The organism is Frankia sp. BMG5.23 (genome assembly GCF_000685765.2).
Taxonomy (GTDB): Bacteria; Actinomycetota; Actinomycetes; order Frankiales; family Frankiaceae; genus Frankia; species Frankia casuarinae.
Genome location: NZ_JDWE01000039.1, coordinates 1 through 42,114 on the forward strand (window position 1 = coordinate 1; position 42,114 = coordinate 42,114).

The 42,114-nt window shown below is 69.9% G+C and carries 33 protein-coding genes and 4 pseudogenes; 12 read left to right on the plus strand and 25 right to left on the minus strand.

Annotated elements, in window-relative coordinates:
* A partial coding sequence (locus BMG523DRAFT_RS16020) for an ISAs1 family transposase (RefSeq protein WP_043591484.1) occupies nt 1-845 on the plus strand: 845 nt, incomplete at its 5' end.
* A 15-nt stretch (nt 846-860) separates the two neighbouring features.
* Nucleotides 861-1,132, plus strand: a pseudogene (locus tag BMG523DRAFT_RS26560) (IS66 family transposase); the annotation flags it as partial.
* Between the two features lie 767 nt (nt 1,133-1,899).
* Here the strand turns inward: BMG523DRAFT_RS26560 and BMG523DRAFT_RS16025 are convergent.
* The 3 genes from BMG523DRAFT_RS16025 to BMG523DRAFT_RS16035 are packed head-to-tail and all read right to left on the minus strand — an operon-like array spanning nt 1,900 to nt 4,771.
* A complete protein-coding gene (locus tag BMG523DRAFT_RS16025; protein ID WP_011436879.1) occupies nt 1,900-4,170 on the minus strand; it encodes a carbon starvation CstA family protein in 2,271 nt (756 codons plus the stop codon).
* Entirely contained in the window at nt 4,167-4,514 is a 348-nt protein-coding gene (locus BMG523DRAFT_RS16030) for a hypothetical protein (protein ID WP_011436880.1), read from the minus strand. The genes BMG523DRAFT_RS16025 and BMG523DRAFT_RS16030 overlap by 4 nt, the downstream gene beginning before the upstream one ends.
* Complete coding sequence (locus BMG523DRAFT_RS16035; protein WP_076807387.1) at nt 4,511-4,771, minus strand: DUF3311 domain-containing protein; 261 nt, start codon at nt 4,769-4,771, stop codon at nt 4,511-4,513. Before BMG523DRAFT_RS16035 ends, BMG523DRAFT_RS16030 begins: the two co-directional genes overlap by 4 nt.
* A 365-nt stretch (nt 4,772-5,136) precedes the next feature.
* On the opposite strand from BMG523DRAFT_RS16035, the gene BMG523DRAFT_RS16040 reads away from it, so the two are divergent.
* The 5 genes and pseudogenes from BMG523DRAFT_RS16040 (at nt 5,137) to BMG523DRAFT_RS16060 (ending at nt 10,084) form a co-directional block, all read left to right on the plus strand.
* Complete coding sequence (locus BMG523DRAFT_RS16040; protein ID WP_011436882.1) at nt 5,137-6,684, plus strand: sodium:solute symporter; 1,548 nt, start codon at nt 5,137-5,139, stop codon at nt 6,682-6,684.
* Nucleotides 6,681-7,277: a sigma-70 family RNA polymerase sigma factor gene (locus BMG523DRAFT_RS16045; protein ID WP_043591492.1), complete on the plus strand. Its 597-nt coding sequence runs from the start codon at nt 6,681-6,683 to the stop codon at nt 7,275-7,277. Before BMG523DRAFT_RS16040 ends, BMG523DRAFT_RS16045 begins: the two co-directional genes overlap by 4 nt.
* Nucleotides 7,274-7,489 (plus strand): annotated as a pseudogene (locus BMG523DRAFT_RS16050) (hypothetical protein); the annotation flags it as partial. The gene BMG523DRAFT_RS16045 and the pseudogene BMG523DRAFT_RS16050, both read left to right, overlap by 4 nt.
* A 161-nt stretch (nt 7,490-7,650) precedes the next feature.
* Complete coding sequence (locus tag BMG523DRAFT_RS16055; protein WP_011436885.1) at nt 7,651-8,835, plus strand: lipid-transfer protein; 1,185 nt, start codon at nt 7,651-7,653, stop codon at nt 8,833-8,835.
* A 103-nt stretch (nt 8,836-8,938) separates the two neighbouring features.
* A complete protein-coding gene (locus BMG523DRAFT_RS16060) occupies nt 8,939-10,084 on the plus strand; it encodes a TetR/AcrR family transcriptional regulator (protein ID WP_255353886.1) in 1,146 nt (381 codons plus the stop codon).
* A gap of 54 nt (nt 10,085-10,138) precedes the next feature.
* Here the strand turns inward: BMG523DRAFT_RS16060 and BMG523DRAFT_RS16065 are convergent, their stop codons facing one another.
* The 4 genes from BMG523DRAFT_RS16065 to BMG523DRAFT_RS16080 form a co-directional block, all read right to left on the minus strand.
* A complete protein-coding gene (locus tag BMG523DRAFT_RS16065; protein ID WP_011436887.1) occupies nt 10,139-11,050 on the minus strand; it encodes a metal ABC transporter permease in 912 nt (303 codons plus the stop codon).
* Entirely contained in the window at nt 11,047-11,973 is a 927-nt protein-coding gene (locus BMG523DRAFT_RS16070; RefSeq protein ID WP_011436888.1) for a metal ABC transporter permease, read from the minus strand. The genes BMG523DRAFT_RS16065 and BMG523DRAFT_RS16070 overlap by 4 nt, the downstream gene beginning before the upstream one ends.
* The gene (locus tag BMG523DRAFT_RS16075) at nt 11,970-12,779 is read right to left on the minus strand and encodes an ATP-binding cassette domain-containing protein (protein WP_035734015.1); all 810 of its coding nucleotides are present in this window, start codon (nt 12,777-12,779) and stop codon (nt 11,970-11,972) included. Before BMG523DRAFT_RS16075 ends, BMG523DRAFT_RS16070 begins: the two co-directional genes overlap by 4 nt.
* Before the next feature lie 115 nt (nt 12,780-12,894).
* Nucleotides 12,895-13,869: a metal ABC transporter solute-binding protein, Zn/Mn family gene (locus BMG523DRAFT_RS16080; protein WP_011436890.1), complete on the minus strand. Its 975-nt coding sequence runs from the start codon at nt 13,867-13,869 to the stop codon at nt 12,895-12,897.
* 112 nt (nt 13,870-13,981) lie between these two features.
* Here BMG523DRAFT_RS16080 and BMG523DRAFT_RS27430 point away from each other — a divergent pair.
* Both BMG523DRAFT_RS27430 and BMG523DRAFT_RS16085 read left to right on the plus strand, forming a co-directional pair.
* A pseudogene (locus BMG523DRAFT_RS27430) lies at nt 13,982-14,158 on the plus strand (PT domain-containing protein); the annotation flags it as partial.
* A 250-nt stretch (nt 14,159-14,408) separates the two neighbouring features.
* A complete protein-coding gene (locus BMG523DRAFT_RS16085; RefSeq protein WP_011436891.1) occupies nt 14,409-14,801 on the plus strand; it encodes an SCO5389 family protein in 393 nt (130 codons plus the stop codon).
* A 262-nt stretch (nt 14,802-15,063) separates the two neighbouring features.
* On the opposite strand, the gene BMG523DRAFT_RS16090 is transcribed toward BMG523DRAFT_RS16085, so the two are convergent.
* Complete coding sequence (locus tag BMG523DRAFT_RS16090; protein WP_043591486.1) at nt 15,064-15,570, minus strand: hypothetical protein; 507 nt, start codon at nt 15,568-15,570, stop codon at nt 15,064-15,066.
* 374 nt (nt 15,571-15,944) lie between these two features.
* Between BMG523DRAFT_RS16090 and BMG523DRAFT_RS16095 the strand changes: the two genes are divergently transcribed.
* A complete protein-coding gene (locus tag BMG523DRAFT_RS16095; RefSeq protein WP_011436893.1) occupies nt 15,945-17,069 on the plus strand; it encodes a CapA family protein in 1,125 nt (374 codons plus the stop codon).
* Between the two features lie 77 nt (nt 17,070-17,146).
* Here BMG523DRAFT_RS16095 and BMG523DRAFT_RS16100 read toward each other — a convergent pair whose 3' ends face one another.
* From BMG523DRAFT_RS16100 to BMG523DRAFT_RS16150, 12 genes are all read right to left on the minus strand, one after another.
* On the minus strand, nt 17,147-18,550 hold the full coding sequence (locus BMG523DRAFT_RS16100; protein ID WP_043591495.1) for a WS/DGAT domain-containing protein: 1,404 nt from the start codon (nt 18,548-18,550) through the stop codon (nt 17,147-17,149).
* A 278-nt stretch (nt 18,551-18,828) separates the two neighbouring features.
* The gene (gene pheA, locus BMG523DRAFT_RS16105; protein WP_011436895.1) at nt 18,829-19,878 is read right to left on the minus strand and encodes a prephenate dehydratase; all 1,050 of its coding nucleotides are present in this window, start codon (nt 19,876-19,878) and stop codon (nt 18,829-18,831) included.
* Nucleotides 19,879-19,950: 72 nt separating this feature from the next.
* Nucleotides 19,951-21,243 carry a dihydrolipoamide acetyltransferase family protein gene (locus BMG523DRAFT_RS16110; protein WP_043591488.1) on the minus strand — a complete coding sequence of 431 codons (1,293 nt, stop codon included), beginning with the start codon at nt 21,241-21,243 and terminating at the stop codon, nt 19,951-19,953.
* A gap of 4 nt (nt 21,244-21,247) precedes the next feature.
* The gene (locus BMG523DRAFT_RS16115; RefSeq protein WP_011436897.1) at nt 21,248-22,237 is read right to left on the minus strand and encodes an alpha-ketoacid dehydrogenase subunit beta; all 990 of its coding nucleotides are present in this window, start codon (nt 22,235-22,237) and stop codon (nt 21,248-21,250) included.
* Complete coding sequence (gene pdhA / locus BMG523DRAFT_RS16120; protein WP_035912136.1) at nt 22,234-23,400, minus strand: pyruvate dehydrogenase (acetyl-transferring) E1 component subunit alpha; 1,167 nt, start codon at nt 23,398-23,400, stop codon at nt 22,234-22,236. The genes BMG523DRAFT_RS16115 and pdhA overlap by 4 nt, the downstream gene beginning before the upstream one ends.
* 1,083 nt (nt 23,401-24,483) lie before the next feature.
* Nucleotides 24,484-26,091, minus strand: a complete 1,608-nt coding sequence (locus tag BMG523DRAFT_RS16125; protein WP_011436899.1) for a ubiquinol-cytochrome c reductase cytochrome b subunit — start codon at nt 26,089-26,091, stop codon at nt 24,484-24,486.
* Nucleotides 26,088-26,939 (minus strand): ubiquinol-cytochrome c reductase iron-sulfur subunit, encoded by an 852-nt coding sequence (locus BMG523DRAFT_RS16130; protein ID WP_023841669.1) that lies wholly within the window; start codon nt 26,937-26,939, stop codon nt 26,088-26,090. The genes BMG523DRAFT_RS16125 and BMG523DRAFT_RS16130 overlap by 4 nt, the downstream gene beginning before the upstream one ends.
* Nucleotides 26,940-27,031: 92 nt before the next feature.
* Entirely contained in the window at nt 27,032-27,208 is a 177-nt protein-coding gene (locus tag BMG523DRAFT_RS25400; protein WP_157902540.1) for a hypothetical protein, read from the minus strand.
* Nucleotides 27,209-27,297: 89 nt separating this feature from the next.
* On the minus strand, nt 27,298-27,741 hold the full coding sequence (locus tag BMG523DRAFT_RS16135) for a cytochrome c oxidase subunit 4 (RefSeq protein WP_011436902.1): 444 nt from the start codon (nt 27,739-27,741) through the stop codon (nt 27,298-27,300).
* The gene (gene ctaD / locus BMG523DRAFT_RS16140) at nt 27,738-29,504 is read right to left on the minus strand and encodes a cytochrome c oxidase subunit I (protein ID WP_108913839.1); all 1,767 of its coding nucleotides are present in this window, start codon (nt 29,502-29,504) and stop codon (nt 27,738-27,740) included. Before ctaD ends, BMG523DRAFT_RS16135 begins: the two co-directional genes overlap by 4 nt.
* Before the next feature lie 260 nt (nt 29,505-29,764).
* Nucleotides 29,765-31,585 (minus strand): glycoside hydrolase family 15 protein, encoded by a 1,821-nt coding sequence (locus BMG523DRAFT_RS16145; protein ID WP_043591490.1) that lies wholly within the window; start codon nt 31,583-31,585, stop codon nt 29,765-29,767.
* A 270-nt stretch (nt 31,586-31,855) separates the two neighbouring features.
* The gene (locus BMG523DRAFT_RS16150; protein WP_011436905.1) at nt 31,856-33,655 is read right to left on the minus strand and encodes a thiamine pyrophosphate-requiring protein; all 1,800 of its coding nucleotides are present in this window, start codon (nt 33,653-33,655) and stop codon (nt 31,856-31,858) included.
* Between the two features lie 414 nt (nt 33,656-34,069).
* Between BMG523DRAFT_RS16150 and hpnR the strand changes: the two genes are divergently transcribed.
* Nucleotides 34,070-35,578, plus strand: coding sequence for a hopanoid C-3 methylase HpnR (gene hpnR, locus BMG523DRAFT_RS16155; RefSeq protein WP_011436906.1), 1,509 nt, complete (start codon nt 34,070-34,072; stop codon nt 35,576-35,578).
* A gap of 83 nt (nt 35,579-35,661) precedes the next feature.
* Here hpnR and BMG523DRAFT_RS16160 read toward each other — a convergent pair whose 3' ends face one another.
* From BMG523DRAFT_RS16160 to BMG523DRAFT_RS16175, 4 genes are all read right to left on the minus strand, one after another.
* Nucleotides 35,662-36,846 carry a cytochrome c oxidase assembly protein gene (locus BMG523DRAFT_RS16160; protein WP_011436907.1) on the minus strand — a complete coding sequence of 395 codons (1,185 nt, stop codon included), beginning with the start codon at nt 36,844-36,846 and terminating at the stop codon, nt 35,662-35,664.
* A 26-nt stretch (nt 36,847-36,872) separates the two neighbouring features.
* Nucleotides 36,873-38,237 carry a Dyp-type peroxidase gene (locus BMG523DRAFT_RS16165; RefSeq protein ID WP_051623896.1) on the minus strand — a complete coding sequence of 455 codons (1,365 nt, stop codon included), beginning with the start codon at nt 38,235-38,237 and terminating at the stop codon, nt 36,873-36,875.
* Nucleotides 38,234-38,974 carry an SCO family protein gene (locus BMG523DRAFT_RS16170; protein ID WP_011436909.1) on the minus strand — a complete coding sequence of 247 codons (741 nt, stop codon included), beginning with the start codon at nt 38,972-38,974 and terminating at the stop codon, nt 38,234-38,236. The genes BMG523DRAFT_RS16165 and BMG523DRAFT_RS16170 overlap by 4 nt, the downstream gene beginning before the upstream one ends.
* Before the next feature lie 312 nt (nt 38,975-39,286).
* Nucleotides 39,287-39,823 (minus strand): MarR family winged helix-turn-helix transcriptional regulator, encoded by a 537-nt coding sequence (locus BMG523DRAFT_RS16175; RefSeq protein ID WP_011436910.1) that lies wholly within the window; start codon nt 39,821-39,823, stop codon nt 39,287-39,289.
* Between the two features lie 80 nt (nt 39,824-39,903).
* On the opposite strand from BMG523DRAFT_RS16175, the gene BMG523DRAFT_RS16180 reads away from it, so the two are divergent.
* A complete protein-coding gene (locus BMG523DRAFT_RS16180; protein WP_051623897.1) occupies nt 39,904-41,784 on the plus strand; it encodes a chloride channel protein in 1,881 nt (626 codons plus the stop codon).
* On the opposite strand, the pseudogene BMG523DRAFT_RS16185 reads toward BMG523DRAFT_RS16180, so the two are convergent.
* A pseudogene (locus BMG523DRAFT_RS16185) lies at nt 41,754-42,114 on the minus strand (thiolase domain-containing protein); the annotation flags it as partial. The gene BMG523DRAFT_RS16180 and the pseudogene BMG523DRAFT_RS16185 overlap by 31 nt on opposite strands.

Consider the following 42,114-nt stretch of genomic DNA (forward strand, 5'->3'; position numbering starts at 1 on the left):
CCGGGCCCGCGGACCCGGGCGGCCTGGTAGCGGTGGCCTTTGACGGGAAGGTGATGAAGGGCGCCCGTTCCCGCCCGCCACAGGGGTCGGTGCGCCAGGAGGCGGTCGTCGAGGCCGTCCGCCACGACACCGGGACCGCGCTCGGGCATCAACGGGTCGTGGCCGGCGACGAGATCGCCTCGGTACGGACGCTGGTCAACCGGGTGTGTGACCACAACACGCTGGTCACGACCGACTGCCTGCACGCACACGAACCCTTGGCCCGGGCGATCCGGGCGAAGGGCGGCCACTGGCTTTTCTCGATCAAGGGCAACCAGCCCACCGTGCGGGCGAAGCTGGCCGGGCTGCCGTGGGACGAGTTCGGAAACCAGCACGTGACCCGGGAGAAGGCCCACGGCCGGATCGAGGAACGCGCGCTGAAGGCGTTGACCCCCTCCGCGCCGTCCCTGGTCGGGTTCCGAGGTACCCGGCAGGTGGTCAAGCTGGCCCGGACCACCCGCCGTAAGAAGACCACGACCAGCCCGGCTGCGACCTCGACCGAGGAGTTCTACCTGGTCACGAGCCTGTCCACCGACCAGGCCAGCCCCGCGCAGCTGGCCCGGTGGGCTCGTGGCCACTGGACGGTCGAGGCCATTCACCATGTCCGCGACCGGACCATGGACGAGGACCGCCACACCATCCGCACCAAGAACGCCGCCCTGAACTGGGCCATCGCCCGCGATACCACGATCAGCGCACTACGCCTGGCAGGCTACAAGAACATCAGACAGGCCCGCCGAGCCACCATCAGAGACCCTGGGCTCGTCCTCCAGATCATCGCCCTGACCAGCCAAAACAGACTTTGACGGAGCCCTGATGTCATGGGGCCGCGTCTCGCGGCAGCCGAGGAGCTGGCCGGCGAGTAGGTCGCGGCCCGGGCGGTGAACGACAAGCTGGCCGCGACGAACGAACGGCTGCGGCGGGCCGTGGCGGACGCGGCCGAGCGTCACGAGACGGAGTTGGGCGCGGCACGGGCCGAGCGAGACCGGGCACGTGAGCGGGTCGGGGAGCTCGATGTTGCCAACCTGCGGCGGCGGTTGTCGATGGACAGCACAAACCCTCGGTGCTGTCGTCGAAGGAGCCGATCGGCGCGGTTGCGCGTTTCAGATGGGACCAGATACCCTCTCGGGCTGGTTCAGGTCGGGGGGTGTAGCCGGACCGGTAGCAGACCATCCCGACCACACTCACCCGCCCGGGCCCACCCCGACCGGGTACCCGCACCACCGGGGGTCACCCCACGCCGCGCCCACGTCCGCCCCGTGGCGGCCTCAGGCCCTGCCCTGTCTCGTCGAGGAAACAGACCCGGGCATCCCGGGCCGCCGCCGTGGTTGTAGCGCCGGCCACTCCCACTTGACCCACTCCCGCGCCGCGGTGTCGTCGCGTTCCAGCGCACGACGGGCCGGCATCTGACCGACCAGCCGTGCCGGCTACGCCTCTCGATTCCCAGGCGCGATACCCGCAGCCCGCCGTTTTCGGGGTCACCTTGAATTCCCGCGCCATCTCCGTTCGGGTCGTTCCCGCCGCGAACCGGTCAGCCGCAGCCATCCGGACCCGCTCCCGTTCCACCTGCTCCGCGGGCGTCAACCCGTCGCACGCCTCATGCAAAGGATCTATCACACACCCACAGCCATCACCAGGAACACTAACCCCACACATTGACCATCAGTACACCTCGTGAACACAGCCTGACCGAAGCCCGTGGCCGTGTGACCACGCATTCCAGCCTACCGCGAAGAGCCATTTAACGTACGGCCATTGCCCCGTCGGCCGCCGGCCCGTCAATTGGTCGCGCCGGGACGAGCGGGTTCCGGCCTGATGGCCGTCGCCAGCTCGTCCCGGCGCAAACAGATTCAACTCTCGCTATTTTCGCGGAATGTTGTCAGCGGCGCAGCGGCGCAGCGGCGGTGTGACGGGCTCGGGCTGAGGGGCCCCGGCCGCCTGGACCGCATCCGCGAGCAGTTGGCGCTCTTCAGCGATCGCCAACAATCCCCCGGACGCGACAAAACGGGAGGCTACATAGTCCGCTTCGGTGGTGGTTATCGGCGCCCGGGTGCGGACAGCCCGTATGCACACCCGTACCGCATCGGCGAGCACGACGAGCACTAGCAGAGCGAACACTATCGCTATGATCCCGTCCACGGTCGAGTTCTGGACGACTTTGTGCATGTCGCTGATACTCCTCGCGGGCGCCAGAACCCTGCCGTCGTCGAGCGCGTCGGCATAGCGGTGCCGTTGGGCGAGGAAGCCGAGCTTGGGATCGTCCGAGAAAACCTTCTGCCAGGCCGCGGTGAAGGTGACGGCGACATCCCAGCCGAGCGGGACGCCGGGCACCCAGGCCCACCGCGCTCGCCCACTCTTGACGAACAGGGTGGTGACGACCGCCAATGCGATGGCGGCAAGCATCTGGTTGGCCATCCCGAACAGCGGGAACAGCTGGTTGATGCCGCCGAGCGGGTCGGTTGCCCCGGTCCAGAGGAAGTAGCCCCAGGTGCCGACCACCAGCACGCTGCTCAGCCAGACCCCGGGCCACCAGCTCACCCGGCCGATTGGCTTCCATACGTTCCCGAGCATGTCCTGCAACATGAATCGGCCGACCCGGGTTCCGGCGTCGACAGTGGTCAGGATGAACAGCGCCTCGAACATGATCGCGAAGTGGTACCAGAAGGCGGCGAGGCGGCCGCCCCCGAATGCGCCTGAAAGGATGTTGGACATGCCGACAGCGAGCGTCGGTGCACCTCCGGTGCGGGCTACCAGCGTCGATTCACCGACGGCCCGGGCCGCGGAGTCGAGGGCGTCCGGGGTGATGGTGAAACCGAGGTCGGTGACCGCGGACGCAGCCGACGCCGCGGTCTTGCCGACGACCCCACCGGGCGCATTCATGGCGTAGTAGAGGCCCGGGCTGAGCACCGCCGCCGCGATCAGCGCCATCAGTGCGACAAGGGACTCGGTCAGCATCGCCCCATAACCGATGAACCGGACCTGGGACTCCTTTTGAATCATCTTCGGCGTGGTGCCGGACGCGATGAGGGAGTGGAATCCGGACAGGGCACCGCAGGCGATGGTGATGAAGACGAACGGGAACAGGCTGCCGGCGAACACCGGCCCGTTTCCCCTGGTCGCGAAAGTACTGACTGCGTCCGCCTGAAGTACCGGAAATTCGACGAGAACGCCGATGGCGAGCAGCCCGATGGTGCCGACCTTCATAAAGGTCGAGAGGTAGTCGCGGGGCGCGAGCAGGAGCCACACCGGCAGCACCGAGGCGACAAAGCCGTAGCCGACAAGGCAGGCGACCAATGCCTTCGGGCTGAGTGTAAAGGCGGAGGCGAGGGCGGAGTCCTGGATCCAGCGGCCGCCGACAAGGGCCGCGAACAGTCCGGCGACACCGACGGCGGTGGCCTCAGCGACCCGGCCGGGTCGCAGCACCCGCAGGTAAATGCCCATGAACAGGGCGATCGGGATGGTCATCGCGATCGAGAAGGTGCCCCATGCAGAGGCGGCGAGCGCGTTCACCACGACAAGCGCCAGCACCGCCAGCAAAATGATCATTATGGCGAAGACGGCGACTAGTGCCGCCGTCCCGCCCACCGGGCCGATCTCGTCGCGCGCCATCTGGCCCAGGCTCTTGCCGTCCCGCCGCATGGAGAAGAACAACGTCACCATGTCCTGCACGGCACCGGCGAAAATAACACCGGCGATGATCCAGATCGTCCCGGGCAGATACCCCATCTGTACGGCGAGCACCGGGCCGACGAGCGGACCGGCCCCGGCGATGGCAGCGAAGTGGTGGCCAAACAGGACCCGCCGGTCGGTCGGCTCGTAGTCGACGCCGTTGTCGAGGCGTTCGGCCGGCGTCGCCCGGCTGTCATCCACCCGCAGCACCCGGTTTGCGATGAACCGGGCGTAGAAGCGGTAGGCGATGGCGAAGGATCCCAGGCCGGCGAGCAGGATCCACGCCGCAGAGATCGACTCGTGGCGGGACATCGCGAGCACAGCCCAGCTGATCGCGCCGACCGCCGACACCGTGGTCCAGATGGCTATCGATCGGAGCCGGCCGGTCCTCCGGCCATGGCCAGGCGCACGACCGCCGCCAGGCGGAAGACCGGTTCCGGCAGTATCGAGATGGGTAGTCATACGATGCGTCCCTTGGCGAGAGCGGCCAGGCCGAGCAGGTCAGCGAGCCCGACATCGGGCGGCAGGTCGGTGCTGAAGCGCCGGAAGCCGAGCCGCGAGCGGCAGTCGATTGTGACATCGCGGCCCAGGAGGAACGGATAGGCGAGTGGATGGGCTACGGCGCTGCCACCGGGATCCGCGTCCACCGGGCGGAAGCCCCGGTGCCGCGGCACAAGCGCCCGCGGCGCGGGGCGCAGCCACAGTTGACCGGTGCAGGCGCAGCACAGCCCCAGCGGGGCCCAGTCAAAAATAACTACCTCGCCCTCGCGGAGCGCGGCCCGGGCCCGGTCGGTGACCTGGATCACCGCAGGCCTTCCGGCGCCGTCCCCCGGCTGTCCAGCCGCCAAGCGGCGGCGGTCAGCAGCGCGCTTAAGGGCACCCAGGCAAGCTGATACCAGTAAAAGAACGGCACCCCGGCCAGCCGTGGCTCATCATGCGCATAAAGCGGGACCGCCAGCAGGGCTGCGAACGGTGTCCCGAGACACGCGACCGCGGCGGTTTGCCGCCGACGTGCCGCCGCGCGGGCCGGACGACCGGCGGCCGGCCGGTCTGTTGCAGGCACGGGCCCTGCCGGGATTCCTGCCGCGGAGTTTGCCGGGACACCCAGCGGAGTGTCCCGGCCCTGCTCATCGTGCCACATCCTGATCTCCCTGCATTTTGATCTTCCTGGTGGACCACCGGCCGGCCCAGGTACCCAGGCCGGGTGGTCACGCAGGCCGCGATGGTGTCACCGGGAGAGTTGCTCGCCGCGCCTCCGCGGTTTACGACTTGGTGAGCTACAGGTTTACGACTTGTTGCGGGATGATGTCGTGTCAACCGCGCCGGCTCGGTGCGCAACTGGAATAAGGACCGGGGGACGACCGGGCGGGCTTCCACCGGCGACCTCGCCGCGCCGTACGGGAAGCCGCGTGCAACGGAAGGTGTCGGATGGCCGACGGGACGACCGTGGCGGGATTCACCGTCGCGATAGCAGGCACTTCGTTACTATCGGTAAGGGCGCGCGCGTTCCATCGGCGGGACGAGCTCCCCTCGCCGGAAGGGTGGGCGCTCGCAGGGCGCCCGTTCGGTGGCGTTCTGACCTGGTTCCTGCTCGGCGGTGCGATCTACACCGCATATACCTTCGCCGCGGTGCCCGGCCTCGTCTACGGCGTGGGCGCTCTCGGCTTCTTCGCGCTGCCCTACACGATCATCGTCTATCCGCTGGCCTTCGTGCTCCTCCCACGTCTGGCGGAGACGGCTCGGCGCCATGATTACGTCACGGTGGGCGACTACGTGCGGGAACGCCACCGGTCGCCGCTGCTCGCGCTCGCCGTGGCGCTGACCGGAATCGTGGCCACCACGCCGTACATCGCGCTGCAGTTGGTCGGCGTCCGCGCGGTGCTCGTTGCCGGCGGCCTCACCCCGCCTGGGCTGCCCGGCGACCTGGTGCTGGCCTCGGTGTTCGGGGTGCTCGCCGTCGCGACCTACCGCAGCGGCATCCGCGCTCCGGCACTCGTCTCGGTCGCCAAAGGAATTCTGATCTTTTTGGCGGTCTTCGCCGTGGTCGGACTCGTCCTAGCCAGGCTCGGCGGACCCGGCGAGATCTTTGCCGCAGCACGGCGGAACATGGCCACGGACGGCTTGCCGGATCCGTCGCTCACGCTGGAGCCGTCGACGTTCGCCTCGTTCGCGAGCCTCGTGCTCGGCTCGGCGATGGCCCTGCTGGTGTACCCGCACGTGCTCACCGCCGCATTTGCGGCGAAGGACCCCGACGTCCTGCGCCGCTCGGCGGTCACCCTGCCCGCATGGACGGGCCTGCTCGGACTCTTCGGGCTGCTCGGCGTTGCCGCCTTGGCCACGGGGGTACGCACACCCCGCGGGCAGGCCGAAGCAGCTGTCCCTCTGCTCGTCCAGCAGCTGGCCCCACCGGTTGTCACCGGCGTCGTATTCGGCGCGCTCGTTGTCGCGGCGCTCGTCCCCGCGGCGGTGATGTCGGTGGCGGTCGCCATGCTCTTCGTCCGCAACGTATACGTCGAGTATTTTCACCCCACGGCCACCCCTAAGCATCAGGTCCGGGTGGCTCGCGGTGTCTCGCTGGTGACAAAGATCGGGGCATTCGCCTTCGTGCTCGGTCTGCGCGACCAGGATGCCATCGATCTGCAGCTGCTGGGCGGGGTCTGGATACTCCAGACCTTCCCGGCGGTCGGGATCGGCCTGTTCTCCACCTGGCTGCATCGCGGTGCGCTGCTTGCCGGATGGGCGGTAGGAATGGCGGCGGGAACCTGCCTGGTAACCTCCGGCGAATTCTCCGCGGTGGTGAACCTGCACCTGTTCGGGGCGTCCGTGCCGCTGTACACGGCGCTCCTCGCGCTCGGGCTGAACCTGGCGGTCGCCACCGCGCTCACCCCGGTCCTTCACCGCGTCGGCGTGGCCCGGAGCAGCCGGACATCCCAGGTGGACCGACTCCCCCGGCCGGACGCGCCGGGATGGCGGTGAGGACGGTGCGGGCGGTGCAGGGCATTCCCAAAGATCCAGCAGCCGTCACTGCCGGCGACGCCGCCACTCTGCTGCCGGCCGACAAGATCCAGGTGAATCTTCACGATCTTGATCGGGAGACCGCCATCGCGCGGCTCTTCAACACCCACTACGTCTCATTGGTACGACTGGCCGCCCTCCTCGGCGCGGACGACCCGGAGGATATCGCCGCGCAGGCGTTCTACGAGCTCTACCGGCGCTGGCGAAAACTGCGGGACTCGACCGCCACCCTGCCGTATCTACGTAGCATAGTCTGCAATCTCACCCGAATGCGACTGCGCCATCTCCAGGTTGTCCGAAAAAACATGGGATGGCCATCAGACCAGGTAGAATCGGCGGAGACGCAAGCGCTGCTGCGGCACGAACAGCGAGCTGTAGTCGTCGCGTTACAGCGGCTGTCGCCGCGCCAGCGGGAGGCCCTGGTACTGCGGTACTGGCTCGATCTGAAGGAATCCGAGATAGCCGCAGTCATGGGGATTTCCTGCGGCGCAGTGAAATCCCATGTGGCGCGAGGAATGACGGCGCTGTCCCGCGCGATGGAGTCCCAGACATGATATATCACACCGGGCCGCTCAGCGACACCGAACGACGGCTGCACGACGCCCTGGACGCTCTCGCCGGCGGCGTGCCCGTGTCGCCCGACGCCTACCGGCGGGCGCGGGCCACCTGGCGCCGCCGCGAGCGCCGCAGGCGGCTCATCCTCGCCGTCGTCATCGCGGTGGTCTTCACCTTCGCGAACCTGGTCGGCCTGTGGGCGCTCAACCACTGACCGGCGTGGAACTTCGCTCGACCGCAGGCCGTGACGCATCCGCATCGCTCCGCCTTGTGAATCCTCGCAAGCATGCTTACGCCACACCTCTCCCCCTGACGTGCGCTACTGTGGTGCTCACGGTATTAAGTGAACAGCAGCTAGCCTAGGGAGTGGTGATGAGCGGTCGGGTGATGGTGGCGGGCGTCGGCATGGTGCCGTTCGCGACGCCGAGCAGGAGCGACAGCTACGACGTGCTGGCCGAGGGGGCGGTCAGGGCGGCGTTGGCCGATGCCGGGATCGACCTGGCGGCGGTCCAGCAGACGTACGCCGGCTATGTGTACGGCGACTCGACGAGCGGGCAGAAGGCGCTGTACCGGGTGGGGATGACCGGGGCGCCGGTGGTGAACGTGAACAACAACTGCTCTAGTGGGTCGTCGGCGCTGTTCCTGGCGCGGCAGGCGGTGGCTTCCGGGGCGGCGGACTGCGTGCTGGCGTTCGGGTTCGAGCAGATGCGGCGCGGCGCGCTGACGATGCAGTGGGACGACCGGCCCAACGCCTTCGAGCGGTTCGACGAGGTGGTCACCAAGGTGCAGGGCGAGGTCGAGGGGGTGCCGTTCGCACCGCGGTACTTCGCCGGTGCGGGTGCGGCCTACTGTGAGAAGTACGGGATGGACCCGGCGGTATTCGCGCGGATCTCGGTGAAGTCGCGCCGGCACGCGGCCAACAACCCGTATGCGGTGTTCACTGATCCGGTGACCGTGGAGGAGGTTCTTGCCTCGCCGCGGATCCTCGGTTGGCTGACCCGGCTGCAGTGCTGCCCGCCCACCTGTGGCGCGGCCGCCGCGGTGGTCGTTTCCGAGGACTTCGCGCGCGCCCACGGCCTGCGCGCCGATGTGGCGATCACCGCGCAGGCGATGACCACGGATACCCCGTCCTCGTTCGACGGGGACCTGATGCGCCTGGTCGGTTACGACATGACCGCGGCCGCCGCGCGGCAGGTGTACGAGGTGGCCGGGGTGGACCCGCTCGATGTGCGCGTGGTGGAGCTGCACGACTGCTTCACCACCAATGAGCTGATGACCTACGAGGCGCTGGGGCTGACTCCGGAGGGCACGGCGGAGAAGTTCATCGTCGACGGCGACAACACCTACGGCGGCCGGGTGGTGACCAATCCGTCGGGTGGGCTGCTGTCCAAGGGGCACCCGCTGGGCGCGACCGGGTTGGCGCAGTGCGCGGAGCTGGTGTGGCAGCTGCGCGGCGAGGCCGACAAGCGCCAAGTCGAGGACGTGACCGTGGCGCTGCAGCATAACATCGGCCTCGGCGGCGCCGCCGTGGTCACCCTCTACGAGAAGGTAGGCTGATCCACACCGAGGAGACCGAGGGGGTTGTACCGAGGGGGTTGTTCTGCCGGACCGCACGCTTGCGCCGCCGCGCGGCACCCGCCCGCGTAACCGGCGGGCGCTGATCCTTGGCGCCGCCTCGGACCTGTTCGCCCGCCGCGGCTACGACCAGATCGGCATGACCGATCTCGCCGAAGCCGTGGCGGTCGGCCCGTCCGCGCTGTACCGGCACTTCTCCGGTAAACAGGACCTGCTCCGCGAGGTCATCGCCGCAGGCCTGGCCCCGCTGCGGCACCTGCTCGATGATCTCGATCTCGCCGACCGCGCCGACCACGCCACGGCGTCGGCCCGGCTCGCCGCTCGCTGCCTCGACGAACGCCATATCGGCGTGCTCTGGCAGCGCGAAGCCCGCCATCTGACCCCTGACGACCATGCCCTGCTGCGCGCCGAGGTCCGCGAGATCGGACGCCGCCTCACCGGCCGGGTGCGCGCCGCCCGCCCCGAGCTCGACGCCCCCACCGCGGACCTGCTCACCTGGGCGATGCTGGCCGTGCTGATGAGCCCGTCCTTCCACCACCTGGACCTGCCCCGGCCCGCCTACGACGACCTGCTCGCCGAGCTCACCGACCTCGTGCTGGACACCCCGCTGCCCGGCACCTGCGCCGCATCGCCGCCACCACCGGCCGGACCGCCACCACCGGCCGGACCGCCGTTGCGGCTGGCCTCCCGCCGCGAGGCGCTGCTCACCCAGGCGGTGCGGATGTTCGCCACCCACGGCTACGCCGGCGTCGGCATCGAGGACGTCGGCAACGCCGTCGGCATCACCGGCCCCAGCGTCTACCACCACTTCCCGAGCAAGCTGGACATGCTGCGCACCGCGTTCCAGCGCAGCACGGCCGCCCTGTTGATGGACGTCAGCGCGATCTATCGGACTTCGAACGGCGCCGCCGACGCCCTGCGCCGACTGGTCGGCTCCTACATCCGGTTCACCCAGGCCCACCACGACCTGATCGGGCTGCTGATCACCGAAGTCGAGCATCTGCCGGAGGACGAACGCCACGCCGCCCGTCGGGCCCAGCACGACTACCTCACCGAATGGGTTCACCTGCTCCGGCTCGTGCACCCCGAGCTCGACCCCACCGCCGCCCGGATCCGGGTGCACGCCGCGGTCGCCGTCGTCAACGACACGGCCCGCACCCCGCACCTGCGGCACAACCCGGGCGTGCCGGGCGCGGTCGAGTCGATCTGCGGCCGGCTGCTCGGGCTCTGACCTGGCGCCTCCCGGGATTGCGCGCGACCGCGCTGGTGGCGCCGGTGGGTTCGATCAGGCCGAACGAGGCGCATCCGCGGACAGATGCCGCACCGGCCGCGCCAAGCCCGAGTCCGCGACCAGTCGGGTGACGATCAGCGTGACGGTGTAGGTGGCGGTGGCGGTGGCAAGGATGGCGAAGCTCGGGGGGATCCGCGGGGCGAGGTAGCTGGTGGTCAGCCCGACCCAGGTCACCGCGACCGCCACCGCGGTGGAGATCATCATTCCGTGGTAAGGGTGGGCGGTGAGCCGGTGGGCGGTGCCGGCGGGTGCGGCGAGCATACCGAGGAGCAGCAGGGCACCGACGGCCTGGGTGGCATCGGCTGCGGTCGCCCCGACGAGGCCGAGGAAACCGACGCCGAGGAGGCGGACGGGGACACCTCGGGCGGCCGCGACCGCGCCGTCCAGGCTGGCGAACAGCAGGGGACGCCCGATCGCGATGGTGGCGAGACAGAGGATTACGGCGAGTATGGCAGCCTCCCAGGCGTGGGAGGCGTCCAGGCCGAAGATCGAGCCGAACAGGACGGTGACACCGGCGGTGCCGTTGCCGGTGTTGCGGTGGGTGGTGTAAAGGGTGAGGAAGAGCACCCCGAGGCCGAGGACCCAGGCGAACACGCTGCCGATGACGACGTCATCGGCGTGGCCGCGGGGGCCGAGGGCGCCGAGGGCGCCGAGGGCGCATCCGACGGCGACGGTGGCGGCGAACAGGCCGACTCGGGCGTCGATCCCGGTGGCCAGGGCGGCGAGTGCGCCGGTGAACGCCACATGGGACAACGCGTCGGCGGTGAAGACCTGGGCCCGCAGGACGAGGAAGTAGCCGACGAGTCCGGCCGCCATGGCAATCCCCGTTCCGGCGATGAACGCATTCTGCATGAACGGGTGCTCGAACATCGCGGTCAGTCCCGTGTCCGCCGTGGCCGCGGTCATGCTGCTGCTCCGGTCATCCGGGGGACGCGGGCGGCCCGGCCGAGCAGGTCGTGCGCGCCGACGGCGAGACGGGCGAGGAGGTACAGGCCGAAGGAGAAGCTGGTGATGAAAAAGCCGATCGGATAGGGCGAGTAGTAGGCCACGGTCAGCCCGGCCCAGGTGACCAGCAGGCCTAGCAGCACGGTGAGCGTGAGGCTGAGGGCCGGTCGGGTGGTGAGGACCTGTGCGGTCGCGGCCGGGATGACCAGCAGGGTGAAGACGAGGAGGGTTCCGGTGATCTGGCTGACCTCCGCGGCGGTGCTCCCGAGCATGATCAGGAAAGCCACCGACAGACCCCGCACCGGCACTCCGGCGGCGGCAGCCACGGCTGGATCGAGCGAGGCGAACAGCAGCGGCCGCCCGATGAGCGCCAGCACTGCCAGGACCGCCACGGCGACGGCGGTCAGCGTGAGGACCATGTCGTCGGTGATTCCCAGGAAGCTGCCGAACAGCAGCGTGTTGACCCCGCCGAGGAATCCCTTGTACAGGCTGACGAACAGGAATCCGCAGGCCAGCGCGAACGCCTGGACGGTACCGATGGTGGCCGACTCCGCGGCCCGCCCGGCGGCTGCCCCGCCCGCCCCGGGGATGGCCGCGATGATCAGCGCCGCGGTGAGGCAGAAGGCGAAGTAGCCGTAGGTCGCGCCCAAGCCGAGCCAGATCGCCCCGGCCGCGCCCGGGAAACCGGCCACGGCGAGGGTGTGGCCGGCGAAGGCCTGGCGGCGTAGGACCATGAACCATCCGGTTGCCCCGGCGGTCAGCGCGACGATGGTTCCGGCCCGGAACGCGTTCACCATGAACGGGTAGGCGAACATCTGCCGAACGTCGCGGACCAGGTCCCACGACAGGCCCGCGTCGGTCGCGACCACCGCTGCAGTGATCACAGGTGGCCGGTCCCGTCGTGACGGTCGGCGTGTACGGCGGGCGGCTCGGGCTGGCCGACGACGACGAGGCGCCCGTCGGAGGTGGTCAGCACCTCGATGGGGGCCTGGTAGAGCCGGCTTAACGTCGCACTGGTGATGACCTCGGCGGGAGGGCCCGAGACCGCGCCGCCGCCGGCGAGGTAGATGACCCGGTCGAGGCTGGACAGGATTGGGTTGACGTCGTGGGCGACCATCAGCACGGTCACCCCCGCCGTCTGGCAGATGGTGCGGATGAGGGTCGCGACCGAGGCGGCGTTGGGCGGGTCCAGGCTGTCCAACGGTTCGTCGAGAAGCAGCAGCCGGGGCCGGCGGGCGAGCGCCTGGGCGATCAGAAGCCGCTGCTGCTCCCCACCGGACAGCCGGCCGATCGGCTGGTGGGCGTAGCCGGTGGCGCCGACCTGCTCGACGAGTTCGGCGACGCGCCGCCGCGCGGTCCGGGCGCGATCTCCGCCGGGCAGCGGCAGACCCCACCGGTGGCCGTCGAGACCGAGGCGGACGATGTCAAGCCCCCGGATCCGTACCGACGGGTCGAAGCTCCGTCGCTGCGGCAGATAACCGACCTCGGTGCGGGCCCGCCCGGGATGCCGGCCCAGCACCACCACCCGCCCCGCGGCCAGCGGCAGCAGGCCAAGGGCCGCCTTGAGCAGGGTGGACTTACCGACGCCGTTGGGACCGAGGATCGCGACGAACTCCCCCGCGCCGGCCTCGACGTTCACCCCGCTCCACACCATCCGCCCACCGAGACGAACCGCCGCACCCTCGAACATCACCGCCGGCGCGGCCGGCCTGCCGGCGCTGACCGGCGCCACCGCCGCGTCAACCTCGGCGCTCGCGCCGTCGGTTCGAGGGTGCGCCACCGCCGCCATTCTCGTCACCTTCCGCTTACTTTCCGGTTGCCTGCGCCAGCGACCCGCGCAGGGCTTCCAACTGGGCGACCTGCCAGTCCTGGAACGACGCTCCGGCCGGGACGAGCGTCTCGGTGATGGTGGTCACCGGGATGTGGGCCGCCTTCGCCTCCTCGATCTGCCGCCGCACGTCCGGGGTGGCGTTCTGGCTGTTGTAGACGTAGATTTTGATCTTCCCGGTCTTGATCTGGCTGTCGCTGGTGCTCTTGTCCGCGACAGTCGGATCGCTGCCCTCCGAGATCGCACGCAGGAAGGCCGGCGGGGTCAGCAGGTTCAGCCCGAGCGCTGGGGACAGCATCGCGAAGATGCTCTCCGAGGCCCCGACCGGCGTCCCGGCATACTTCTTCTTGATTGTCGCGATGAGATCGGTGTACGGCTTGAGGGTCGTGGCGGTGAAGGATGCCCGCTGCTGATCGAAGTAGCCCGAGTCGACGGGGTCGATCTTCTTGTAGTCGGCGGTGACCTGGTCGATCACTTTCGCGACGTCATCCGGGTTGTACCAGCGATGCGGGTTGTCGCCGTCCTTCGCGCCGACCAGGTCGCCGACGGTCAGCGTCACCCGCCCGGTCGCCGGGTTGGCCGCCGCCAGCTTGCCCGCCCACGGGTCGTAGCCGACGCCGTTGTCGATGAACAGCCGCGCACCGGCGATCGCCCGGCCGTCGGCGGGGGTCGGCTCATAGTCATGCGGGTCGGCGTCGGGATTGTCGATGATGCTGGTGACCGCCACCCGGTCGCCCCCCAGCTGGGCGGCGATGCTGCCCCAGAAGTTCTCGGCCGCCACCACGGTGATCTTCTTGCCGCCGGTGGCGCCGGTCCCGGTGTTCCCCGACGAGGACGTCCCACACGCGGCCACGACCATCGCCACGCCGGCGGCCACTACCCCCAGGCCGCGCGGCACCCGCCCGGGCCGCACCCGCCAGCGCCGCACCGTGACCAGCCGTGCACCATCCACCACGATCTCCCTGCTTGTTACCCGACCGGACCTGCTAGCAGGACCGGGATTCATTGCCGCAAAGGTAGTCGCTAATGGAAACCGTTACAAGTTCGAGTTCGAGCGGTCGGCGATGACGCGGGGCGAGCCTCCCCGCCGCCTACCCGTCCACCCACCCGTCCACCCGTCCACCCGTCCGTCCACCCGTCCAACCGTCCGTCCACCCGTCCAACCGTCCGTCCACCCGTCCACCCGTCCAACCGTCCGTCCAACCGTCCAACCGTCCAACCGTCCAACCGTCCAACCGTCCAACCGTCCAACCGTCCACATGATCGACCAGGTGCTTTGTCGGGTCGGACGTCCTGTACCGTCCACCGGGGCGTGCGCCGGGTGCATGGAGGCGGACGCGTCGCATCGCATGGCAGATCCGGCGGGGTGTCGGGGCGCCCCGTCGCGGCGCAATCGATCTGCATACGGAGTATTACTGTTGGTATTGACAACGGTTGTTACATCCAAGACAGTGGTGATCGTTGTCGCTGCCACCAGCCCAGGAGGTATCCATGTCCCTGACGGTGTCGCCCGACCTGTTGGAGCAGGCCGAACAAGGTCACGTCGACGAGGCCGACTTCCTCGCCTGCATCCGCACTTCCCTGCCCTACGCCTACGGCCTGGTCGAGCGGCTCGCCGGCGAGCTGCCCACCGCAACCCGCGACTTCGCCGACAACCAGACCCCGCCCGCGGACGACGCCGAGCAGGGCCAGCTGTTGCGGGCGATGGCCAGCACCTCGATACGCGCGGCTCTGGAACGGCACTTCGGCGTGGCGCTGGCCTTCCAGAACTGCCATCGGCTGGCCGCTTTCCGCCCCCAGGCCACGAGCGGCGAGCAGTACCGCCGCTTCGTCTCCCCGGAGAGCCAGGTCCTCAACCAGCAACCGGAGTTCGTCAACTGCTAGCCTGGGCTCCCGGGATATTTTGATCCCGATGGCCTGGTGGGCCGGTGTTGTCCATTTTGTACCGGATTTTTTGTACCGGATCTGTCCTGGACGTTCATCCACCGGCCCGCCTGGCCCATCGATCAGAATCGGGTAACGCCCACAATGTGGCGTCGATCGGGGAAGCGTCGAGGCAGACGGACCTCCTACCTCGCGTTCATCAACGCCACGAACACCAAAGCGTCGATCGCGCAACGGGGCAGGGCGCTGTGGCGTGTTACCGCTACCGCGTTGGGATGCTCAGGATGACGTCGCGGCCCACGCTGCTCACGGTCGGATGCGCCGGCGGTGCTGGCCTGCGTCCACACAGCCCGAGGTAGTAGGTCACCACACCCTCGAAGTCGCCGCCCTGCTTCACGTGGACGACATTCGTTGTCCGGCCGAGAGGGAAGAGGTTCCTTGGAGCGGCGGGTCGACCTTCGATGTTGTGCGCGGCGGAATTGTGGAAGGTGACCTTCACGAAGGATCGGCCCAGCACAAAGACTCGATTACCGGATCCGTCCTGGATCAGCCCCGATCTCGGCACGTACTCGGCTCTGACATCTTTCGGCGCTGACGGCCGGAAGACGAAGGTGACGATGTCCACCCGGGCGCTGGCCGCGTGGGCGAAGCGGATGTGCATGAGCACGGGTGTGACCGGTGGAGCCGCCCGAGAAACCCCCGCCTCGGTGAAGACCAAGCTGAGGGTGAGGAGCAGGACGGCGCTTATGGCTGCGGCGATCCTTCTCATTGCTGGTTCCTTTTTCTTCGCTGCTTGAGGGGCACCGAAAGGCGTCCAACCTGATACGTGTGGCCAAGCGTCCCGTGGTGGCGCCCGGGCCGGGCCGGGCACCGCACGCGGGGCGTGTGCGCCGCTCGCGCGGACCGCTTCCGGGTAGCTGGCGCACGGCAATCGGTATGAGTCAGGGCCCTGCCACGGAGGGAGACACGGATCGCCGTTATGAGTCTCGGCGAAGGCGTTGCTCCTTACTCCGTGCATGAGGCCACCCCCTCGGGGGGTTCCGCTCGCGGCCTACAGGTTCCGCCCTGCCCTGGGGGGTGTCAATTTGGCGAACCGGCGGAATCCGGGCCGGTGGCCGGGGGCCGGTGGCCTAGGCTGGAACCGTGCACGATGGCGTGGTGACGCTGTTCCTCTGCGGCGACGTGATGCTAGGTCGCGGTGTCGACCAGATTCTGCCGCATCCGGGCGATCCGAGGCTTTCCGAGGGATATGTCCAGGATGCCCGCGCCTATGTCGAGCTGGCGGAGGCGGTGAACGGCCCGATTCCTCGTCCGGTCGAATTCTCCTGGCCCTGGGGTGACGCGCTGCCCGTGCTGGATGAGGTCCGGGCCGATGTTCGGGTGGTGAACCTGGAAAACAGCATCACCCGGTGCGATGACTTCGCCGCCGGAAAGGAGGTTCATTATCGGATGAGTCCGGACAACCTTCCCTGTCTGGCCGCCGGCCGGCCCGATGTGTGCGTGCTGGCGAACAACCACCTGCTGGATTTCGGCCACCGCGGGCTCGTCGAGACCCTCGACGCGTTGTTCACGGCCGGGCTGAGAGCGGTGGGAGCCGGACGCGACGCGGACGAGGCGTGCAAACCGGCCATGGTCCCGCTCGGCGGGGGCCGGCGGGTCCTGGTCTCCTCGTTCGGCCTGTCCTCCAGCGGCATTCCACGGACGTGGGCCGCGGCCCCGGGCCGGGCCGGCATCGACGTCATCCCCGAACTGTCGGACGCCACCGCCGAGGAGGTGACCGCCCGCGTCCGGCGGGCGAAGCGCCCCGGTGACCTCGTCGTCGCCTCCGTCCACTGGGGATCCAACTGGGGCTATGACGTAGACGACGACCAGATCCGCTTCGCCCGCCGGCTCATCGATGGCGGTGTCGACGTCGTGCACGGGCATTCGTCGCACCATCCGCGTCCCGTCGAGGTGTACCGGGACCGGCTTGTCCTGTACGGCTGTGGCGACTTCATCAACGACTACGAGGGCATTACCGGCTACGAAATGTACCGGGACGATCTGCGGCTGGCGTACTTCGTCTCCGCCGGGGTCTCCGTCGATCCGCCCGGCGCGACGCTGACCGGCCTGCGGATGGTGCCCCTGCAGACACGGCGGATGCGGTTGTGGCGCGCCGCACCCGAAGACGCCGGGTGGCTACGGGGGGTTCTCACCAGGATCAGCCGTGGCTTCGGGACACGGTTCGATCTCAACGCGCCCGGCGTGCTGTCGCTGCGCCAGCCATGAGCGAACCCTCGATGGTGCGCTCCAGCGCTTCGACAGCCTCGGCCAGCGACGAAGGCCGGAAGGTCAGGACCGGTCCGTCAGGCACGCTCACGCCGGCGTGAGGGCACCAGCCGGCTGAGCACGTCGAGTTCCGCCAGCCACAGCTGCCCCAACCGGGCGTGGTTCGGCACGCTGGCACTGGCCACGAACGTGAGACCGACCCGCTCGTCGATGCCAAGCATGGCGACGGCCAGATGCTGACGTCCGACGAGTAGTTGGCCCGTGCCGACCAGCCCGGTCACCGCGCGTCCCGCGACAGCCAGCGGCCCGCGCATCGTCCGGACGTTGCTCGCCACCAGGGCCATCTTCCGGATCTGGGCCGGGTAAGCGGCGGCGCCCGCGAGCATGCGGGGCGAGGCGATCGTCGCCAGGGTGGAGAAGTGGTGACGTTCCACCACCCCCAGCCCGCCCTTCTTCATGCGACGGGTCTCCGCGGCGATCCACGCCAGTCGCCGGCCGGGGTCCGGCTCCCCGCAGGGAAGCGGGACACGCACGCCCGAGGAATAGTTCGACAGCACGTTCCGTTCGGCGGCGGTCCGGAAACTGATGGGCATCAGCGCGTGGATGGGCTGACGGTCCCGGCGCCATTCGGGAAGGGACCACGTCCGCAGCGCCCCGGCGAGCGCGGCGAGATAGACGTCGTTGACCGTGACATCGTGGTGGCGGGCCACCGCTCGCAGCGTGCCCAGATCGGTGGTGACCCAGGAATGTCGCGCCGGCCCGGCCGGCGGCCCGCCCCAGGCGTCGAGGGCGCGGGTGGGCGCCAGGCAACGCAGCCCCCGGCCGACGAAACCCGCATAGTCCGAGGGCCGCGGCCGGCGGACAGCGGGAGGCAGACCGAGGTCGAGTTCGTCCTCCCCCCCGAAGAGCAGGTGCAGCGCCTGGTAGAGCGCGAAGCCGTCCTGCTGGATGTGGCTGGTCCGATACACCAGCACCGTGCCGGACGACCCCGGGGCGCGCAGCAGGTAGAGCATCCACGGCGACCGGCTGAGGTCGATCGGCTGGGCGGCAATGCGGTCGACGGCGGCACGCAGCCGCGCATCGCCGGCACCACCGTCGCCCCCGCCCACACCGCCAACACCGCCAACACCGTCGGCGGACGGTAGGTCCATGGCGACAACGTGGTCGTCGACGTTCAGGCCCGGACCGCGGACCCAGAGGGTCTCGTTCGCCGTCGAGCGGCGACCGGAGAACCGGACCGCGACAGTCTCGAGACGGTCGGTAAGCATCCGTGCCCGGGGGTCGCGCAGCCGCTCGGCGACGTGCGCACGCAGGTCCGCCAGCTCCAGCGGAGGGCCGTCGACGAACAGCAGCGCACCGACGTCCTGGAACTCCCCGGGATTGAGCCGGCTGAAGGCGAGGTAGGCCCGGTCACCCGAGGTCAGTGGACGAGCGTATGTCCGCTCGGGACCGGCCTTCGTGACCACGTCGAGCAGGGCCATCAGACGCTCCCCCACCCCGTCCTGGGGCGCGGAGCGCGGGCCTGGAAATCGGGCTGAACAACTTCACCAGATTGACGCGTCAACACGCCAAAGACACATGGGCCCATGTACCTATTACTCCTGATTCCGAGCAGGCCACCGGGGGTCTGTGTCGCACGTCTCCACGGAACAGACCCGAATGGGGAAAAGAACACCGTAGAGCACCATCACCAGCAACAATCAGATATGGCGTCGCCAGCGCAAGATAATGACACGTTTACGACATCACCACGAAAGGGCTATGGCACCGCTTCATCAGGCGCACCGAACAATGGCCGCCGGATCGCGTCCGCACGCCGCCCAGTTCGCACGCCGCCCAGGCACGCACGCCGCCCAGATCCGCACGCCTCCCAGTCCTCACCACGGCCGTCCAGGCAGCGAGCGAGCCAGTCGGCGGCCCTGACGAACTCGTGATCCGTCATGCTTGGGGGTACGGACGGGGCGGCCTCGTCGGCGCGGGGGTAAGACCCCAGGAAACGGATCTTCCGGCAGATCCGGTGCAGCCCCATCAGGGCCTCGCGCACCCGGCGGTCGCTGATGTGCCCTTCCGCGTCGATCGAGAAGCAGTACCGGCCCAGGCCCTCGCCGGTCGGCCGGGACTCGATCCGCATCAGGTTGGCCCCGCGAACGGCCCATTCCTGCAGGAGTTCCAGCAGCGCGCCCGGCTCGTCCGCGGCCGGCCACACCACGATGGACGTCTTGTCCGTGTTGGTCGGCGCGGTGGCGCGGCCTGGACGGCCGAGCAGGACGAAACGGGTGGTGGCGTCGGGGACGTCGTGGATGTCGGTCACGAGGGCCTCCAGTCGGTAGCGCCGTGCGGTGAACTCCCCGGCGAAGGCGCAGTCGAAGCGCCCCTCCCGCACCAGCCGGGCCCCCTCGGCGTTGGACGCGGCCGATTCCCACTCCGCGTACGGCAGGTGAGCCGCGAGCCAGCGGCGTACCTGGGCCCGGGCGACCGGGTGGCCGGTGACGGTCTTGACGTCCTCCAGCGTGGTTCCCGGCCGCACGAGCAGCGCGAAGCTGATCGGTAGCAGCACCTCGCGGCAGATCATCAGCGGCCTGCCGGTCGCGAGCTCGTCCAGCGTGGCGGTAACTGCCCCCTCGACGGAGTTCTCGATCGGTACCAGCGCGCCGGACGCGTCCCCGTTGCGCACCGCGTCCAACGCCTCCGCCACGGAGAGGGAGGGGAACAGCTCATGCGTCCGCGCATCCGGCAGCGTCCGCAGCGCGGCCTCGGTGAAGGTCCCCTCGGGGCCGAGGTAGGTGTAGCGGGGGGGGTAAGCAGGCAAGACAGACCTCCTAGGACCGGGGCGGGCAACGGTCATCGCCTGCTGGTAAGGCGGTGCTCAGAGGTGCGGTGGTCAGAGGTGGCGCAGCAGCACCGTGGGGTCTTCGACCGCGTCGGCGACGAAGCGCAGAAAGGACCCGGCGGTGGCGCCGTCGCAGACTCGGTGGTCAAAGGTGAACGAAAGCTGCACGATCCTGCGGACCGCCAGTTCGCCGTCCACCGCCCAGGGCCTGGGGACGATCCGGCCGATGCCGATCATCGCGGCCTCGGGGTGGTGGATGATGGGCGTGGAGCCGTCGACACCGAAGACGCCGTAGTTGTTGAGCGTGAACGTGCCGCCGGTCAACTCGGCGGGAGTGAGCGTGCCCGCGCGGGCGGCGGCGGTCAACCGGGCGATCTCGGCGGCCAGTCGAGCGGTGGTCAGGCCCTGAGCGTGGTGCACCACGGGCACGACCAGGCCGCGCGGGGTCTGGGCGGCGAATCCCAGGTGGACGGCGGCGTGGTGGCGCACGCCGGTCGCGCGGCCGTCCGCGTCGGTGACGACGGCGGAGTTGAGTGCGGGAAAGCGGACCAGGGCGGCGACGCAGATGCGGGCCAGGATCGCCAGGAGACCGATTCTGGGCTCGGCGCCCCCAGCGTTGCGGGTGTCGTTGAGGGTGTCCTTGGCGGCGAGCAGCGCGGTGGCATCCGTGTCGACCCAGCAGGTGGCGTCCGGCACCTCGCGCCTGCTGCGCGCGAACGTCTCCGCCGCGCGCCGCGCCAGCGGGTCCAGCGGGACGACGGTCGAGTCGGTCTCCGCCGGGCGCGACGGAGCGGAACGCGGGGCGATGGCACTCTCCACGTCCTTGCGCAGAATCAGCCCGTCCGGGCCGGTGCCGACGAGTTTTCGGAGATCGACGGAGTTCTCGCGGGCGAAGCGGCGAACGAGGGGCGAGACGACCTTGACCACGGTCTGGGCGGAAGGCCCGAGTGGCGTCGCCGGTCCGGGAGTCGGGGTGAGCGCCGGTACGGGGGGCGCTTCGGGAGCGCCGACGCGTCGTCGGCGGCGGGTTCGGGGGGGTTCCGTGCTGGTGCCGTAACCGACGAGGATGTTCCCGGAACCCGTTCGCCCTGCTGCCGGCTCGCTGACGGCCACGGTGATCAGTGGTGTGCCGACCGGGACACTGGTACCGGCCAGGCCCGCGAGGGAGGTGACGACGCCGGCGTAGGGGCAGGGCACCTCGACGACGGCTTTGGCGGTCTCGACCTCGGCTACGGGTTGGTCGACGGTGATGACGTCCCCGACGCCGACAAGCCAGCGGACGACCTCGGCGGAGGTCAGGCCCTCGCCGAGGTCGGGGAGGGGGAATTCGCGTACCGCGGCCACGGTGTCACTGCTCCCACTGGAGTCGGGCGACGGCGTCGAGGATGCGGTCGACGCTGGGAAGGTAGTGATGTTCGAGCATGGGGGGCGGGTAAGGGATGTCGAAGCCGGTGACCCGCAGGACGGGGGCGGCAAGGTGGTGGAAGCACCGCTCGCTGACGCGGGCAGCGATCTCCGCACCGACCCCGCCGAAACCCGCGGCCTCGTGGACCACAACGGCGCGCCCGGTGGCGCGGACCGCCTCGCAGACCGTCTCGTCGTCGAAGGGGACCAGCGAGCGCAGGTCGACCACCGCCAGGTCCCAGCCCTCCGAGCGCGCGGCCGCCGCCGCCTGGAGGCACACGGGGAGCGAGGGGCCGTAGGTCAGGAGGGTCGCCGAGGTACCGGTCCGGCGGACCACCGCCCGGCCGATCGGCGGCACCTCGGCCGCAGAGAAGTCGTCCGTGGACCGCTCGTCCGTGGACCAGTAGAGCCGCTTGGGCTCCAGGAACACCACCGGGTCGTCCGAGGCAATCGCCGAGCGGAGCAGCCCGTAGCCGTCGGCGACGGTGGCGGGGGTGACGACGTGCAGGCCGGGGGTGTGCGCGTAGTAGGCCTCGCTGGAGTCGCTGTGGTGCTCGACGCCGCCGACGCCGCCGCCGTACGGGATGCGGATGGTGATCGGCAGCGTGGTCTTCCCGGCCGTGCGGTTACGCATCTTGGCCACATGCGACGCGAGCTGCTCGAACGCGGGGTAGGCGAAGGCGTCGAACTGCAGCTCCACGACGGGCCGCAGGCCGTACATGGCCATGCCCACGGCGGTACCGAGGATGCCTGCCTCGGCCAGGGGGGTGTCCAGGCAGCGTTGCGCGCCGAATTCGGCAGCCAAGCCGTCGGTGACTCGGAAGACGCCGCCGAGAGTGCCAACGTCCTCGCCGAGGATGTGGACGCGCGCGTCCTCGCGCAGCGAGTCGCGCAGCGCGGCGTTGAGGGCCCGCACCATGGTCGCGGCGCTCATCGTGCGTCGTCGCTCTTGGCTGCGTCCGCGGCCTGCCAGGCCATCAGCTCGGCGGCCTGCTCACGAAGCTGGCTGGTCGGCTGGGCATAGACGTGCGTGAACAGTGAGCCCGGATCGAGATCAGGCACACGATCGAACTGGGCGCGCATCTCGGCGGCGAGTTCCTCGGCGGCCCGCGCGACTGCGGCGACGCCGGCGTCGTCGAGGAGACCGGCCTTGCGTAGCTGCCGCTCCAGCAGCGTCAGCGGATCGCGGGCCTGCCAGGCGGCGACCTCCTCCGAGGTGCGGTAGCGGGTCGCGTCGTCGGCGTTGGTGTGCGCCTCCAGCCGGTAGGTGACCGCCTCGACCAGCACCGGGCCGCGACCCGACCGCGCGTGCTCGACCGCCGCGCGCAGCACACCGTGCACCGCGGGCGCGTCGTTGCCGTCCACCAAACGACCGATGATCCCATGGCCCACCGCCTTGTGTGCCAGCGTCGGCGCCGCGGACTGCTGGGCCAGCGGCACCGAAATCGCATAGCCGTTGTTCTGTACCAGGAACACCACTGGCGCGTTCAGCACCCCGGCGAAGTTCAGCGCCTCGTGGAAGTCGCCCTCGCTGGTGCCGCCGTCGCCGATCAGGGCAAGCGCCACGACGTCCTCCGCCGCCCACGGATCCGAGGCCGCGCGCAGGCGAGCGGCGTGGGCCAGGCCCACCGCATGGCAGGCCTGGGTGGCCAGCGGAGTCGACAGCGGCGCGATCCGGTGCTCCCGCGGATCGTAGCCGCTGTGCGCGTTCCCGCGCATCAGCGTCAGCGCGTCCACCGGGCGCACGCCCCTCGACACCACCGCCAGCGTGTCGCGGTAGCTGGGGAACAGCCAGTCCGACTCCCGCAGCACCATGGCCGCGGCGATCTGGCATGCCTCCTGGCCGGTGGACGCCGGGTACACGGCGAGGCGGCCCTGCCTGGCCAGGGTCGTGGCCTGCTGGTTGAAGCGCCGTCCCAGCACCAGACGGTGGTACAGGACGCGCAGCAGATCGGTGTCGACCTTCCCCACCGCCTCCGTGCCGAGGACCCGGACCGGCTCGGGGTCGGGCAGGAGCGGAGCCGGGTCACGACGCGGACCGTGGGAGCTCGGCGGCCCGACGAAGCCGGGCGCGGTGCTGTCGTCGAGGATTGTCATGGTCCACCTTCGGCAGTTGGTGGCGGAAAGGGTTCGGGGATTCCGGTCAGGTCTACGCCGCCGTTGACCGGCTGCTGATGCAGGTCGGAGCTGTCCGTGGGCTGGCGGACGAACTGGGGAGGAGTCGTCCACCATCGGGCCTGGTCGGTCTCGCGGAAGTGGAGCGCCGGTGCACGATCAGCAGTAAGGTCCGCTCGGCCAGCGGTCCTCGATGCGTGCTGGCTCGCGGTCTCGAGCTCCGGACGCGGACGCCGGACCTCGGACGTCGGACTCCGAGTCGAGCTGCGGGACCTGAGTAACAGCCTGGCCAGGACGAGAGGTGCTTCTCACCGTCCGGATGAGCCGCCCAGGCCAGGTTCGACGATCAGGAAGCGAGGTACGGGGAGCCGTGGCCTCGCTTGAGCTGTCCCGGTTCGCCGGCTTGCCCGGTTCGGGCGCCGTCCGTGGTCACGATCCTCCTCCGCTCAACTTCTCGGCTCTGGTCCTCTGATTTTCCATCCCCCGTCGGCGGCTGGATCGTGTCCATAATCACCTTGATAGTCATCGTGCGGGCTCCGGCATGGCATTAATGCGTGGAGCGCGCCGCGCATCAGGTAGAAATACTTTCGTAGGTCGACTCGCCGAAGAGGCGGGGGTAGCGAGTCTGACGTAACCGGTGGAAAACCGACCCCGAGGGCTTGAGGTGATTGTCATCTCACCGGCGACAGGAGTGAATCTGCCTGGTCAGGGCCGTGCGGGCCCGATCCTCGCCGAGTCGGGCCCCGGCGGGCGTGAAGTGCGCAGCGCGACGTTCACCGAACGAGCCGGCCAGTACCGCTCGCCGCGGAAGTACCCGGCTGTTTCGATGCCATGTTTGTCGGTTGAATTTCCCTGGACATCGGTTCTCCGCTGTGACCAGCGTCTCGTGGGAGCCCGCCGAAAGTGCCTTCGACGGCTGTTACGTTGCTCTCCGAGCCCGCGCCAAGTTTTTATTGGTTGGGCCAGGCGAGTTGATCCTCTCGGCGCGCCGTTCAAATGGTGGTCGCCTGTTGGCTGATGCTTGCGTTCCGGGAATACCCATTATGGGCCCCCGCCGGCCGAATGCTAGGCGCGGGGACGGGTGAAGAAGCCGACGACGGCGCGACGGAGGCGGGCCTGCCCGCGCTGGCGGCCACTGGTGGGGCCTTCGATGGCGGGTGGGACTCGCTCGGCGGCGGCGAGGGCGGGTGCCGGGGCCGAGGGTTTCGGCAGTTCGACCTCGGTGTACCGGCCGGCGGGTTCGAGGCGGATCCAGCCGGTCTCTTCGGGAGCGGCCGCCTGCCGGCGTTCGCGGGCGGCAGCGGCGCGGCAGAGCCTGCGGGTGGCATAGAAGGCGAAGGGTGGCAGCACCAGCAGGCCGATGCGGCCGGCCCAGACGACGGCGTTGAGGGACAGGTGCAGGACGAGGGCGAACACGTCGTCGCCGCCGGCAAGCAGCAGGACGCCGTAGAAGGTCAGCGCCATCACCCCGAACGCGGTGCGGTCGGGGTGATGGCGGGGGCGTTGCAGCAGGTTGTGCTGATCATGATCCCGGGTGACCAGCGCCTCCAGGAACGGGTAGGCCGCGAGCAGGCCGAACAGCACTCCCGGCAGGACCACCCCCGGCCAGAGTACGGGCGGGACGTCGTGGCCGAGGCCCCGGTACTCCCAGGGCAGGAACAGCCGCAGCGAGCCCTCGAGGAACCCGACGTACCAGTCCGGCTGCGCCAGCGAGGAGACGTCCATGGGGGTGTACGGGCCGTAGGCCCAGACCGGGTTGATCTGCGCGACGCCGCCGAGCACCGCGAGCAGGCCGGCGGTGATGAGCAGGAAACCGACCGACTTGGCGGCGTAGCCGGGGAACAGCCGGCTACCGACAACGTTGTCCTCCGTCCGGCCAGGGCCGGGGAACTGGGTGTGCTTCTGGTGCCACAGGATCCCCAGGTGGGCGCCGATCAGCGCGAGGAGGAGACCCGGGACGAGCAGGATGTGCACCACGTAGAGCCGGGTGATGAAGTGCGTGCCGGGGAACTCGCCACCCCAGAAGCCCCAGGCGATCCAGGTTCCCACGACGGGGATGGACTCGGCGATCGCGTAGGCGATACGCACCCCGGTCCCGGACAGCAGGTCGTCGGGCAGGGAGTAGCCGGCGAAGCCCTCGGCGATGGCGAGCAGCAGCAGGCTCACCCCGATCAGCCAGTTGATCTCCCGGGGGCGACGGAAGGCGCCGGTGAAGAAGATCCGGCACAGGTGCACGATGATCGCCGCGACGAACAGCAGCGCCGCCCAGTGGTGGATCTGGCGGATGACCAGGCCGGCGCGGACGTCGAAGGAGATGTCGAGGGTCGAGGCGTAGGCACGGCTCATCGTCACCCCGCGCAGCGGCACGTAGGAGCCGTCGTAGACGGTCTGCTGCTCGCTGGGTTCGAAGAAGAACGTCAGGTAGACCCCGGTGGCCACGAGCACGCCGAAGCTGTAGAGCGCGATCTCGCCGATCATGAAGGACCAGTGGTCGGGGAAGACCTTGTTCATCACGCTGCGCAGGAACCTCGCGCTGCCCAGGCGCCGGTCGATGAATCCGACCGCCTTGTGACCGGCAGCGGTCACCGGCGATTCCCGCCCGGGGCCCGGCGATTCCCGCCCGGGACGGTCCGCGCGCCGCGTGGAGGTCCCGGAGCCGGTGGTGGCGGTCATGAGCGGCTCCAGAAGCCGGGCCCGACCGGTTCGGGGAAATCCGACCGGGCTCGGAAACACCCATCGGCGTCGACCGTGACGGGCAGCTGGGGCAGGGCACGGGTCGCCGGGCCGAAGATCGGCCTGGCCAGGTCGGTCATGTCGAAGACCGACTGGTGGCACGGGCACTGGAGCTGATGCGGCTGGCTCATGTACATGCTCACCGGGCAGCCCGCATGGGTGCAGATCTTCGAGAACGCGACGTGGTTGTCGTACCCGGCCGCGGCCTGCCGGGGCGGGGTGGCCAGTCCCGGGGGCAGCCTGATCAGCAGCGCCGCGCTGTCCGCCTGGGCGTCGAGGCCGAGATGCCCCTCAGGCAGCACGGTGAGGATGCCGCCGATCGCCAGGTCGCCAAGGCGCACCGGCCGGCCCTCCGGCGTCACCAGCCGCGCCCCGGGTGACCAGCGGGTGGTGAACAGGTCCCGATGCGGGGCCCGCCTGACCAGGTTGAGCAGCGGCACCACGGCTATCACCCCGAAACCGCCGAGCATGGCGAGCACGAGCCGGCGCAGCACCGGCAACTGGCGCAGCCCTGTCTCGGCCACGACCCGGTCCACGGTCTGCTGGGTGGCCGCCTCCTCGGCGCCCGGCGAGACCATGGGGTGACGTTCCTCGACCGCCTCCTCCTGGGGGATGAGACGCTTGTCCCACAGCACCGCGCCGATGCCGGCGGCGATGATGGCCAACCCCAGGGAGAGACCGAGCAGCGCGTTGTAGCCGACGGTGCCCGTCCGGCCGGTGAAGTTCACCACCGCGAACGCCACCGCGCCGACGAGCGAGAGCGACAGGCAGGCCGCTATCCCCGCCACGCCCCCGGGCCCGCCGGGCCGGGCTGCCCCGTCTGGTCCAGCCGGTCGCTGCGGTCGCTGCGGTCGCTCCGCGTCGGCGGAGCCCGCCGGAGTCAACGCCGTCCCCGCGGAAGCAGTGCCATCACGCCCCCGAAGGCGAACACGGCGCCGGCGAGCACGAGGGTGTCACCCAGTGCCCGGCTCGTCACGACCACGGCATCGACAGCGAACAGCGCACCGGCAAGCGTCGCGAACGCCGCAGAGAGCGCCAGACCGCGTGGAAAGATCATATACTCCTCCTTCGGGCTCATCGCCGTACGCCGCCGTGGCGGCCCCCACCGGCCTTCACCGGCCTTCACCGGCGCCCCTGTATCGACCATCACCGGCCCTCGCCCGGTGCGGAGGTGCCGTGACCCCGGGCGGCGTCCTGCGAGTTCTTCTCATCGGTGGATTCGTGCTGGAACACCAGGCCCACGATGGTGATCGCGGTCAGCACGCCACCGATGAACAGCAGCCAGTAGCTGATGATCGGCCCCAGCAGGAGCAGCCCGAAACTGACCGCAATCGCCGCCGGCCAGTAGCTGAACGGGCTGAAGAAGCCGATGTCACCGGCCCCCTCGGGGATCTCGATCTGGCTGTCGTCGGCGGGCAGGCGGCTGCGCCGGCCGGTGTACCAGAGGAATCCAGCGACCAACAGGCTCATCACCATGCTGAAGATGAGCGCGGCCGCACCTGCCGGGTCATGTCCGGTGAACAGGTACACCCCGCCGGTGACCAGGAAGAACAGAGCCAGAACGGCGAACAGCCGGGCGGAGGTAATCACCCGGCCGCGTCCGGGTCCACCGCGGTATCACGCCGCGAGGCCGTCTCCCCCTCGACGGAGGCCAGCTCGCGCCGGTGCCTCTGGTCGACCCGGCGCGGCTGCCGCTGGCGACCTTCCCGCCCCTCCGGCCCCTGCCGGGGGTGGTTCAGGTCGAAGGCCGGCCGCTCGGATCGGATACGGGGTATCTGGTGAAAGTTGTGCTTCGGTGGTGGGCAGGACGTCGCCCATTCCAACGAGTTCCCGTAGCCCCAGGCGTCACCACTGGTCGCCGGGTCACCATGCCGCAGCGACCGCCAAACATTGTACAGAAACGGTAGGGTGGACAGGCCGAGCAGGAAGGAGCCGGCACTCTCGATCGTGTTCAGCGTGGTGAAACCGTCGGTGGGCAGGTAGTCGGCGACCCGCCGCGGCATTCCCCTGACACCCAGCCAGTGCATCGGCAGAAACGTCACGTGGAAACCGACGAGAAGACTCCAGAAGTGCAGCTTCCCCAACTTCTCGTTCAGGAACCTTCCCGTCACCTTGGGGAACCAGAAGTACACACCGGCGAACGCGGAGAAGACGATTGTCCCGAACAGGACATAGTGCAGATGACCCACGACGTAATAGCTGTCGGTGACGTGAAAGTCGATGGGTGGGCTGGCCAGGGTGACCCCGGTCAGCCCACCGAACAGGAAGGTGATAAGAAATCCGATCGAGAACAGCATTGGCGTGTTCAGGATGATCGTTCCGCGCCACATGGTGCCGATCCAGTTGAAGAACTTCACCCCGGTCGGGACGGCGATCAGAAAGGACAGCAGAGAGAAGAACGGCAGCAGCACGGCACCGGTCGCGAACATGTGGTGCGCCCACACCGCCATCGACAGCGCGCCGATTCCCACGGTCGCGAAGACCAACCCCCGGTACCCGAAAATCGGTTTACGGCTGAACACCGGCAGGATCTCCGTGACGATGCCGAAGAAGGGCAGCGCGACGATGTAGACCTCGGGATGACCGAAGAACCAGAAAAGGTGCTGCCAGAGGATCGCTCCTCCGTTGCTCGCGTCGTACACGTGGGCGCCGAACCGGCGATCGGCCTCCAGCGCCAGCAGGGCCGCGGTGAGGACCGGGAACGCGAGCAGCGCCAGCACCGACGTAATCAGCACGTTCCAGGTGAATATCGGCATTCGGAACAGGAGCATGCCCGGCGCGCGCAGCGTGATGATCGTGGTGATGAAGTTGACGCTCGCCAGCACGGTGCTCAGCCCGGACATCACCAGGCCCACCGCCCACAGATCACCGCCGAGGTGCGGCGAGTACTGCGCCGAGGTCAACGGGGAGTACGCGAACCAGCCGAAGTCCGCCGCCCCGCCCCGGGTCAGGAACCCGGAGACGACGATCAGACCGCCGACCAGATACAGCCAGTAGCCCAAGGCGTTCAACCGGGGGAAGGCGATGTCAGGCGCCCCGATCTGCAACGGGACAAGATAGTTCGCGAACGCGGAGAACAGCGGGGTCGCGAACAACAGCATCATCACCGTGCCGTGGATCGTAAAAAACTGGTTGTACCGCTCGTTCGAGACGATCTGTAGACCGGGCCGGGCCAGTTCCCCCCGCATTAGCATCGCGAGGATCCCGGCGAATAGGAAGAACCCGAACGAGGTCACCAGATACATCAGACCGATCGACTTGTGATCGGTCGTACCGAGGATGTCCAGGGCCGTCGGCGGCTCCCCTCGCTGCTCCCCGACACTCGGCGGAAAAGGACGGACCTCGACCGTCATCGGGCCATCCGACCAGACACGGCCACGTCGGGCACGAGTTCCTCCTCGCATACTATTCAAGCCAGCGAAAACGGGCGGTCTCGACAACCGGACATGCCGCCAGGATCACCCGCTACGAATGGCTCACCCGCTCGTCGGCGTATGGATGTACCGGCAGTGCATCACGTCTCTACCAACCTCCGCCGCGTTGAAACGCCCGGCCACCGGAAAATCCACTCCCCACAGATCCGCGACCGCCGCCGGGCCGTGACCGAGACGCCTCATCCCGGGTCGGTGCCGTCGAGGGGTCGGAGGGTGGCGGCAGTCTCCAGAACCAGGGCATGGACGAACGCCTGGGGAATGTTGCCACGCAGCTGGCGCTGAGTGACATCGAACTCCTCGGCGTAGATGCCGGGCGGCCCGCAGGCGGCGCGGCCACGCTCGAAGTACCGCCGGGCCTGATCGTGCCGGCCGGCACGGTGGTAGGCCAGCGCCAGCCAGAAGCCGCACAGCAGGAAGGCCCCTTCGGCCACCCCGAGCCGGATCCCGGCATGATCGAATCGGTAGACGTAGCCGTCGTCGGTCAGCTGCTCGGCCACCGCCCGCAGCGTCGCCACCGACACCGGGTCGCGGACGTCGACCGCTCCCCGCACCGCGGGCAGCAGCAGCGCCGCGTCCACCCGCGGGTCGTCGGTCGCCCGCTGCCAGCGCCCGCTCGAATGCCGCATCTCCTCGCGGGCGGCGCTGAGCAGCCGCCTTGCCAGCGCCCGCCAGCCGTCGGCCTCCCCCACCCCGGCGCCGTCCACGCCGGCCAAGGCGAGCAGCCCTGCCGCGCAGGTCAACCGGCTGTGCGTCCAGTGCCGCGGCTCCAGCTCCCAGACCCCTGTGTCCGGGATCCGCCAGCGTGCCGCGATCACCCCGGCGGTCACCGCCGCGGCCCGCCGGGCGTCATCGGTCAGCCGGCCCCGCCGCGCCGCGGCCGCCAGCAGCAGCGCCGCCTCCCCGAAGACGTCCAGCTGGAACTGGTGGCCGACCTTGTTCCCGACCACGTCGTCGCCGCCGGGGTACCCCGGCAGATCGAGTCGGCGCTCGTCCGGGATCGGGCCACCGCGGGCGGTGTAGGCCGGACGCAGGTTCGGGCCGTCCGCCAACAGCCGTTCGGTGACGAACGTGACGGCGTCGTCGAGCAGCCCGTCGAGGCCGGCCCGCGCGGCCGCCAGCCCCGCGTAGCACTGATCTCGGATCCAGACATACCGATAGTCGTAGTCGCGGCCCTGACGGGCCCGCTCGGGCAGGGAGGTGCTGGCCGCGGCCACCATCCCGTGCCCGCCGCCGGTCAGCCCGCGCAGCACCGCGACCGCGTGCTGAGCGTCGCGGACACCGGCCAGGCTCGACAGCTCCGGTACCGCGGACCGCCAGGCCCGCTTCGTCTCGGCCCACAGCACGTCCGGGACCGGACGGTCCGCCGGCAGCTCACCGAGCTCCAGCACAAGATCGAGACAGTCGCCGGCCCGCACCAGGCGCTCCGCGACGAGACTGCCACCGCCCGCATCATGGTCGATCCGGGCGACCGCCGCGAGCCGTCCCGACCAGCGCAGCTCCAGCTCGCCGACTCGCCCGCACCAGGCCTCCACCCCGTCCGGCCCGTCCGGCCCGTCCAGCCCGTCTTGCCGCAGCCCCGCCACCGCCCGCCGGCCGAACCCGGGACGCGGATCCAGCGTCACCCGCACCGGCACGGTCCCCTCGACCCCGAGAATCCGGCGCAGCAGCACCGCACGGTGCCGCCGCCCGGGGAGGGCGAGAGCCTCCCGGCACTCCGCCACGCCCGCCCGCGTCACCCACCGGCTGTGCCAGATCAACGACCGGTCCTCGTAGTAACCGCCCCAGGTGAAGGCGGTCGCCGGAGTCACCGAGTAGGAGCCGGCGCCACCGATCAGCGTCGAGAACACCGCGTCGTCCGCCCACGAGGGCACGCACATCCAACACACGCGGCCGTCCGGGCCGATCAGCGCACCCCGTTCCCCGTCCGCGAGCAGGGCGAACTCACGCAGCGTCGGCACCAGCCCCGGATTATCGTCCCGCTCGCTCCGCTCCGCTGTCATCGGCGCGTGCCCTCCACATCCGGCATGCCCACCCCCTTCCCTGCCCCGCCACTCCCCGGACCGGGCTGTCACTCCCTCGGCTGTCGGCACGACGTAGGGGTTCCGCTGCCGGCACGACAGCTGCCGACACGGCACCTCGGCACGGCACAGGCCGCGATGCCCAGGCGCTCGATCGCCGGCACAGCGGCTACCTCCCGAGGTAGGGGCCCGAGGTAGGGGATGGCCTCCCCGGGCGGGGTGGCGGGAACGGGCAGATCGCAGGTGGGGAAACTACCTGCGGGCGGCGTGCGGGAGGTGCTCCCTCGCCTCCTGCCACTTGCCCTTGAAGCCCTGCACGGCGATGCCGACGGCCTCTGGGTCGCCCTGCAGGAACGCCCGGGCGGTCTTGCGCATCTGCTCGGGCCGGACGTGCGGCGGCAGCGGCGGCACCTTCGCGTCGACAACGACCTCAAGCACAACCGGCCGGTCCGCAGCCAGCGCCTGTTCCCACGCGGCACCGATCTTGTCCGGCGAGTCGCAGCGGATCCCGGTGAAACCGAGGAGCCGGGCGAAATCCGCCGCCGGCACATACGGGATCTTCTGCGTCTCGACATTGATCCGATCACCCGCCATCACCCGCTGCTCGTAGGAGACCTGGTTGAGGTCCTCGTTCACGAACACGGTGAACACCAGCCGCGGATCGGTGTTCATCCTCTCCCAGTACCGCTTGACCGTGAACAGCTCGTTCATGCCCAGCATCGAGAACGCCCCGTCGCCGACGAACGCGATCACCGGTCGTTCCGGATAGGCCAGCTTCGCCGCCACCGCGTAGGGCACTCCGGGCAGCATGGTCGCCAGGGTTCCCGACAACGACGCCTTCATGTCCCCACGGATGCGCAGGTAACGGGCCCACCAGGTGGTCGCCGACCCGGAGTCCGCGGTGAGGATCGCGTTATCGGGCAGTCGCTTGTCCAACTCGTACGCGACGATCTGCGGGTTCATCGGATCCGCCCGCAGCCTGGCCCGGTCCGCCAGCACCCGCTGCCAGGTCGCCACCTCCCGTTCGATGAACCGCCGCCAGGAACGGTCCTCCTTGCGGATGAGCAGGGGAATCAACTGGCGCAGCGTCTCGGCCGCGTCGCCGACGAGATGAACATCCATCGGATAACGAATACCGATCATCCGGCCGTCGATATCGATCTGGACGCCGGCGGCCTGGCCCTCCCGCGGCAGCCACTCCGAGTAGGGGAAGCTCGTCCCGACCAGGAGGAGCGTGTCGGCGCCCATCACCATCTTGTGGCTGGCTTCGCTGCCGAGCAGCCCGATGGGGCCGGTCACGAACGGCAGGGTATCGGGGAGCGCATCCTTGCCGAGCAGGGCCTTGGCGACACCCGCGCCGAGCAGGTCGGCGGCCTCCGTCACCTCCTCGCGGGCGCCGGCCGCCCCTTGCCCGATCAACATCGCCACCCGGCGGCCCCGATTCAGCACGGCGGCGGCGCGGCGCACCTCGTCCGGATCCGGCAGGATGCGTGGTTTCGTCCAGCCAATGCTGGTCCGCACCGCCCCGTGCTCATGCGGAGGCTCGGTGTACTTCTCCTCCTGGACATCCTCCGGGAAGATCAGGCAGACCGGCGCCCGGCTGGACAGCGCTGTCTTCATCGCCCGATCGACGAGATGACGGGCGCTGGGCGGGGCCATGCAGTACTGCACGTACTCGGTGACGTCCTTGAACAGCGAGATCAGATCGATTTCCTGCTGGTAGTGGGCGCCGAGGGAGGTCCGCCGCTGCTGGCCGACGATCGCCAGCACCGGCTGATGGTCGAGCCGGGCGTCGTAGAGACCGTTGAGCAGATGGATCGCCCCCGGGCCGGAGGTCGCGACACACGCGCCTACCTCACCGGTGAACTTGGCGTGCGCGCAGGCCATGAACGCCGCCATCTCCTCGTGCCGGGTCTGCAGGAACCCAGGATCACCGCCGGCCCGGTCGAAAGCCCCGAGGAAGCCGTTGATGCCGTCCCCGGGATAGCCGAATATGCGGTGAACACCCCAGCCGGTCAACCGCTGCAGGACATAGTCCGCGACCTGTGACATAGCTGCGCTTCCCTCCCACCCATCGATCAGCCGACCGCCGCTCGCACCAGCACCGTGAGTCTGGGTATGGACGGTGCACGCCACCGTCAAACCCGTTCGTCGCGGCCGGTCCCGGCCGGTCTCTCGTGCCGTTGAAGGACCGTCGCCCGACGCACCGACGTCATTGTCAGCCGAATGTAAGGTTCGTTCCCGAGTCATGCCGGCATCCCGGGGCAGGAACAGGAAGATGACAGGCGACGCGGAGTCGGCGCCCGGGCGGAGAGCGACCCACGGGCGACCCACGGGCAGTACCCGGCACGCAGGGTCCCCGGCACGCACGTTCGGGGCGGGACCGCATCAGTCCGCATCAGTCCGATCCGCCCAGGCCCGCCCTCGAACACCTAGATCCGTCCCCGAACAGGCGAGAGGAGCAACATGCGTGTCCTGCTGGTTCATCCCAGCGCGCTGATGTACTCGAAGATCTTCCTACGGCTCGAACCGCTGGGGCTGGAACGGGTGGCGGCCGCGCTGCTCGCCGCGGGCCACGAGGTGAGCATGCTCGATCTTCAGGTGGAGAAACCGGCCGCCTACGCGCGCCACCTGCGAAAGTGCCGTCCCGACGCGGTGATGTTCGGGGTGAACTATCTCGCGAACGTCCCCGAGGTCATCGAGTTCGCGCACCGGGCGAAGCGGGAACTGCCCGACTGCCTGGTCGTGGCCGGCGGCCACAGCGTCTCCTTCATCGCCGAGCACCTGCTGAAGCAGTGCGACGGCGCACTCGATGTGGTCGCGCGCGGCGAGGGCGAAGTGGTCGCCCCACGCATCCTCGAAGCCGACCGCGCCCGTCTCGCGGACGTCCCGGGCGCGGTCACCGCCGACGGGGCGGGCCCGACCCCGGCCCTGCTACCCGGCCTCGACGAGCCGCTACCGGCCCGCCATCTGCTGGCCCACCGCCGCCGCTACTTCATCGGGGAACTGGACCCGTGCGCCTCGGTCGAGTTCACTCGCGGCTGCCCATGGGACTGCTCCTTCTGCAGCGCCTGGACCTTCTACGGCCGCAGCTACCGCCGCCTCTCCCCGGACGCGGCCGGCGAGGAACTGTCCGCCATCCGGGAACCGAACGTCTTCATCGTCGATGACGTCGCCTTCATCAGGCCTGAACACGGCATGGCCATCGCCGATCAGGTCGAACGCCGAGGGATTCGCAAACGGTACTATCTGGAAACCCGTAGCGACGTCCTGCTGCGCCATCCCGAGGTGTTCGAGCGCTGGCGCCGCCTCGGCCTCGAATACATGTTTCTGGGCATGGAAGCCCTCGACGCGGACGGCTTGGACCTCTACCACAAGCGGATCTCCCCGGACGAGAACATCCGCGCCCTCGAAGTTGCCCGAAAGATCGGCATCACGGTCGCGGTGAACCTCATCGCCGACCCGGACTGGGACGAGAAGCAGTTCCGTCTCGTCCGCGAATGGGCGTTGTCGGTGCCGGAAATCGTGCATCTCACGGTGTGCACCCCCTATCCGGGTACGGAGATCTGGCACACCCAGTCCCGGCGGCTCACCACCCTGGACTACCGGCTGTTCGACATCCAGCACGCCGTCGTCCCCACCCGGCTCCCCCTCGACCGCTTCTACCGCGAGCTCGTCGCCACCCAGGCGGTCCTCAACCGCAAACACCTGGGCGCGAAGGCGCTTGCCGCGACCGCCCGGATCGTCGCCGCGAACCTGGCGCGTGGCCAGACGAACTTCCCACGGATGCTCTGGAAATTCCCCCGGGTCTACAATGCCGGCCGGCTGTACGCCGAGCACCAGCATCCCGCCCGCTACCGGCTGCCGGAGCCCGTCCCCGCGGCCATGACCCCGCGGCGGCGCGAGCTGTACGTCCATCAGCCCGCCGCTCGCCACCCAGTGGCGAGCAGGGAACGGGAGAGGACCGATCCATGACGACCGGGAGGCGGTCCTGCCGCTGAGGCTGCCACGGTCTCGGCTACCGCGGTCGCACCGGTCAACGGTCGTGCCCGCCCAGGTCAACGGGTCGTGTCCAGGCGAGCGAGCCAGTCATTGTACGCCCGCCAGCTCGCCTCATCATCGTCGAGGTCGACGGATCGCGCCCGGGCGGCCGGTCTGGCGACCACCATGGTGGTGGGGGCGGGTTCGTGGCCGGTGTGGGTGGCAAAGGTCGCGGTACGGGCCCGTTCCAGCCAGCTCGAACGGGCCCGGCGCACCGGCTCGGGTTTACGCGTCCATACCCGAAACAGCAGCACGATGAGCACAACCATGATCCCGTCACCGACGACCCACATGATAGCGCCGCCGGTCTGAGTGTCCAGCAGGGGGCTGCTGCCCCAGGTGTGCGGTGCCATGGCAATCGGGGTGCGGGACTGTAGCAGGACGACGCCGACGAGGGTGTCGACGCCCATGGACAGGATGACGAGCGCGAGCCGGCCGGGCATGGACAACCGCCAGCGGATCGGTTCGTCGCCGACGAGCAGCACGAAGAACTGGTAGCCGGCAGCGAGGTAGAGAACGTGTTCGAGCTGGCCGAGCCAGGGCCGGGCCATCGCCTCGTTCATGAAGCCGGTGAGGTGGGTTCCGATGATCGTGATGGCGTAGCCGGCGAGGGCGGCGGGCGGGGAGACCAGGACGCTGACCGGCCATGAGCGGATCATCTTACGGACCCTGGTGTGCAGGGGGTTGCCGACAGCGTGCAGCAGGAGGATGAGGGGCCGGCCCGCGACGAACAGCGGTGGCGCCACCATGATCAGCATCAGATGCTGGACCATGTGCATGCTGAACAGCGCTTCATCGTAGACGCCGACGGCGCTGCTCGTCGCGAGGACCACCACCGCGACACTGGCGAGGTGGGCGCAGGTGCGGGGCCAGGGCCAGGACCGCGCGGGATGGCGGGCGCGGACCCGGGCGACGCCCCACAGGTACAGGACAGTGACCGGCACGAGGAAGGCGAGCGCGGCCGCGTCAAGCTGCCAGGTGTCCACCAGACGCGCCGGGGTCAGCGGGGGCGGCCCGTCGCCCTGGCCCCAGCGGCACCACGAAACCGGCAACAGGGGTGTCGTCGGCTGGCGGCGGGTCCACCAGGTGGCCGCGGCCGCCGCCCCCGCCATGACAGTGACAGCGGCCAGCGCGACCCGGGCACGGCGCCCACGCCTTCCGCGCTCGCCGAGATCGATCAGAGATGAGGTGTCCCGGGTCATGGTGTCTCCGCGAGGTCGGGGTGCGCTCATGCGCCATCGAGGAGCTGCTGAGCGAGGAAGCCGCCCGGCGGCGGGGCGGGTGGGATGGCGAACAGGGCGTTGGAGGTATGCCGGATGAAGGTGCTCAACGCGTCGGAGGCGGCGAGGGCGCGCTGGACGGGAACGAAGGCGGTACGTGGGTCGGCCTGGTAGGCTTGGAAGAACAGCCCCGCGTCCGGTTCACCGGTGGCGTCGAGGCCGTCGTCGTAGGAGTAGCCGCGGCGGAACATCGCGACGCCGCCGTGGAACTGCGGATGGGCCAGTCGGATGTGGGCGTTGACGGCGATCGCGGGCCGGCCGTCGGCAGTGCGGGCGGCGAAGTCCGGCGCTGTCGTCTCGCCCCCGCCCTGGTCGGCGGGCGGGGCGGACAGCGGTGCGCCATCGGACTTGCGCCGGCCGATGACCTCGCTCTGCGCCGCCTCGGTCAGCCGGTCCCAGCTGTCGAGCAGCATGCGGATCCGCCGGCAGACGACGTAGGTCCCGCCTCGCATCCATGCCGGCCCGTCGGCGGCCCACACCGCGAGGTCGAACTGTGCCGTGCCCGGCCGGGGATTGTCGGTGCCGTCGACCTGCCCCATCAGGTTACGCGGGGTGGCATCGGGGTCGGCGGCACCGGCCGCGGTGCGCTGGAACCCTCGCTGCACCCAGCGAGGCTGGACGTACGCAGCGGCGATGCGACGCAGTTGGCGGGCCGCCGAGTAAGCGACCATCGGGTCCTCCGCGCAGACCTGCACGGCGAGGTCCCCGCCGCCACGGGCCGCGTCGATCCGGTCGCCGGGCAGGGCAGGGATGTCCGCGAGCGGACCGGGAATCCGCGTGTCGAGGCCGGCGCGGCGCAACGCTGACGCGCCGAGCCCGACGGTGACCGTCAAGGCGGCCGGCCCGAGCCCCGCCGTGTCCCGCTCGGCGCCGGCGGTCGGTTCGCCGCGCATCAACACCGCCGAGGCCGACGTCCAGGTCCGCAGCAGCGCGGCGAGGGCGGATCGGACCGCCGTCGGCTCGGTCGAGATCAGGTCGTAGGCGGTGAAGATCAGATGCGCGGGGGCCCGTTCGGCGATCCCGGGCTGGTGACGGCCGTCACCGGCCACGGCGGCCACCGCGGCGCGGCGAGCCGCCTCGACCGGGTTCGGCCGGTCCGGTAGCAGGCGTTGCGTGCCCAGGGCGACCCCCGTGCCGAGGACGACTCCGCCACCGAGGCCGAGCAGCCCGGCGCCGCCCAGCAGCCGACGGCGGTCCGGCCCCGGCCGTCCGCGCTCGTCGACCGGCGCGGCTCCCGGGCTTCCGGTCGGCGCGTCGGTCGGCGCGTCGGTCGGCGCGTCGGTCGGCGCGTCGGTCGGCGCGTCGCCGGTCACGCGTCGCCCCGCAGGAGCAGCGGGAGGTCATGGGCGTAGTCGGCCACCGGGGTGCCGGCGAGGTAGACGACACGCGCCTGGCCCTTCGGCGTGAATGCCAGGACCTGAGCACCGTGGTCCACGGTGTAGCTCCCGTCGGCCTGCCGTCGCGGCGGCTCCAGCGGCACCCCGACGCTGCGCGCGGCGGTGTCGATGGTCTTCACGTCACCGGTCAGGCCGACGAAGGTGTGGTCGAACATGTCCAGCCAGTGGCGGATCACCGGCGGGGTGTCCCGCGCCGGGTCCGAGGTGACGAACACGACGCTCGTCTGCCGGCGCACGGCCGGGGAGACCTGCGTCAACGCGGCGGCGAGATCGGCCATCGTCGTCGGGCAGATGTCCGGGCAGTGGGTGTAGCCGAAGAACAGCAGGGTGAGCCGGCCCGCGGCATGCGGGCGCAGGTCGTAGGGCCGCCCGGCGGTGTCCGTCAGACGCAGGTCCGGCATCGCGATCGGTGCGCCGAGCGTGGTGCCGCGGATCCCCGCGCTCGGTGACGTGGATGCGCCGCGCACCAACGGGCCCGCCGAGGAGCCTCCCGAGGAACAGCTGGAGATCGCTACGAGAGCGACGAGAAGGACGAGGGGGAGGACGGGAACGAGGAATGTCCGGCCGGGAGGAAGGAACGGGCGGTCGGTCCCGGCGGGGGTGGACAGGCCACGGCGGAACCGGGTGGCGCGAGGCGCCGGCATGTAGGGCATGGGAGAACTCCAGACTGGGTACTACCCCGGCGACACGGTGTGACGCGAACCCGTCACTTTCGGCGATGATTCGGATGAGATACCCCAGGGGATCTCCACCCGGCCCGGCCGGGGCGGAACCGTGCCCGGCGAGATGGGCAAGCGCGGAGAGGGCCACGCATGTGCCGGCGAACACGGTTGTTCGCATCACGCGTGCCCCCGCTCCGGCGGACGCCTCCATGCCGTCAGAGTGTAGGAGCCTTCCCGACCGAATGTTCTACGTGACGTCGAAGATTTGGGTCGAAGATTTTGTCGGCCACCCGCGAAGGCCGGTCAGGTCCAGCCGAGGGCCGAGGCGTCCCGACCGGATATCGCCGCCGGTTCGCCGCCGGCGTCCGCGAAGGCGCGCAACGCGCCGACCAGGCTGCCCCGCACGTCCGGAGCGAGCCGGGCGACGATCGTCGCGATCTCGGCCCGGCGCCGGGCGGTGACCTCGTCGACGAGGCGCCGGCCCGGCCCGGTCAGCTCGACGATGACCTCCCGCCGGTTACGCGGGTTGCCGACCCGGAGGATCAGCCCGGCAACGACGAGCCGGTCGGCCATCCGGGTGGCCGTGGAGGGGTGCACGTCAAGCGACTCGGCGAGCTCCCCGGCGCGTTGCGGTCCACGCCCGGCGAGCACGACGAGCATCCGGAACTGCGGCAGGGTGACATCCTCGCCGACGGCGGCGATCGAGCGGGCCGACACCGCCACCAGCAGCCGGGATGCCGTCAGGACCGCATCGGTGACCTCGTCGACGTCCACGCCCGGCACTCCCGCGGGGTCGGGAACCGAGGGCGGCAGGGCGGAGCCATCCGGCGGGCATGCCATGTCACCGTTTTACCGCGCAACGCGATCTCTACTCGGACCGGATCATGGCAAGCACAAAGCAACAGTTGTATGGTGCAAACATGCCGGTGACGTCACGCGGGATCTCCACCCGATGGGCAGCCCGTCCGGAGATCTACCAGCACCGAGCCGGCGCCGTCCTCGCGGCCCTGGCCGTCATGATCGGCGCGGGGGTCGGGCTCGGCGCGGTCGCCTTCCGCGGGCTGATCAACCTCTTCACAGAGGTGTTCTGCGGCCGGGCGGACTGCTCGGTCGGCGGACGGCTGCCCAACCCCCACATCCCGGACCTGGGTTTCTGGTTCCTGCTGGCCGTCCCGGTGATCGGAGGCTTGGTCTACGGACCGCTCATCCACCGGTTCGCCCGGGAGGCCCGCGGCCACGGAGTCCCCGAAGTGATGTCCGCCGTCGCCGAACGCGACGGCCGCATCTCCCCCCGCGTCTCGGCGGTGAAGTCACTGGCCTCGGCGTTGTGCATCGGTGCCGGAGGGTCGGTCGGCCGGGAAGGCCCGATCGTGCAGATCGGCGCGTCCCTCGGGTCGGCTCTCGGCCAGCTCCTGCGCGTGCCGGGCCGCCGGCTGCCGATCCTCGTCGCCTGCGGCGCCGCCGGCGGCATCGCCGCCACCTTCAACGCCCCCGTCGCCGGCGTCCTGTTCGCCCTGGAGGTGATCCTGCGGACCTTCACCGCCGAGGCCTTCGGCGTCGTCGTGCTGGCCGCCGTCACCGCCAGCGTCATCGGGCGCGCCGCCTTCGGTGACACTCCCTTTCTCAGCCTGCCCACCTTCGCCCTTCACAGCCAGGGCGAATACCCCCTGTTCATCCTGCTCGGCGTGGTGGCCGGCCTAACCGGCGTGCTGTTCACCCGCCTGCTCTATCTCATCGAGGACCTCTGCGACTGGGCCTGGCGCGGCCCCGAATGGCTACGCCCCGCTGTCGGCGGCCTGCTCCTCGGCACCGTCCTGCTCGCCCTGCCCCAGATGTATGGCGTCGGCTACCCGGTCCTCGAACACACCGTTCACGGCGGGTACGCCCTGTGGTTCCTGCTCGTCCTCATCGGCGGGAAGATCGTGGCCACGAGTCTCACCATCGGCATCGGCGGCTCCGGCGGCGTCTTCGCCCCGTCCCTGTTCATCGGCGCGTCCACCGGCGCCGCCTTCGGCACCCTCGCCCACCATATCGCCCCGGGCACCATCGCCCCTGTCGGGGCCTACGCCCTGGTCGGCATGGGTGCCGTCTTCGCCGGCGCGGCCCGCGCGCCCATCACCGCCGTGCTCATCCTGTTCGAGCTCACCGGCGAGTACACGATCATCCTCCCCCTGATGACCGCCGTCGTCGTCGCCACCCTGACCAGCCGGCTCCTGAGCACCGACACCATCTACACCCTGAAGCTGACCCGCCGTGGCGTCGACCTCGACGCCTCCCACGACCTGCGCCGCCTGCGGGCCATCCCGGCCACCGCCGCGATGCGGTCACCGCCCCCGCCGGTCCCGGCCGGCGCGCTCCTCTCCGAGGTCGCCGCCCTGCTCGCCGGCTCGCCGTTCCCCGCCCGCCCCGTCACCGACGGACACGGGCACTACCAGGGGATCATCACCACACCGGCCGTCACCCACGCCCTCGAGACCGACGCCCGGGCCGAGCAGCGCGCCGCTGGCGACCTCGCTGTCCGCCCTCCCGCCCTCACCGTCGACGACAGTGTCGCCACCGCCCTGCATGCACTCACCGACGACCCCGGCGCCCCGGGCCTGCCCGTGCTCACCAGCGACGGCCATACCGTCGCGGGATGGGTCACCCACCAGTCGGTACTTGCCGCCGTCTACCCGCCGCCGGCCGAAACGGGCGGGACGCGCACCGAACCGGTCCAACGCGTCGACGAACACCGCCTTCAGGGTCAGGTCACTTTTCCCGGTGAGATCACTCATCGCACACGCTCCAGGACACTCGCATAGTTGGCGACCGCCAGGCCACCCATGTTGAACACCCCGGCGACGGTGGCCCCGGGGATCTGCATCGCCCCGGCGGTGCCGGTGAGCTGCAGGACCGCCATCACATGCTGGGACACCCCGGTGGCACCAACCGGATGACCCTTGGCCTTCAACCCCCCGGAGGGGTTGACCGGCAGCGTGCCGTCCCGGTCCACGACCCCNNCGNNGATGACCTGCCCCCCGCCGCCCGGCGGGCACAACCCGACGACCTCGTACTCCAGCAACTCCGCGATGGTGAAACAGTCGTGCAGCTCCAGCAGGTGCAGGTCGGACAGCCGCACCCGGGCCTGCCCC

What these genes read in the sequence shown, in the direction of transcription:
- BMG523DRAFT_RS16025 (WP_011436879.1), bottom strand. Translation starts at nt 4,170, where the DNA reads ATGACTACCCATCTCGATACTGCCGGAACCGGTCTTCCGCCTGGCGGC.
- BMG523DRAFT_RS16040 (WP_011436882.1), top strand. Translation starts at nt 5,137, where the DNA reads ATGGCCGACGGGACGACCGTGGCGGGATTCACCGTCGCGATAGCAGGC.
- BMG523DRAFT_RS16055 (WP_011436885.1), top strand. Translation starts at nt 7,651, where the DNA reads ATGAGCGGTCGGGTGATGGTGGCGGGCGTCGGCATGGTGCCGTTCGCG.
- BMG523DRAFT_RS16065 (WP_011436887.1), bottom strand. Translation starts at nt 11,050, where the DNA reads ATGACCGCGGCCACGGCGGACACGGGACTGACCGCGATGTTCGAGCAC.
- BMG523DRAFT_RS16075 (WP_035734015.1), bottom strand. Translation starts at nt 12,779, where the DNA reads ATGTTCGAGGGTGCGGCGGTTCGTCTCGGTGGGCGGATGGTGTGGAGC.
- BMG523DRAFT_RS16085 (WP_011436891.1), top strand. Translation starts at nt 14,409, where the DNA reads ATGTCCCTGACGGTGTCGCCCGACCTGTTGGAGCAGGCCGAACAAGGT.
- BMG523DRAFT_RS16090 (WP_043591486.1), bottom strand. Translation starts at nt 15,570, where the DNA reads ATGAGAAGGATCGCCGCAGCCATAAGCGCCGTCCTGCTCCTCACCCTC.
- BMG523DRAFT_RS16100 (WP_043591495.1), bottom strand. Translation starts at nt 18,550, where the DNA reads ATGGCCCTGCTCGACGTGGTCACGAAGGCCGGTCCCGAGCGGACATAC.
- BMG523DRAFT_RS16115 (WP_011436897.1), bottom strand. Translation starts at nt 22,237, where the DNA reads ATGAGCGCCGCGACCATGGTGCGGGCCCTCAACGCCGCGCTGCGCGAC.
- pdhA (WP_035912136.1), bottom strand. Translation starts at nt 23,400, where the DNA reads ATGACAATCCTCGACGACAGCACCGCGCCCGGCTTCGTCGGGCCGCCG.
- BMG523DRAFT_RS16125 (WP_011436899.1), bottom strand. Translation starts at nt 26,091, where the DNA reads ATGACCGCCACCACCGGCTCCGGGACCTCCACGCGGCGCGCGGACCGT.
- BMG523DRAFT_RS25400 (WP_157902540.1), bottom strand. Translation starts at nt 27,208, where the DNA reads ATGATCTTTCCACGCGGTCTGGCGCTCTCTGCGGCGTTCGCGACGCTT.
- ctaD (WP_108913839.1), bottom strand. Translation starts at nt 29,504, where the DNA reads ATGACGGTCGAGGTCCGTCCTTTTCCGCCGAGTGTCGGGGAGCAGCGA.
- BMG523DRAFT_RS16145 (WP_043591490.1), bottom strand. Translation starts at nt 31,585, where the DNA reads ATGACAGCGGAGCGGAGCGAGCGGGACGATAATCCGGGGCTGGTGCCG.
- BMG523DRAFT_RS16150 (WP_011436905.1), bottom strand. Translation starts at nt 33,655, where the DNA reads ATGTCACAGGTCGCGGACTATGTCCTGCAGCGGTTGACCGGCTGGGGT.
- hpnR (WP_011436906.1), top strand. Translation starts at nt 34,070, where the DNA reads ATGCGTGTCCTGCTGGTTCATCCCAGCGCGCTGATGTACTCGAAGATC.
- BMG523DRAFT_RS16160 (WP_011436907.1), bottom strand. Translation starts at nt 36,846, where the DNA reads ATGACCCGGGACACCTCATCTCTGATCGATCTCGGCGAGCGCGGAAGG.
- BMG523DRAFT_RS16170 (WP_011436909.1), bottom strand. Translation starts at nt 38,974, where the DNA reads ATGCCCTACATGCCGGCGCCTCGCGCCACCCGGTTCCGCCGTGGCCTG.
- BMG523DRAFT_RS16175 (WP_011436910.1), bottom strand. Translation starts at nt 39,823, where the DNA reads ATGGCATGCCCGCCGGATGGCTCCGCCCTGCCGCCCTCGGTTCCCGAC.
- BMG523DRAFT_RS16180 (WP_051623897.1), top strand. Translation starts at nt 39,904, where the DNA reads ATGCCGGTGACGTCACGCGGGATCTCCACCCGATGGGCAGCCCGTCCG.